Raw genomic sequence first — 55,583 nt, 5'->3', positions numbered from 1 at the left:
CCTGATCCCCGCCGCCGAAGATGACGAACGAGCGGCTGTGCGCCGAGTAGACCCCGGCCTCGAACGGGAAGACCTGGATCGTCACGTGGGGGAGGCGTGCGACCTCGATCAGCCGGCGCAACTGCCGTCGCATGACGGCGGGGCCGCCCACCAGGGTGTGGAGAGCGGCCTCGTGGATGACGGCGCGGTACGACGTGGGTGTGTCGCCGCTCAGGACTTGCTGACGTGCGATCCGGAACTCGGCGTATCGGTCGGTGCGTTGAGGGTCCGCCTCAGTGGTCGTGAGCACCGCGTGCGCGTACTCCCGCGTCTGGAGCATTCCCGGGATGACCAGGGGTTCGTGCGTCCGCAGCGCGGTGGAACCCGATTCGAGTTCGGCCAGATCGCGGGCGGTTGGCCCGATGCAGTCGGCGAACTGGTCCCACCATCCCTTGCCGTTCCCCTGGGCCATCGCCATGAGGCCGTCGAAGTAGGGGCCGGGCGGGCAGTCGTACTCCTGGAGAACCTTGTACAGGCGGTTGCGTGACACGTCGATGCGACCCGCCTCGATGTTGCTGATGCGGGCGCGGTCCGCGTCCAGGAACTGAGCCGCCCGCTCACCGGAGAGCCCCGCCCGCAGGCGCAGCTTGCGCAGTTCGGCGCCGAGCCTGCGCTGCCGCTCACTCGGATTGATCCTGGGTGCCATCCCGACCTCCTGTCGCGCAGTCTGTCGCTCTCAACATCCCCGTGTCACTGGAGAGTTGGCGCGTCACCTACACGAGTGAGGGTATCGGTGAACTGTTGCAGTAAGGGAAAACATTTCCCTATCGTCATGCGCAACCGAACAGCCCCAGGAGGGCCCATGGAGACGGACGATGTCACCCTCACGTTCCCGCCCCACCCCATCTGGGTCCGCACCGCCAGGGACGCCGTCCGCGCCTTCCTCCAGGCGGCTGGTCATCCCGAACTCATCGACACCGCAACCCTGTTGACGTCGGAGGCCGTGACGAACGCCATCAACGCCTGCGCCGCGAAACACTGCACGGCCCCGGTCACCGTCACCGCCGGATGGCGCGGCGCAGGGTGCCTGAGCGTGCTCGTGCGGGACGAGGCCCCCGGCCTCCCGGAGTGCCGCGGCGCGACCCCGTACGGCAACGAGAACGACGCCGAGAACGGCCGCGGCATCCACCTGATCTCGTACGAAGCCCGCGCCTGGGGCGTGTGTACGCACGGCCCGGGTGCGGGCAAGGGGACCTGGTTCGAACTGTCACAGCACCAGCAGTGACTTGCCCACGGCGGTGCGGTCCTCGATGGCCCGGTGAGCGTCGGCCGCGCGCTCCAGCGGGAAGGTCTGCCCGATGAGCGGGCGGACAAGCCCGACCGCCGCGTGCGCCATCATCTGCTCGGCCCAACGCGCTTGATGTGCCGGGAAGTTGAAGAGCTGCTCGATGCCAAGCACCCGTACGTCCCGGTCTGCCGCCCGCGCAGGCTCCACGGAGGTGGCCTCGCCGCTCGCCGCGCCGTGCACCGAGAAGCGGCCGCCGCGCGCCGTCGCCTCGAACGCGGCCCGCCCGATCCGGCCGCCGACACCGTCGAACACCACGTTGGGGCCCGCGCCCCCCGTCACATCGCGGACCCGCTCGGTCCAGTCGGGAAGGGAGTAGTCGACGGCGGCGTCCGCGCCCAACTCCGTTACCACGTCCAGCTTCCGCCCGCTGCCCACCGCGCCCACGACCCGCGCGCCCGCCGCTCGGGCCAGTTGCACCAGCAGGCTGCCCACGCCGCCCGCCGCGGCCTCGACGAGTACCCACTCGCCCGCCTTGACCTCGGCGTTCTCCATCAGGCCCAACGCCGTACTACCGTCGCTGAACAGGGCCGTCGCCTCCGGCAGGCCGAGCCGGTCCGGTACGGGCGTCAGGTCGCCGACCGCGGCCACCGCCTGCTCGGCGAAGCCGCCGGTCTCACCCGTCCCCGCCAGTACGCGGCGGCCCAGCCAGGAAGAATCCGCCCCGGCGCCGGCCTCCTTCACTGTCCCGGCCACCAACTGGCCTGGAATGTAGGGGAGTTGGGGCGGCTCGTGCCACTGGTCGGTACCCCGCCGGATCTGCGTCTCCACGAATGTCATGCCCGCCACGGCGACCTCGACCACGACCTGCCCCGGCCCGGCCGTCGGCTCCGGCGCCTGTCCTGGGACCAGTTCCTCGGGCCCACCGAAACGGGCCACTCTCACCACGCGCATACGACTCGCTCCCCACCCTCGTTCAGACGCGGACATCTGAAACCTAGAAACTCAAGTGCGCTTGAGGTCAACGAGATCCAAGGCGGTTCCTTGAGTTCTGCCTCGACTGAGCGGACATGAAGGAGCCAGGGCGCACCGAAGTCCGTCCTGGCTCCTTCATGCCGTGCGGCACCGCTACGCCGACGCCGCCCGCCACTCCTCCGCGTAATCGTTGAAGATCTCCCGCAGGTGATGCCCGATCTTCAAGTAGTCCAGGTCGTCGAGGTTCGCGAGGGAGACGCGGACCGACCACTCCGGGCCCTCGAAGCCGCCGCCGTTGAGCAGGACGACGCCCGTCTGCTGGGCCAGGCGGAACAGGGGGTCGATGGGCTCGTACGTCTTCTGGAGGTACGCCGCGAACTCCTCGCCGTGTTCCAGCTGCGCCTGCGCCATCAGGTCCAGCTCGATGTAGTAGCCGGCCCGGTGGGCGTCGTCGGAGATCTTCATCTGGGCGCCCTCCAGGAGGAGTTGGAGGCGCTGCTGGACGATGGAGCGGATGCGGTGCTTGTACGCCTGGCCCTCCTCCAGCATGTCGAAGAGCGAGAAGAGGGAGAGCATGACCTGCTGCGGCAGGGACAGGCCCGCGGTGTGGTTGAGGGCCACCTGCCGGGAGTCGGCGACCAGGCGGTCGATGAACTTGATCTTCTCCGGCTCCAGCGTGAGCGTCTCGTAGCGCTTGTTCAGCTTCGCCTTCGCGTCGGCGGGCAGGTTCGCGAGCCGCTCGTCGATCACGTTGTCGTCGTGCAGGCCGATGACGCCGAGCCGCCAGCCCGTGCAGCCGTAGTGCTTCGAGTACGAGTAGACGAGGAGCGTGTTGCGGGGGAGGTCGGCGGCGATCGAGCGGAAGCCCTCCACGAACGTGCCGTACACGTCGTCCGTGACGATGAGGAGGTTCGGGTTCTTCGTCGCGACGATGGACTTGATCTGGTCCGCCACGCGCTGGGAGAGCGCCAGGGACGGCGGGTTGGAGGGGTTGACCAGGCAGACCAGCTTGATCTCCGGGTCCTCCAGCTTGGCGACCTCCTCCTCCGGGTAGCGCCACTCCCGCACGCCCGCCTCGGCGAACATGTTGGCCTCGACGTACGTGACGTCGAACTCGTACGTGTCGAGCTCGGGGATCTCGATGTACGGCGTGAAGACGGGCACCATGAGGGCGATCTTGTCGCCCTTCTTCAGCAGCCCGTTCTTCATGAGGGAGTCGAAGATGTAGCACATGGCGGCCGTGCCGCCCTCGGTCGCGAAGTACGAGAAGTCGCCCGCCGGGGGCTTCTTGTCGAACATCTCGTCCGCGATGTAACCGCGGACGATCTCCTGAACGTGCGTCAGAATGCGGTCGGGGACCGGGTAGTTGTCGCCGATCGAGCTGTCGGTCAGCTCGTGGACGAACGCGTCCTTGTCGAACCCGAAGCGCTGGATGCCGTGCTGGACGCACTGGGCGAGCAGCTCGATGCCGGGCAGGTCGGGGTGGCGGCGCACGAACGCGTCGAAGCGCTCGTACGAGCCCTGCAGCTCGGGCATGCCGCCGAGGTTGTCGCCCGTCCACACCCGGCGCGACTCCTCGAGGGAGAAGTAGCCGAGCGCGTAGAACGCCTCGCGCGGCCCGGTCGCCGTCCAGTTCGGGTTGCCGCGGCCCGCGTTGAGCATCTGGACGCTCGACTTGCCCTTCTGGCCCGGCTGGTCGGCCTGGGCCTGCTTGGCGAGGTCGATGAAGATGTTCTTCAGCTCGAAGGGGGACAACTGCGCGTAGCTCTGGATCTGTTCGCGGGTCAGCGTCGACTTGGGCATGGTCTTTCCTTACGTCCTTGTGGGCCGGGCGGAGTCAGTGGTGGAGCAGGACGATCACGGCGCCCCAGATGGTCAGCAGTACGTTGCTGATCGCGTACGGGATCGTGTAACCGAGCGTCGGGACCTGGGACTTGGACTGCTCGTTGATCGCGCCGATCGCCGCCGTCGTGGTCTGGCCGCCCGCGAGGACGCCCATCAGGATCGGGAAGCGGATCTTCTGGATGTAGTGGCCGACCAGGAATCCGACGAGCAGCGGGATCAGCGTGGCCACCGCGCCGAAGACCAGCAGGCCCCAGCCGGCCGTGGACAGGCCGGAGGTGAAGCTCGGGCCCGCGTTGAGGCCGACGACCGCGACGAACAGGCACAGGCCGAGCGTGTCCATGAACCACTGGGCGCCGGGCGGCACGTTGCCGAACGTCGGGTACTTGCCGCGGATCCAGCCGAAGACCAGGCCCATGATGAGCGCGCCGCCGGAGGTGGACAGCGAGATCGGGACGCCGCCCGCGGTGAGCGCCGGGATGCCGATGCAGCCGCCGAGGAAGATGCCGAGGCCGACCCAGATCATGTCGGTCGCGAACGAGGTGGGGACCGGCTTGCCGATCGCCCTGCCCGCCGGGTCCACCAGCCGCTTCGGCCCGGTCAGGATGAGGGTGTCGCCGCGCTCGATCTGCGTGGACAGGCGGTAGGGGAAGTCGGCGCCCGCACGGTAGATCTTGTCGATGTAGACGCCGACCATGAACGGCTCGCGCCTCAACTCGGCGACGGACTTGCCCAGTTGGGCCTTCTCCGAGGCGACGACGTGCAGCGTCTCGGTCTGGTAGCCGAGCAGTTCGACGTCGTCGGTCTCGGCACCGATGTGCGTACGGGCGTCGTAGTCGACGAGGGAGCCGCGCAGCGCGCTCAGTGCGACGACGTCGCCCTCGCGCAGCACCGTCTGCTGGTCGTGGTCGAGGATCTGCCCGTCGCGGCGCACCCGCGTCAGGTAGATGCGGTGGCCGAGCTGCTGTTGCTGCTGCTCGAAGTCCTCGATGGTGCGGCCGACGATGTCGGGGCGCTGGATGGTGAAGGCACGCAGCACGACTTCGTAGTAGCCCTCGTGGAGGTCCGGGTCGTTCGCCGGCGCGTCCAACTCCTTGGCCAGGGCGGCGGATTCGGCCGCGAGGTCCCGGCGGTACAGCTTCGGCAGGACGTTCGCGAGCAGCATCGCGCACAGGATCGTGCCGAGCGGATAGCAGACCGCGTAGCCGACGGCGACGAGGTTCTCCTCGCTCTTGACCTGTGCGGACGACAGGCCCGGCAGGTTGCCGATGGCGTCCTGTGCGACACCGATCACGGCGGACTGCGTGAGGGCCCCGCCGAGGAGTCCGGCGCTCAGCCCGGGGCCGTAGCCGAGCATGGCGGCGAAGCCCCAGCAGACCAGCAGACCGGTGACACAGACGACGACCGCGTTGATGACCTGCGGCAGGCCGTCCTTCTTCAGGCCGCGGAAGAACTGCGGGCCGACCTTGTAGCCGAGTGCGAACAGGAACATCGTGAAGAACAGGTTCTTCACGGTCCCGTCGATGGTGACCTTGAACTGGGCGCCGAACAGCAGCCCCACCACCAGACAGCCGGTGACGGCGCCGAGGGCGATCGCCTTGTAGCGGAGCTTCCCGGCGAGGAAGCCGAAGGCGACGGTGATGAAGACCAGCAGCTCGGGGTGCGGCTGGAAGATGTTGCGGTTGAGGAAGTCGATCATGACCGGAACACCCCTCAGTTTCCGAGGATGCCGACGAGCAGCGGGCCCGTCAGGGGGAGGAGGAAGTTGGAGAGGGCGTACGTGATCGTGTAGCCGAGCATCGGCACCGACGACTGCGCCACCTGGGTGACGGCGGTGATCGCGGGCGTCGAGCACTGCTGTCCGGCGATGGCGCCGATCAGCAGCGGCGGCTCGATCTTGAGCAGCTTGCGGCCGACGAACAGCGAGAGCGACGCGGGCACGAGCACCATCGCGATCCCGGCGAACGGCAGCAGCGCCCCGTACTGCTTGATCAGCGGCCAGGCCTGCGGCCCCGACACCAGACCCGTACAGGCGATGAAGACCGCGAGGCCCATGTCCTTGATCGTGGAGGCGGCCTGCGGCGGGAACGCGCCGAAGGTCTGCGACCGCGAGCGGAACCAGCCGAAGAGCAGACCGGAGATGAGGCAGCCGCCGCCGGTGCCGAGCGACATCGGGACGTCGCCGAACTTCACCACGACCTGGCCGAGCAGCGAACCGGCCGCGATGCCGAGCCCGAGGTAGATGAAGTCGGTGGCGTCGTTCTTGACGACCGAGCCGATCTTCGCGACCAGCTTGTTCAGGCCGGAGCGGGCGCCGACGAGGGTGAGGACGTCGCCGCGGTGCAGGACCGTGTCGCCGGTGGCGGGCAGGTCGGTGTCGCCGCGGTTGATGTCGGTGACGTAGACGCCGTCCTTGTAGAACTCGGGGTTCGCCTGCTGCAGCTCGTCGATGGTCCTGCCGTCGAGGCCCTTGTCGGTGACCGAGACCTGACGCGAGGCCAGCGGGGAGTCGAGCCCGGGCACGCCCGGCGTCTCGGGGCCGATGAGCCGGCCGGCCTCGATGACGTTCGCCCGGCGGCCGACCAGGAGCACCAGGTCGGAGAGGGTGAGCTCGAGGTCGGGCGTGACGTCCATGACCTTGCTGCCGCGCTTGACGGACTCGACGGTGACCCGCTCGCCCTCGCCGGACTGGAGGTCCCCGACCGTACGGCCGTCAGCGGTGGTCACCAGGTAGGTGCGGCCCACCATGCCGGGCAGCGCCGCCCGCTCGTCGGACTCCAGGCTGCCCTTGCTGCGCGTACGCTCCCACAGCTCGCGGGCCGCGTCGCGGAGGTTGATGCGCAGCAGCATCGGCATGATCTGGCTGCAGTACAGGACGATCGTGATCAGGCCGAAGAGGTAGCAGACCGTGTACGCGGTGGCGACGTTGCCCTGGTACTCGGTGATCTGCGCCTGGGTCAGTCCGGCCAGGTTGCCGATGGACTCGGTGGCCGTACCCACGACCGCCGACTCGGTGGCCGCGCCCGCCAGGATGCCGGAGGCCGTGCCGACGTCCAGGTCGAACGCCTTGGCGATGCCGAGGGCGATGCCGACGACGCAGACCAGTTCGATCCCGCACAGCACGAAGAAGCGCAGGCTCTTCTTGTTGAGGTTGCGGAAGAACTGGGGTCCGGCCATGTAGCCGAGCGCGAAGATGAACAGCGCGAAGAACACCGTCTTCACGTCGCTGGAGACCTGGGCCTTGGTCCAGGCGCCCAGGAGCAGCGAGACGATCAGCGTTCCGCAGATGCCGCCCAGCGTCAGCGGCCCCACGCGCAGCTTCCCGACGAGGTAGCCGAGCGCGAGGCTCACGAACAGGACGAGTTCCGGGTGGTCCTTGAGTACGCCCATGGGGACTCAGGAGCTTCGGAGGTCGATGGTGGCGATATGAGGCATACGCGAAAAATAAGGTCCGGTACGCCACCTCGCCATGCGACGTACCGGACGGGGAACGGGCGGGGAACGGGCGGGAACTGCCGGGAACGGACTGGAGCCGCCGGGTCGCGCCGGGTCGCGCCGGGAACGGCCTACTCGGCGGCGGGCAGCCCCCCGGCCCGGGCGACCTGTGCGTACCAGGCCGCGCTCGACTTCGGGATCCGGGCCTGCGTCGCGTAGTCCACGTACACGGCGCCGAACCGCTTGCCGTATCCGTAGGCCCACTCGAAGTTGTCGAGCAGCGACCACAGGAAGTAGCCGCGGACGTCGGCGCCCTGGCGGATCGCCTCGTGGATCGCGCCGAGGTGGGCGTGCAGGTAGCGGATGCGGTCGGGGTCGTGGACCTGGCCCTGCTCGTCGACGACGTCTTCGTACGCCGCCCCGTTCTCGGTCACGTAAAGCGGAACCCCGGGGGCCTGAGCGGTGTAATCAAGGAGAAGGTCCGTGAGACCGGTCGGATCCACCGGCCAGTTCATCGCGGTGAGTTCACCGGGCGCGTGGTGGAAGACGACGTCGTCGGAGCCCGGCCAGGGGGAGTGGTCACTGGCGCCGTGACCGTCGAGCCTCGGTCCGTCCTGCTCGCCGCGCGGACCGGAGACGACGGCGGGCGTGTAGTAGTTCAGACCGAGGAAGTCGAGGGGGTGGTGAATGGACGCGGTGTCCCCGTCCTGCACGAAGGACCAGTCCGTCACGCGCGCGGTGTCGGCGATCAGGTCCTCCGGGTAGGCGCCCCGCAGGATCGGCCCGGTGAAGACGCGGTTCGCGAGCGCGTCGATCCGCCGCTTGGCGTCCAGGTCGGCCGGAGCGTCGGTGAGGGCCCTCACCACGCTCGGGTTGAGGCTGATGCCGATGCCGGCGCGGGCCGGGAGGATCGAGCGCAGGGCCGAAGTGGCAAGACCGTGCCCGAGGTTGAGATGGTGCGCGGCGCGCAGTGCGGCGGTGGGATCGGTGCGCCCGGGGGCGTGCACCCCGGAGCCGTAGCCCAAGAAGGCGCTGCACCAGGGCTCGTTGAGGGTCACCCAGCTCTCGACGCGGTCGCCGAGCGCCTCGCCGACCAGAGCGGCGTACTCCGCGAACCGGTACGCGGTGTCCCGCTCCGGCCAGCCGCCCGCGCTCTCCAACTCCTGCGGCAGGTCCCAGTGGTACAGGGTCACCATGGGCTTGATCCCGTGCGCGAGCAGCTCGTCGACCAGGCCCCGGTAGAAGTCGAGCCCGCGCTGCACGGCGGGCCCGCGCCCGGTGGGCTGCACACGCGGCCACGCCACGGAGAAGCGGTAGGAGGTCAGACCCAGGTCCGCCATGAGCCGTACGTCGTCGCGCCACCGGTGGTAGTGGTCGACGGCGACGTCCCCGGTGTCGCCGTTCGCCACCTTCCCCGGGGTGTGGCTGAACGTGTCCCAGATCGAGGGGGTCCGCCCGTCCTCCCGCACGGCGCCCTCGATCTGGTACGCGGCGGTGGCCGACCCCCACAGAAATCCTGCGGGAAATCGGGTGAGTTGGGGGGCGGTGGGGGCAGAGGCGGCCGTGGTGCCGGTGTTGTCCGTGGTGGTCATAGGAGCGCTCCCATGGAGGTGTTGGAGGGGGGAGGGTGATTGCCGTGGCGGATGGAGGGGCGTCTCCTCGGGGGAAGCAGCGGCGCGGCCGCGAGCTTCGGGGGCGCGGGGAACTGCGCGCGGCAGGACCACCGGCCCGTGGTCGCCCACGGCGAAGGGGCGATGGGGCGGAGGGGCGATGGGGTGAAGGGGGCGGAAGGGCGGAAGGGGCGGAGGGGCGGAAGGGGCGGAGGGGTGCCTCGAACAGACCGCTCCTCGAACAGACCGCTCCTCGAACAGATCGCGCCTCGGCCGGCCGGGACCTCGGTGTCCCGGCCGGGGTCGGACCCGTCACCCCTTGACGGCGCCCTGCATGATTCCGCCCACGATCTGCTTGCCGAACAGCAGGAACGCGATGAGCAGGGGCAGCGTTCCGAGGAGGGCGCCGGCCATGATGACCGAGTCGTCGGGGATGTAGCCGGTGCCGAGCTGGTTCAGGGCGACCTGCACCGTCGGGTTCTGTCCGTTCAGGGCGATGATCGGCCACAGGAAGTCGTTCCAGGCCATGACGAAGGTGAGCAGCCCGAGCACGGCCATGGCCGGACGTGCGGCCGGGAAGACCACGTGCCACACGACCCGCAGACTGCTCGCGCCGTCCACCCGGGCGGCCTCGATCAGCTCGGTCGGCAGCGCCTGGACGAGGTACTGCCGCATGAAGAACGTGCCGAAGGCGCTGACCAGGGTCGGCAGGATGACGGTCTGCAGGTGGTTGGCCCAGCCCAGGTCGGTCATCCACAAGTACAGCGGGACGACGGCGAGTTGGGGCGGCACCATCATCGTGCCGATGGTCAGCAGGAGGAGCAGCGAGGAGAACTTGAAGCGGAGCTTGGCGAAGGCGAACCCGGCGAGCGTGGAGAACAGGACGGTGCCCACGGTGATGGTGGACGCCACCAGGATCGTGTTGAACATCGCGGTGCCCATGCCCGCCTGGTTCCAGGCGGTCTCCAGGTTCTTGAACAGATTGCCGCCGAACCAGAACGGCGGGGGCGTCTGCGCCAGCCGCGTGTTGGTGCGCGAGGCGGCGATCGTGGTCCACAGCAGCGGGGCGAGCGAGATCAGGGCGAACACGGCGAGCGCGATGTACGTGACGGGCCCGGCGTGCAGCTGCTTGCCCGCGCCCATGATCCGCTTGCGCCGTGGCGCCCGCTCCTGCTCGGCGTCCCCCTTCACCGGCTGAGGGAGTGTCATGTCACTGGTGGTCATTGGGACTTCCTCAGCCGTCGGGTGATCAGCAGATTGATCGCGGCGACCACCAGGAGGATCAGGAACATCGACCAGGCGATCGCGGACGCCTTGCCGAGGTTGCCGATGATCCAGCCCTGGTCGTACATGTACAGGCCGAGCGTCTGGTACTGGTGCTCGGACCCGCCCTTGGTGCCGCTGACACCGCCGAACAGCAGGGGCTCACCGAAGAGTTGGGTCGCGCCGATGGTGGAGACGACCACGGTGAACAGGATGGTCGGGCGCAGCATCGGGATGGTCACGTGCCGGAACTGCTGCCACCGGTTCGCGCCGTCGAGCGCTGCCGACTCGTACAGATCGGCCGGGATGGCCTGCATCGCGGCCAGATAGATCAGCGCGTTGTACCCGGTCCAGCGCCAGATCACGATCGAGGAGACCGCGAACTGTGAACCCCAGTCGGATTCGCGCCAGTTGACCGGGTCGATGCCGACCGCGTCGAGCGCCCAGTTGATCATGCCGGTGTCCGGCGAGAACAGCAGCACGAAGACGAGCGTCGCCGCCGCCACCGAGGTCGCGTACGGGGTGAGCATGACGACGCGCCACACGGTCGAGCCGCGCAGCCGGTAGTTGAGCATGTGCGCGAGCCAGATCGCGGCGACCAGCTGCGGCACCGTCGAGATCACGCCGATGGTGAACGTGTTCTTCAGCGCGTTCCAGAAGAAGTCCGACGCGAAGAGGTTCTTGTAGTTGTCCAGGCCCGCCCAGGTCTGCGTGTCGAGCGAGGACAGCTGCACGTGGTGCAGCGAGTACCAGGCGGTGTAGAGCAGCGGCACCAGCGAGAAGGCGCCGAAGATGATGAAGAAGGGGGCGATGAACGCGTACGGCGACGCCTTCATGTCCCAGCGGTACAGCCGGCTGCGCCAGGAAGTGGTGCTCGCCGGCGTCCCGCGACCCTGAGCGTCCGGGGCCGCGCCCGGCTCTTTCGAGCCGGGCGCGGCGTCGGCGCTCGACGCGGACTGCGCGAGAGCCTGGTCGGGGCTGGTCACTGGCCGAGCACGTCCTTGATCTCCTTGGACGCGGCGTCCCAGCCCTGTGCGGGAGACTTGCCCTTCTGCTCGACCTGGAGGATGCCGACGTCGGTGATCGCGGTGCCGATCGGCTGGTCCTTCACACCGTGCGGCTGCTGCGGGATGGTCTTCGCCGAGTCGGAGAAGATCTGCACCAGCGGGGCGTTCGAGAAGTACGCCAGGGTGTCGGGCTGCGGCTTCAGCGTCGAGTACGCCGACGGCGTGGAGGGCCAGCTGGCCTGCTTGGCGAACACCTTCGCCTGCTGCTCAGGAGCGGTCAGCCACTTCGCCAGGGCGATGGCCTCCTTCTGGTGCTTGCTCGCCGTCGGCACCCCGAGGAACGAGCCGCCCCAGTTGGCCGCGGTCGGAGCGGCCGCCACGTCCCAATTGCCCTTGCCGGCGGCGCCGGACTTCTCCTGGATGTAGCCGATCATCCACGCCGGGCAGGCGATGGTGGCGAAGGTGCCGTTGGCGAAGCCCTGGTCCCACGGCTTGTCGAACTGCTTCAGCTTCGCCGACATGTTGGTGGTCGCCACCTGCATGGCGGCGTCCCAGGAGCGCTTGACGCCGTCGGACTTGTCCCAGACGACGTTGCCGTCCTTGTCGTAGTACTGCTCGCTCTCGCCACCGAGCGCCGCGTTGTAGACCGAAGACGCCGAGTCCACGAACTTGGTGCCGCTGGGCGCCTTCTTCATGTAGTCCTTGCCGACGTCGACGTACTTGCTCCAGCTGCCCTTCCACATCGAGGCGAGCTTGGTGCGGTCGGTCGGCAGACCGGCCTTCTGGAAGAGGTCCTTGCGGTAGCAGATCGCCATCGGGCCGACGTCGGTGCCGAGCCCGATCAGCTTGCCGTCCTTGGTGGTGGCCTGGGCGTTCTTCCAGTCCAGCCACTGCGACTTGTCGACCTCCTTGCCGAGGTCGACGAACTTGTCGGCCTGCGTCTGCACGGCCTCCGTCACATTGCCGATCTCGATGGCCTGGACGTCGTCCGTGCCGGAACCGGCCTGCAGCCGCGTGAGCGTCTTGGGCCAGTAGACGTCGGTGCGTGTGGTGACGTTCTCCTTGACGGTGATGTCCGGGTGCAGCTTCATGTACTCGTCGTAGAGCCCGGCCTGCTTGTAGCCGAAGGTGCCGAAGGTGCCGATGGTCACCGTCGTCTTGCCCTTGCCGCCGGCGCCACCGCTCGATCCGCCGTCGGAGCCACCGCCGTCGCCGTCATCGCTGGCGCATCCGGCGAGCAGCCCTGTGGCCAGGGCGGCGACGACCGCGAAGGTCATTGCTCGTCGGGACGTACGGGCAGTCGTGCGCATTGCGTCCTCCAAGTGCTCAATTGCTCTTACGTGCCGATCCCGGCCAACGGCCAACTGCCTTGCTGGGCCCGTTCGTTCACTGTGCGGCTCGGGCGGGGAACGTGCGGCTTCTGTATACGTCCAGTAGGGTGGGAGCGCTCCCATACGTGATGTGTTGAAGGGTCGTCGCTCGGCCCGGGGGTGTCAAGAGACCCGGCAGCGACAAGTTGGTGCGGTTATCGGGCTGTTAGATTCCGCGTGAGACTTGGGGAGGTAGGAGTCATGGCGGCTCGCGGCACTCACGGCAGGCGTCCCACCCTTGAGGAGGTCGCGGCCCGGGCGGGCGTCGGCCGGGGCACGGTCTCCCGGGTGATCAACGGATCGCCCCGGGTCAGCGACCGCACCCGCGCGGCGGTCGAGGAGGCGGTCGCCGAGCTCGGCTACGTCCCGAACACGGCGGCCCGGGCGCTGGCCGCCAATCGCACGGACTCCATAGCCGTGGTCGTCCCGGAGGCCGAGTCCCGGTTCTTCTCCGAGCCGTACTTCTCCGGCATGGTCGGCGGCGTCGGCCTCGCCCTCGCCGAGTCCAACCTCCAGCTGCTGCTCACCTTCGCCCGCGGCGAGCGCGAGCAGGACCGGCTCGCCGCCTATCTCGCCGCCCACCGCGTCGACGGCGTCCTGCTGGTCTCGGTCCACGCCGACGACCCGCTGGCCGACCGCCTCCTCCAGATGGACATCCCGACCGTGATCAGCGGCCCGCGCTCCGCCGACGAGCCGCTGCCCTCGGTCGACACCGACAACTACGCGGGCGCCCGCTCCGCCGTCGGCCATCTGACCTCCCGCGGCCGCCGCTCCGTCGCGATCATCACGGGCCCGCTGGACGTGTACGGCGCCCAGCGCCGCCTCGCCGGGTACGAGGACCAACTGGGCGCGGACGGAATCTCGTACGACGAGAAGCTGGTGGCGTACGGAGACTTCACGGAGGAGGGCGGCCGCGCCTGCATGACCCAGCTCCTGGAGCGCAGTCCCGGTCTCGACGCGGTCTTCGCCTGCTCCGACCTGATGGCCTCCGGCGCCCGCCAGGTGCTGCGCGAGGCGGGCCGCCGCATCCCGGACGACGTCGCCCTGGTCGGCTTCGACGACTCGGTGATCGCCCGCCACATGGAGCCGGGCCTGACCAGCGTGCGCCAGCCCACCCGCGACATGGGCCGGGCGATGACGGAGCTGCTCCTGGACGAGATCGCCCTCGCGGCCCAGGGCAAGCGCTCCTCGTCCCGGCGGGGCGCGGAGCGGCATCTGGTGCTGCCGACGGAGCTGGTGGTCCGCGCGTCGTCCTGAGTGACGGGTTCAAGTCCCGCGGATACGCCGAAGGCCCCGGTTCTCGCGAACCGGGGCCTTCGATCCTTCAGGGTGAGTGACGGGACTTGAACCCGCGGCCACCTGGACCACAACCAGGTGCTCTACCAACTGAGCTACACCCACCATGTCCGGTCTTTTGTCGTTCTTCCGACCGGCCGAGAAAAAGTGTACAGGGTCCGAAGGGGTGCTCGCGCCCTCCTTTTCCGGGGGCGCCCCGGACCCCGTACACAGGGGCGTACATGGGGTTATTCGGCGGGCTCCGCAGGCAGGACGTGCTTCGCCGCGATCGACTTCGCGGTGTCGGAGTCCGGCCCGGGCTGCGGGACGAAGATCGCCTCGCGGTAGTAGCGCAGCTCGGCGATGGACTCGCGGATGTCCGCGAGCGCCCGGTGGTTGCCGTTCTTCTCCGGACTGTTGAAGTACGCCCTCGGGTACCAGCGCCGCGCCAGTTCCTTGACCGAGGACACATCGACGATCCGGTAGTGGAGGTAGTCCTCCAGCGTCGGCATGTCACGCAGCAGGAAGCCACGGTCGGTACCGACCGAGTTCCCGCACAGCGGGGCCTTGCCCGCGTCCTTGACGTGTTCACGTACGTAGGCCATGACCTGCTCCTCGGCGTCCGCGAGCGTCGTGCCGCCCGCCAGCTCGTCGAGGAGACCCGAGGCGGTGTGCATGTTCCGCACCACCTCGGGCATCTGCTCCAGGGCCTCGTCCGGCGGGCGGATCACGATGTCCACTCCGTCGCCGAGTACGTTCAGCTCCGAGTCGGTGACCAGTGCGGCCACCTCGATGAGCGCGTCGTTCGCCAGCGAGAGTCCGGTCATCTCGCAGTCGATCCACACCATGCGATCGTTCATGCGACCAACCCTACGGGTCGGACCTTCCCGCTGGCAGACGACGGGCGTCAGCTCCTCGATCCGTTGTTACGTGGCCGAGCGCGGCCCGGGCAGGCTCGCCCGGCCCGGCGCGAAGGCGTCGGACGGCGGTTTGCCCGGTTCCGCCTGCATCGAGGCCGCGTGCGCGCCCAGCGCCGTCGCCGCCGCGGTGCGCCGCGACTGGGTGGGGACGGGGCCAGGGCTCGGGGTCTCGGGGCCCTGTACTGGGGCGATCTCCACGGGCTTGTCGGGCTTGCCGCCGCTCCCGTTCGCCCCCGGGCCCTCGCCCGGCTGCGGCCTGCGCGCCCGGTACGCCGCCCGGTACGCGGCCGGGGACGAGCCCAGCTGGCGCCGGAAGTGTCCGCGCAGCGCCACGGGGGAGCGGAACCCGCAGCGCCCGGCCACCTCGTCGACCGAGTAGTCGGAGGTCTCCAGGAGCCGCTGGGCCTGCAGCACCCGTTGCGTGATCAGCCACTGGAGCGGGGCGGACCCCGTCAGTGACCGGAAGCGGCGGTCGAAGGTGCGACGGCTCATATAGGCGCGGGCGGCCAGCGTCTCCACGTCGAACTGCTCGTGGAGGTGCTCCAGGGCCCAGGCGACGACCTCGGCCAGCGGGTCCGCGCCGATCTCCTCGGGTAAAGACCTGTCGAGATAGCGCTCCTGGCCGCCGCTGCGGCGCGGCGGGACCACCAGGCGGCGGGCGAGCGCTCCGGCCGCCTCGTTGCCGTGGTCCGTGCGCACGATGTGCAGACACAGGTCGATACCGGCCGCGGTGCCGGCGCTCGTCAGGACGTCGCCGTCGTCCACGAAGAGCTCGCGCGGGTCCACGTGGACCGACGGATAGCGCTTGGCGAGCGTCGGTGCGTACATCCAGTGCGTGGTGGCGGGGCGGCCGTCGAGCAGCCCTGCCGCGGCGAGCACGAACGCGCCGGTGCACAGACCGACGATGCGCGCGCCCTCCTCATGGGCTCGACGAATGGCGTCGAGCGCCTCCTCCGGTGGCGGTGAGGTGATCGACCGCCAGGCCGGCACGACGACCGTGCCCGCCCGCGAGATCGCCTCGAGCCCGTGCGGCGCGGTGAGTTCGAGTCCCCCTGTGGTCCTCAGGGGCCCTTCTTCACCGGCGCACACGAGCAACCGGTACCGGGGAACTCCCGCGTCCTGACGGTCGATTCCGAACACGGAGAGCGGAATGGAACTTTCGAAGATGGGTCCGCCGCTGAACAGCAGCACGGCGACGATCTCCCGCCGTCGGCGTCCTGACAGCTTGCGAGCCGCCGCCTCCGGCGCAGTGGTGGCGTCGTGGCTCATCCTGCTAAGCCCCCCTCGGTGATCGCGGCTCCCTCAATACTTTGACGGGCTGTTCGCTCCTGCACGTTTCCCCTCGGTCCTGCACGAAGTCCCCCGCCGCCTACTGATCAGACAGTCATGATCGAATCTACTGTGTCCTGTGGTGCCCTCGTGACCAGTTAAGGACGCGGCAGATTGTCGACATGACAACTTGGCGTAAAGCAGTCGATCACGAAGCGTTGCACTCAAGGGCGTTGCTGGGAAGTACGCCTCAACTCAGTGGCCGGTCCCTGTGGGGTGCAGGCGCCTTCAACGGTCCTTCCGGCCCTGGTGGAACGGGGGTTGGGGGCCGCGCGGGGCAAGGAGGGGGCCCCTGGCCGAAGTTGGCTGAAAATGTATGGGGTAGCGCGCGTATTCCGGTCAGTCCACCGGCGCACCACGGCCCGCTCGGTGACCGCCCCTGTGCGCCCCCAGTCCGGTGCGGCCGTGACGGCCACGATGGCTGCAGCACTGTTCAGTGTGCAACCGTGCGGCGCCGCGTTCGGACTGGCGCAGCAGCAGCCGGCACGCCGCGGTCACCGCGGCGAGGCCCAGAGCCGCCCCGGCGGCGCCCGCGGACGAGATGCCGTACCCGACGAGCACGAGCGGCACCAGGACGCAGCTGAACGCCGCCCAGCGGACCACGTCCTCCGCCCCGTCGGCCCCGGGTGGTGGCGCATCGTGGGCGTGAGGGGTCGGGTGGGTGTGCGACTCCGGCGCGCGGGAGGGCCCCGGAATGCTCCGGCGCGCGGTGGATTCCCGGTGTGCTGTGATCGGTCCGGGCACGGATCGCTCCCTGTGTCGTGCGGTTCGGCAGTTCAACGCGCGGCCGTCGCACCGGTCACTTGATCCGTCCCCCGCTGAGCCCACAAGAGTGCGCAAACCGCCTGTACGGGGCAGCAACCATTGCCATACGGGCGCGGCCTCGTGCATGCTCCCCTGAACGCTGCGGAGCGTAGCTACGTACAGGTCCGAGAGCGGGCCGGAGTCTGGGCAGAGGAGGAGTGTCGCCGTACCCTTGGGGGTATGGGGTTGGGAAGGTGATTCCCGGACACAGCTCCGCCGAGTCAGTTGTCGTCCCCTCTATACGAGGCCCACGAGGTACACGCCGAGACACTCATGGCCGGTCACGAGATTCCCGAACCCGCGGACCGCAAGCGGCAGGTCGCCGATCCCCAGGTGACCCCCCAAGCGGCCGAAGAGACACGTCACGCCTGTGACCCCGCGTTCAAGCACGGTGTCGTCGTCGGTTTCGACGGCTCGACGTCGAGCGAGCGGGCCCTTTCCTATGCGATCGGCATGGCGCATCGCTCCGGCTCGGGGCTGATCATCGTGCATGTCGCCAATCGGCTCCCGACGACGGTGTGGGCGGGCTGTGAGCCCCCGGTCTTCGTCGACGTGCCGGACCACCGCACCGAGGTGCTCGGTCTGGAGCTGGCCTGTGCGGACTATCTCTCCGAGGTGCCCTGGATCCTCGTCGAGCGCGGTGGCGACATCTGCCACGAGCTCGAGGAGGTCGGCCGGGAGTACTCCGCCGACGCCATCGTCGTGGGCTCGACGCACGGGCTCGTCGGGCGGATCTTCGGCTCGGTGGCGGGGCGGCTCGCACGGCGGGCGCAGCGGCCCGTCATCGTCATTCCGTAGTCGCCCCCAGTCCTCCCCGTGGCCGTTCCGTAACGGGGACTTGTCCCAGGTGAGACGCGGCTGAGGGTTCTTCAACTTCCCGCGGGGGAAGGGCCGTTGAATTTCGGGGCCGTGGATAAATCTACTCGTGCGTAGAGGTGGTTTGTGCCCTTGTGAAGGGTACATACCGGTCGCTGGACAACAGCACAGCACCCGCACATTGCACGAAGGGAGCCCGCTGTGGACAACGACGTCTCCGCGGGAAGCACGGCATCGACCCCGTCCGTCACGACTCTCGGTCAACTCGCCCTCGGACTCACCCTGTTGGCCTTCGGCCTCGGTCACACCCAGGTGATCGACGGCGTGACAGCGGCCAACGCCGTATCGATCGCGACCTATGTGGGCGGGATCGCCCTCTTCGTCGCCGGTCTGCTCGCGCTGCGTTCGAGCGAGGGCGACGGCCTCACGGGCACGGCGTTCGCCGGGCTCGGCGCCTTCTGGTTCACCTGGGGCGTGTCCTCGGGGGACGCCGTCTCGGCGAACGCGGCGGGTCTGTTCCTGCTCCTGTTCGCCCTGCTCGCACTCAGTCTGACGCTCGGCTCGGCGGGGTCCGGCACGTTCGTGCGGGGCACGTACGGGGCGATGTTCGTCGCGCTCGTGCTGCTCGCGGTCGCCGCGTTCGGTGACACCGACGGCCTTGCCAAGGTGGGTGGCTGGTTCGCCGCGGTGGGCGGAGTCCTCGCCTGGTACGGGGCCACGGCCTCGATGGCGAACCTGCCGACGGCGCTGCCCGGGCGCGCTGCCGGCCGGGGGGTGACGGCCGCCGGCTGACAGCGACATCGGGCCGGGGCAATGGGCGGTCCCGGCCCTGCGGGAACGGGTCCCTCTGTGCGTGGTGGCACACAGAGGGACCCGTTCGTTCGCGCTGACGCCCGGTGTTGCTACGTGTTGCTACTCGACCGTGACGGACTTGGCCAGGTTGCGCGGCTTGTCGATGTCGCGGCCGAGGGCCAATGCCGTGTGGTAGGCGAGGAGTTGGAGCGGGATGCCCATGAGGATCGGGTCGAGCTCGTCCTCGTTCTTCGGGACGACGATCGTGCGGTCGGCCTTCTCCTGCTCCTGGTGGGCGACCGCCAGGATGCGGCCGGAGCGGGCCTTGATCTCCTCCATCGCGGCGCGGTTCTTCTCCAGCAGGTCGTCGTCCGGGACGATCGCGACCGTGGGGAGCGCCGGCTCGATGAGGGCGAGCGGGCCGTGCTTCAGCTCGGAGGCGGGGTAGGCCTCGGCGTGGATGTACGAGACCTCCTTGAGCTTCAGGGACGCCTCGCGGGCCACCGGGTAGCCCCGGACGCGGCCGATGAACATCATCGAGCGGGCGTCCGCGTACTCCTCGGCGATCTTCTTGATCTCCGCCTCCTGGGCGAGGATCTCGGTGATCTGGGCGGGCAGCTTGCGCAGGCCCTCGATGATGCGCTTGCCGTCGGCGACGGACAGGTCGCGGATGCGGCCGAGGTGCAGGGCGAGCAGCGCGAAGGCGACCGTGGTGTTGGTGAAGCACTTCGTGGAGACGACGCAGACCTCCGGGCCCGCGTGGACGTACACGCCCGCGTCGGACTCGCGGGCGATCGCGGAGCCCACCACGTTCACCACGCCGAAGACGCGCGCGCCCTTGCGCTTCAGCTCCTGGACCGCCGCGAGGACGTCGTACGTCTCGCCGGACTGGGAGACCGCGATGTAGAGGGTGTCGGGGTCGACGACCGGGTTGCGGTAGCGGAACTCGGAGGCCGGCTCGGCGTCCGCGGGGATGCGGGCCAGCTCCTCGATCATCTGGGCGCCGATCAGGCCCGCGTGGTACGAGGTGCCGCAGCCGAGGATCTTCACGCGGCGGACCGAACGGGCCTCGCGCGCATCGAGGTTGAGGCCGCCGAGGTGCACCGTGGAGAAGCGGTCGTCGATGCGGCCGCGCAGCACGCGGTCCACGGCGTCGGCCTGCTCGGAGATCTCCTTGTGCATGTACGTGTCGTGGCCGCCCATGTCGTAGGAGGCGGCCTCCCACTCGACCGTGGTGGGGGAGGCGGTGGTGCGGGTGCCTTCCGTGGTGTACGTACGGAAGTCGTCGGCCTTCAGGGTCGCCATCTCGCCGTCGTCGAGCGTGACGATCTGGCGGGTGTGCGAGACGAGCGCGGCGATGTCCGAGGCGACGAACATCTCCTTGTCGCCGATGCCGAGGACGACCGGCGAGCCGTTGCGGGCCACGACGATGCGGTCGGGGAAGTCGGCGTGCAGGACCGCGATGCCGTACGTGCCCTCGATCAGGCGCAGCACGTCGCGGACCTTGTCCTCCAGGTCCGTCTGCTGGGAGCGGGCGATGAGGTGGGTGAGGACCTCGGTGTCCGTCTCGGAGAGGAAGACCACGCCCTCGGCGATCAGCTTGGCGCGCAGCTCGGAGGCGTTGTCGATGATGCCGTTGTGGACGACGGCGACCTTGTTGTCGCCGGACATGTGCGGGTGCGCGTTCTCGTCGGAGGGGGCGCCGTGCGTGGCCCAGCGGGTGTGGGCGATGCCGGTCGTGCCCTTGAAGCGGGCCGGGACCTTGGCCTCCAGGTCGCGGACGCGGCCCTTGGCCTTGACCATCTTCAGGCCCGTGGCCTTCGGGCTGGTGATCACGACGCCCGCGGAGTCGTAGCCGCGGTACTCCAGGCGCTGCAGGCCCTCGAGGAGGAGCGGCGCCACGTCACGCTTGCCGATGTAGCCGACAATTCCGCACATAAGTAAGAAGGGTCCCCTCTGTTCGTCTGTCCGCGACGGCAGTTCTTCTCGGCCGCAGTTCTTTACAGCAGTTCTCGGTGGCGGGCCTCAGCCGTAGACGATGCGGCGCAACTGCCGGAGCGAGAGCTCCGGCGGCGCCACCGCCCGGTACCGCAGGTCCGCCGTGATCTGTTCGAAGATCGCCGCGTTCACCAGGCCCTGGGCCTGGAGCTCGCGGTGACGGCGACGGACGTAGTCCTCCGTCGACTCGTCGAAGTAGGCGAGCACGTCCTGGATCACCCGCAGTGCCTCGCCCCGGTTCAGGGACGTGCTGCGCGTCAGGTGATCGACAAGTTCCTCGTGCACCCGGTCGATCCTGAGGGAGCGCTCGTACTTTCGCAAGAAATCTGCCCGCTTTCGGGCAAGCGGTCGGGGGTGTGGGGTGTTTTCGGGGTTCTTGGCGGAGATGTGGGCAAGGCTTGAAGCGGGCCATGCCGCTTGTTCGGTCCACGTTCACCCGGCGTATCCGGGCGGGATGGGTGCTGCCAGCAACTTTCAGGCCATGGACATTCCACGCATGGGCGTACCCGACGCACTGGCGGACCGGCCGCTCGCCGAGCAGCACGAGTACCTGCGCAACAAGTTCTCCCGCCGCACCATGATCCGCGGCGGCGCCGTCACGATCGGCGCGGTCGCGGGCGGCGTCTTCGTGCCGGGGGCCGCGAGCGCCGCGACCCCGGCCGCCTCCTCCGCCTCTTCCACCTCGTACGCCCCGCAGCACGACCACGTCGACGGCGCGCTCGTCGCGCCCTTCGGCCGGCACCTCTCCTACGGCGCCGACCCGCGCACCGAGATGACCGTCTCCTGGCAGGTGCCGGTCGCCGTGAAGAACCCCTTCATCCGCATCGGGGCGCACGCCGGTGACCTGTCGCGGAAGATACCGGCCGAGGTCAGAGCCCTCTACACCCCGGCGGGCGTCGGTACGAGCGCCGACCACACCCAGTACTACGTGCATGCCGCGCTGACCCACCTCAAGCCCGGCAAGACGTACTTCTACGGGGTCGGCCACGACGGCTTCGACCCGGCGTCGGTGAAGTTCGCGGGCACCGTCGGCACCTTCACCACCGCGCCGTCCCGCGCGGAGCGCTTCACCTTCACCGCCTTCGGCGACCAGGGCGTCAGCTACCACGCGCTCGCCAACGACAGCCTGATCCTCGCCCAGGGCCCGTCCTTCCACCTGCACGCGGGCGACATCGCGTACGCGGACCCGTCCGGCTCGGGCCGGACCACGGACACCTTCGACGCACGCACCTGGGACCAGTTCCTCGCGCAGACCGAGTCCGTCGCCAAGACCGTTCCGTGGATGGTCAGTTACGGCAACCACGACATGGAGGCCTGGTACGCGCCGCACGGCTACGGCAGCCAGGAGGCCCGCTTCGCGCCGCCCACGAACGGCCCCGACCCGAAGAACCTGCCGGGCGTCTACTCCTTCGTCCACGGCAACACCGCGATCATCTCGCTCGACGCCAACGACGTGTCCTGGGAGATCCCGGCCAACCTCGGCCTGTCCGGCGGCACCCAGACCACGTGGTTCGAGGCGCAGCTGAAGAAGTTCCGGGCGCGCGGCTCCGGCGTCGACTTCGTCGTCGTCTTCTTCCACCACTGCGCGTACTGCACCGCCACCTCGCACGCCTCGGAGGGGGGCGTGCGCAAGGAGTGGGTGCCGCTGTTCGACAAGTACACCGTCGACCTCGTCATCAACGGCCACAACCACGTGTACGAGCGCTCCGACGTCCTCAAGGGCGAGAAGGTCACCAAGGAGCTGCCGATCGGCGGCACCGCGTACCCGGAGACGGACGGCGTCGTGTACGTGACGGCGGGCGCCGCGGGCAAGAGCCTGTACGCGTTCCCGGTCGCCGACACCTACGAGGGCAACGAGAAGGACGTGGACCCCTTCGCGTCGTACGTCACCCAGGCCGACGGCAGCAAGAAGGCCGTGACGGTCGACTGGTCCCGGGTGCGGTACACCAACTACTCGTTCCTGCGCGTCGACGTGGAGCCCGCGCCGGTCGGCCGGACCGCGAAGCTGACCGTGCGCGGCATCGCCGAGACGGGCCAGGAGATCGACAGGTTCGTGGTGGCCCGCACGGTTCGCCACTGATGTAGACAGCTGATGTAGACAGCTGATGTGGACGGTGCCGCTGATGCAGAGCTGCCGACGCGGCTCTACATCCGCTTCAGGACCGCCTGCTTCGCCGCGGCGAACTCCTCGTCCGTCAGCACCCCGGCCCGGTGCAGCTCCCCCAACTCCCGCAGGCGGCGCAGCAGTGCGTCGTGATCGTCCTCAGGCGGGGCGGGCGGAGCGGGGGCGGAGGTGGGCTCCGGGGCCGGCCGTGGTGCGAGCTCCTTCGGCGCCGCGGCCGCCGGGTGCGGCAGCCGGGCCTGGACCGCGGCCGCGATCAGCGCCATCAGCGGATCCTTCTTGAAGCCCCACAGCTCGATCGAGTTCGGGTCGTACTTCGGCGGGGCCTTCGTCGGGGACGAGCGGACGGTGAACCGCAGACAGCCGTTCTCCAGGCCCTCGGCCGGCTGCCACTCCACCCCCGCGACATCGCCGAGGGCGAGCAGCCGCGTACCGGCGGAGGCCTTGGCGTCCTCCGTCTTCCAGTTCCACTCGAGCCGTACGTGCTCCCCGTCGAAGCTCGCCGTGCCGTCCCCGGCGGAGACCGACAGCGGCACGGCCGGGCCCGGCAGGATGTACGCGGTGACGGCGGAGGACGGGACCTGTTCCAGCAGGAGTGCGTTGCGGACCTCGTCCACGAAGTACTCCGCCACCCCGTACCGGTCGGATTCCACGCCGAGTTGATACGGGTCCGCGCTCTCCGCCAGCTTGCCGCCGGTGGCCTGGAGCAGCGGGTCCGCGCCGTCGCGCAGCCGCAGCCGAAGACGGCCCGACTTCTTGCCCTGCTCGAACGACACGCCCGCCAGCGCCTCCAGCGGCACGGTGACTTCACCCAGTGTTTTCCGCAGCAGACTCACGGCTTTGTCCCGCCCGGGTACCAGTCGCAGTGTCTCCCCGTCGAACGTCCACGTGCCGTCGCGCTGGATGATTTCCGCCATGGGGCAATTCTGGCATCAGGCCGGGTCCAGGTGGTCTACACCTTGACCCGCACAGAGGAGGGCGGTACGCATGGTGACTGATCGCTTGGCTCGGCCCGCACAACGAACTCCACAACGACCACTGTCGAAACGACCACAGTCGAAGGGACCGTTTGTGACCAAGCACACCAGACCGATGGTTCGTGCCCTGGTGGGCTCGCTGCTCCTCGTCGCCGCGGGATCGGGGGTCTTCGGCGCGTCCGTCTCCGCCGCCGCGACGCCCACGGCCACGCCGCTGGGGCAGATCGTGCCCGCGCCCGCGAAGGCGACGGCCGGCGGATCGGCGTACCAGATCACTGCGAAGACCCGCATCCGCGTGGACGACGACTCACGCGACGCGCGCCGCATCGGCGACTACCTCGCCGGGGTGCTGCGCCCCTCCACCGGCTACAAGCTGCCCGTCACCGACGACCACGCGCGCGACGGCATCCGGCTCGAACTGAGCGGGAAAGACAAGGGACTTGGGGCCGAGGGCTACCGGCTGACCAGTACCGGCCGGTCCGTCACCATCGTCGCCCACGCGCCCGCCGGGCTCTTCCACGGCGTGCAGACGCTGCGCCAGCAGCTGCCCGCGAACGTCGAGAGCAAGAGCAGGCAGAGCGGCCCGTGGTGGGTCGCGGGCGGCACCATCGAGGACACCCCGCGCTACGCGTGGCGCGGTGCGATGCTCGACGTGTCCCGGCACTTCTTCACCGTCGACCAAGTCAAGCGCTACATCGACGAGTTGGCGCTCTACAAGGTCAACAAGCTGCACATGCACCTGAGCGACGACCAGGGCTGGCGCATCGCCATCGACTCCTGGCCGCGCCTCGCGACGTACGGCGGCTCGACCCAGGTCGGCGGCGGCGCCGGCGGCTACTACACCAAGGCCCAGTACAAGGACATCGTCAAGTACGCGGCGTCCCGGTACCTGGAGGTCGTGCCCGAGATCGACATGCCGAGCCACACGAACGCGGCGCTCGCCTCGTACGCCGACCTGAACTGCGACGGCGTCGCCCCGCCCCTCTACACCGGTACGAACGTCGGCTTCAGCTCGCTGTGCGTGAAGAAGGACATCACGTACAAGTTCATCGACGACGTGGTGCGCGAGGTCGCGGCCCTCACGCCCGGCAAGTACCTGCACATCGGCGGTGACGAGGCGCACTCCACCAGCCAGGAGGACTACGTCGCCTTCATGGCGAAGGTGCAGCCGATCGTCGCCAAGTACGGGAAGACCGTGGTGGGTTGGCACCAGCTGACCGGGGCCACGCCCGCCAAGGGCGCCATCGCCCAGTACTGGGGTCTCGACAGCACGCCCGCGGCGGAGAAGGCGCAGGTCGCCGCGGCCGCCAGGAACGGGACCGGGCTCATCCTGTCACCCGCCGACCGTACGTACCTCGACATGAAGTACAACAAGGACACGCCGCTCGGCCTGAACTGGGCCGGGTACGTCGAGGTCCAGCGGTCCTACGACTGGGATCCGGCCAACTACCTCCCGGGCGCGCCGAGTTCGGCGGTCCGCGGGGTCGAGGCGCCGATGTGGTCGGAGACCCTGTCGACGTCGCCGCAGCTCGACTACATGGCGTTCCCGCGGCTGCCCGGGGTCGCCGAGCTCGGCTGGTCGCCTGCGGCCTCGCACGACTGGAACACGTACAAGGTGCGGCTCGCCGCGCAGGCCCCGCGGTGGGACGCGCTCGGGATCGGGTACTACAAGTCGCCGCAAGTACCTTGGCCCAGCGCATAGTTGAATGAATGAAAAGGGCTCGCCCGGGAGGACCGTCTCTCGTGGCGAGCCCTTTTCGGCTAGGCGATCGGGTTCGTCAGTTCCCCGACCAGTTGCAGTGCGCCCGACGGATCGGTCAGGTCCACCATCTGCTCGTTGTTGCGCAGCTGGAGCCGGTTCAGACAGGACAGCGCGAAGCTCGGCGCGAACATGTCGAACCGGTCGAACTTGTCGGCGAGTTGAGGGGCCGACTCCTGGTAGTCGCGCACGCAGTCTGCGACCGCCGCCCAGAACGTGTCCTCGTCCAGGACGCCGTCCTCGACCAGGTTCGCCGCGAGGAAGCGGAAGAAGCAGTCGAAGACGTCCGTGAAGATCGACAGCAGTTTCATGTCGTCGGGGACGTCGGCGCGGATCCGGTCCACCTTCGGCGGCAGCACCGCGTCCGGGTCCATCACCGCGATCTCCTCGGCGATGTCCTTGAAGATCGCCCGCTGCACCGTGCCGCGCTCGTCGAGGACCAGGATGACGTTCTCGCCGTGCGGCATGAACACCAGGTCGTACGCGTAGAAGCTGTGCAGGAGCGGCGTGAGATAGGCGTTCAGGTACGGCTTCAGCCACTCCCGCGGCGTCAGGCCCGAGCGCTCGATCAGCGCGCCCGCGAAGGAGCGTCCCGCGCGGTCGACGTGCAGCAGGGACGCCATCGTCGCCAGGCGCTCGCCCTCGGCCAGCGTCGGCACCGGCGACTCGCGCCACAGCGCCGCCAGCATCTTGCGGTACGGCGAGTAGCGGTCGGTGGCGGCCTCGTACTCCAGGTGGCGGTAGCCGACGGCGGCGCGCTCGCGGATGATCGTGAGCCCGGTGCCCTTCAACACCTCGTCGTTCTCGATGAGCCCGGCCAGCCAGTCGTTGATCGCCGGGGTCGCCTCCATGTACGCCGCCGAAAGGCCGCGCATGAAGCCCATGTTGATGACCGACAGGGCCGTCTTCACGTAATGCTTCGCGGGGGACGTCGAGTTGAAGAACGTACGGATCGACTGCTGTGCCAGGTACTCGTCGTCGCCCTCGCCCAGGCACACCAGGTGGCGCTGGGCGACCTCGGCCGCGAAGGTGACCGAGAGCTTGTTCCACCACTGCCAGGGGTGCACGGGAATGAGGAGGTAGTCCGCCGGGTCCAGGCCCTGCTCGCGCAGGATGCCGTCGAAGCGTGCGAGGGTCGACTCGCCCAACTCGGCGCGCAGCAGCGACTCGTAGTCCAGGCCGACGCCCGCCGTGAACGCGGCCCGCTCGCGCGTCGCCGCCAGCCACACCAGGCGGACCGGGCTCGCGGTCTCGGGCGCGTACGAGAGGTACTCGTGGATGCCGAAGCCGAGCCGGCCGTTGTTCGCGACGAAGCACGGGTGGCCCTCTGTCATGCCCGTCTCGATGTCCTGGAAGCTTCCGGACGCGGCGAGTTCGGCGGCGGTGACGTCCGGCTTCGTCAGTTTGAAGCAGGTGCCGGAGAGCGTGGAGGAGATCTCCTCCAGGTAGACCGGCAGGATCGCGTCGGACAGGCCCAGCGCGTCCTTCGTCTCGATGAAGAACTGCTGGGCGTTCAGGGGGAGTTCGGTGCCGTCGCGGTGGCGGGTGATCGAGTCCGCGTCGACCTGCCAGTGGTCGAGGCGCAGGCGGCGGGCGCTGAACCGGTAGCGGGTCAGACCGTCGTCGCTGCGCACGACGTACCGGCCCTCGCCGAAGGCCTCCGGGGTGAGCAGCCGCTCGTGGCTGAACTCGGCGAGCGCCTTGCGGACGAGCAGGCGGTTGGCCTCGGCCCAGCGCTCGGGGGTGAGGTGGGAGACGGTGTCGGCGAGGGTCACACCAGGCTCCTTCCGGTCGCGGCGTGGAACTGCTCGCGGGTGCAGAAGCTCAGCAGCGCCCGCTTCTCGGGCTTGTCGATCTCGCGGTCGGGCACGAATCCGACGGCCGCGTTCAGCGCGTGAACCGCCGTGTTCCGCACGTCGGGTTCGACGACGACGCGCCGCACCGCCGGGTCGGCGAAGAGGTGCTCCATCACCGCGGTGATCACGGCGCGGGTGAAGCCGTGCTCGGGGGTGTCGGTGGGCGCGACGAGGAAGTGCATGCCGACGTCGCCGGGCTCGGGCTCGTACAGGCCGACGAGTTCGACGTGCGCCGGGTGGTAGCGCTCCATCAGGAAGACGGGCTCGCCGTCGCGCTCACCGATGTACGCGTCGTGGTGCTCGGCCGCGGCGATCGCCATGTACTCCCGCTCCACGTCGGGGAGTTGGGCATCTCCCATCAGCCAGAAGGCGGCCTTGGGGTGGGTGACCCAGCCGTGGACGAGCTCGGCGTCCTTCAGTGGGTCGAGGGTGCGTATGTGGAAGGTGGTGCGGGCGCTCATACGGCGAACTCCTGGAACGCGATGGTCTTCTCGACGGGGTAGTACTCGGTGCCGAGCAGCTCGCCGATGATGTAGCTGTTGCGGTAGGCGCCCATGCCCAGGTCCGGGCTGGTGATCGAGTGGGTGTGCACGCCCGCGTTCTGCAGGAAGACGCCCCGCCCGGTCGTGTCGACCGAGTAGTTGCGGGCGACGTCGAAGCGGCCGCGGCCGTCGAGCCGGATGCGGTCCTTGACGGGCTCCAGGAAGGCGGGCGTCGCGTATTTGTAGCCCGTGGCCAGGATCAGGCCCTCGGTCCGGATCTCGTACGCCTTGTCCTGCTCCTCCTGGTGGAGGCCGATGGTGTACGTGCCGTCGTCGTAACTGGCCGTGCGCAGCGCCGAGTTGGTGAGCAGCCGGGTGGGGACCGGGCCGTCCAGGCCCTTCTGGTAGAGCAGGTCGAAGATCGCGTCGATCAGCTCGCCGTCGATCCCCTTGAACAGGCCCTTCTGCTTCTCCTCCAGGGAGTAGCGGGTGGCCTCGGGCAGCGCGTGGAAGTAGTCGATGTAGTCCGGGGACGTCATCTCGAGGGTCAGCTTGGTGTATTCGAGGGGGAAGAACCGGGGGGACCTGGTCACCCAGTTGAGCCGGTACCCGTGGACGTCGATCTCGCTGAGCAGGTCGTAGTAGATCTCGGCGGCGGACTGGCCGCTGCCGACCAGCGTGATCGACTCCTTCTTCTGCAGCTCCTGCTTGTGCTGCACGTAGCGGGAGTTGTGGATCGCGTCGCCGCCCAGGCCCTGGACCGCCTCGGGGATGTGCGGCGGGGTGCCGGTGCCGAGGACGAGGTGGCGGGCCCGGTACGTCTCGCCGTTCTCGGTGGTGACGACGTACAGCTCGGCGGCGTCGTCGTACCGCACCTCGGTGACCGTCGTGTTGAAGCGGATCGAGGAGAGTTTCGCGGCGGCCCAGCGGCAGTAGTCGTTGTACTCGACGCGCAGCGGATAGAAGTTCTCGCGGATGTAGAACGCGTACAACCGCCCCGATTCCTTCAGGTAGTTGAGGAAGGAGTAGGGGGAGGTGGGGTCGGCGAGGGTGACGAGGTCGGACATGAACGGGGTCTGGAGGTGAGCGCCCTCCAGGAACATCCCGGAGTGCCATTCGAAGTCGGGCTTCGACTCCAGGAAGACGCCGTTCAGTTCGGCTATCGGTTCGGTGAGGCAGGCGAGACCGAGGTTGAAGGGGCCGAGCCCGATACCGATGAAATCAACTGGCGCGGTCAAGGATGTCTCCCAGGTACTGCTCGGCGTGGCCGGCGATGAGGTCGAGGACGGCCGAGATGTCGGCGAGGGTCGTCTCGGGGTTGAGCAGGGTGAACTTCAGGTACTGGCGGTCGCCCACCTTGGTGCCCGCGACGACGGCGTCGCCGGAGGCGAACAGGGCCTTGCGGGCGTACAGGTTGGCGCGGTCGATGTCGGCCGGGTCGGTGACGCCGGCCGGGAGGTAGCGGTAGACGAGCGTGGACAGGCTCGGCTCCACGACGACGTCGAAGCGCGGGTCGGCGGCGAGCAACTGCCAGGCGGAGTGCGCCAGTTCGCAGACCTCGTCGAAGAGGCCCCCGATGCCGTCGGCGCCCATCACGCGCAGCGTCATCCACAGCTTCAGCGCGTCGAAGCGGCGCGTGGTCTGCAGGGACTTGTCGACCTGGTTGGGGATGCGCTCGGCGACGGTGCGGCGCGGGTTGAGGTACTCCGCGTGGTAGGTGGCGTGCCCGAGGGTGGCGCCGTCGCGGACCAGTACGGCGCTCGAACTCACCGGCTGGAAGAAGGACTTGTGGTAGTCGACCGTGACGGAGTCGGCGCGCTCGATGCCGTCGATCCGGTTCCGGTTCTTCGGCGAGACGAGCAGCCCGCAGCCGTAGGCCGCGTCGACGTGCATCCAGGTGCCGTACTGCGCGCACAGCTCGGCGATCTCCGGCAGCGGGTCGATGGACCCGAAGTCCGTGGTGCCCGCGGTGGCGACGACGGCCATGGGGACGAGGCCGTCCTGGCGGCAGCGCTCCAACTCGGCGGCGAGGGCGAGCGTCTGCATGCGCTTGTCCTTGTCGACCGGGATCGAGACGACCGCCTGCGCGTCGAGGCCCAGCAGCGTCGCGGACTTCTTGACGCTGAAGTGGCTGACCTCGGACGCGAAGATCCGCAGCCTGGCCAGGGAGTCGGTCTTGGCCTCCTGCCGGGCGAGCAGCAGCGCCTGGAGGTTGGACTGGGAGCCGCCGGAGGTGAACACCCCGTCGGCCGCGGGTCCGAGGCCGATGCGCCCTGCCGTCCAGTCGATCAGTTTGCGTTCGATGAGGGTGCCGCCCGCGGACTGGTCCCAGGTGTCGAGCGAGGAGTTGACCGCGGACAGGACCGCCTCGCCGAGCACGGCGGGGATGACGACCGGGCAGTTGAGGTGGGCGAGGTAGCGCGGGTGGTGGAAGTAGACGGCGTCGCGGAGGTACACGTCCTCGAGCTCGTCGAGGACCGCGATGGTGTCGTGGAGCGGCTGGTCCAGGTCGACAGCGTCGATGGTCGGGGAGAGGGCGTCGGGGGTGACGCCGGTGAACGGCCGTGCGGTGGTGGCGAGTTTGGCCGCCACCCGCTCGATTCCCTCGGTCACGGAACTGCGGTAGAGCTCCGCGGTCGTGTCATTGAGCAGGTGCGAGCGCATGAACGGTTCCTCCGGGTGGGGCAGGAAAAAGGGCGAGGTCGCGAACTCGGTACTTAGGTTAGCCTAACCTAAGTTGAGCTCGCGACCCCGCCCTGCTTCTGTGACCGGAAGTGACCGGATCAGCCCGAAGTGGCTGGATTGGCGTTATGCGTCGGCGGGTTGCTCCCGCAGCGCGTCCTCGCTCAGGCCGCGCTTCCAGTAGCCGACGAACGTCACCGCGCGCTTGTCGTAGCCGCGTTCGCGCACGAGGTGGCGGCGCAGCTCCTTCATCGTCCCGGACTCGCCCGCGAGCCACGCGTACGGCTGCACGGCGTCCGGGAGTTGGGCGGCGCGGACGGAATCGAGGGCGGACGGCGCGTCCTCGTCGCGGACCAGCCAGGTGACCGTGACATCGGCCTCGGTGACGACGGGCTGGATGTCCGCGCGGTGCGGGACCTCCAACCACACATGTGCGGACGCCGACTTGGGCAGCCACGCGAGGACGCCGAGGGCGGCGGGCAGGGCCGTCTCGTCGCCCCACATGAGGATGTGGTCGAAGTCCTGCGGAGGCTGACAGCGCACCGCCGTGTTGTCGGCGGCCGCGGGGCCGAGCACGACGACCTTGTCACCGGCGCGCGCCGCCTGGGCCCAGCGGCAGGCGGGCCCGGCCGCGGCTGTGTTCTCGGCGTCGTCGTTGTGCAGGACGAAGTCGATGTCGACCTCCTCGATGCCCTGCTCGGCGTCGCGGCGCTGCCCGCTGAGCGTGTACGAGCGCATCACCGCACGCTCGTCGTCCGGGATCGCCCGGTACGCCGCGTGCCAGGCGCGGCCGTCGTCGCCCGGCACGGGGGCCGGCAGGACGGGGGCGTCCTGGCCGGGGTGCGGCAGGAAGAGGGACAGGGACTGGTCCCGGCCGCCGCCGTGGAAGTCGGCGAGCGTGGGGCCGGTGAAGGTGACCCGGAGCAGCGACGGGCCGAGCCGCCGCGTGCGGACCACTTGCAGATCGAAGAAGTCGAACATCCTGTAAGGGGTGGCAGCGGTGGCTTCGGCCGTCGCGGTCATGGGGTTACGACACCTTCTTCGCGGTCTCGATCGCCTTGGCGAGGTTCTCCAGCAGCGGGGCGCACTTGTCGTAGGACAGGATCGGCTCGGGGGAGCGGGGGATGACCTGGCCGGCCTTGACGGCGGGCAGCTTCTTCCAGGTCGGCTTGTCGATGTCGGCCGGCTGGAGGGCCTGGGCGCGGTCGTCCATCATGATGATGTCGGCCTTGTACTTGTCGACGTTCTCCCAGCTCAGGTTCTCGAACCAGCCGCCGGACGCCTTCAGTGCGGACGCCGGGGGCTCGATGAAGTTCACGCCCAGCGCCTTGAAGTACTCCAGGTCGATGGAGAGGTTCGAGCCGGAGACGTAGAAGATGTCGGCGCTCGCGGAACCGGCGAGGACCTTGATCTCCGGGCGGGCCTTCGCGGCCTTGCGCAGGCGGGCGGCGGCGTCCTCGAAACGCTTCTTCGCCGCGACGACCTCGGCGGCCTTCAGGTCGGCGCCGAGCGACTCGGCCAGCGCGTACATCCGCTCGAGCGGCTGGGTCAACTGGCGGTCGAAGACGGAGATCCCGACGCTCGGCGCGAGCTTGGCGATCTTGTCCTTGGACTCCTCCGGCACGTACCAGAGGGTGCCCGCGTCGTCGAACATCGTGGTGATCAGCACGTCGGGGGCCAGGCCCGCGTACTTCTCGATGTTGAACGTGCCCCACTCGTTGCCGATCACCGTCAGCTTGCTGACGTCCATGTCGCCGGCCTGGACGTCCGCCTTGCCGCCCTTGGTCGTGGTCGGGCCGAAGACGCCCTTGACCTGGATGCCGTAGTCGAAGAGCGCGGCGCCGACGCCGGTGAAGGCGACGATGTTCGCCGGGATCTTGTCCAGCTTCACGGTCGTGCCGCGGTCGTCCTTGAAGGACCAGGGGCCGGACTTCTTCGCGGACGTCGTCGAGTCCGAGCCGCTGTCTTTGGAGCCGTCGTCGTTGCCGCAGGCGGCGAGTGCGACGCCGAGGCCGAGGGCGCCGCCTGCGGCGAGGATGCCGCGGCGGGTGGGGCTGGACAGTCGGGCGTTGGGCATGACGAGCTGCTTTCGGACGTGCCAGGCGCATGCGGCGGCTGGACCGGGGACTCGAAACTGAGGGTAGGTTAACCTAAGTTCCCGAGCTGTCCAGGGGGCGCCCCTGCCCCTCACGTCAGGACGTTTGCCCCCGCAGGTCCTGCAGGGCGGCGACGACCTTCGAGCGGACGCTGCCGGTGTGCGTACCCGCCCCGGCGCGCAGGCAGGCCTCCAATTCCTCGGCCCGCATGGCGACATGTCCGAACCGGGCCGAGAACCCGACCAGGCCGGACGGCGTCCCCGCGTGCGCGGCGGGCACCTCCACCGCCACCTTCACCTCGCAGCCCGCGCCGTCGGCATGGGCCGCGAGGACCTCCTTCGCGTCACCGACGACCGGCGCCAGCGCCTCGCCCAGCGGGCCCCGCGGCAGCGGGATCGACCGCCGGGCGACCTCGACGCCGCTGCCGCGCAGGCTGGTCAGGGTCACGGCCAGGCTCCTCGCGCTGTAGACGCGGTGATGGTGCAGCACGTATATGGCGGTCAGTGCCGCCTGTACGGCGGCGGCGACCGGACCGTCCGCCGCTGCCGCCGTTGTCGCTGTCGTCGTCGACGGCACGTTCCAGGAGTGCGAGGTGTCGCGGAGCCTGCGCGGGGCCACCCCGGACATCAGGTTCTCGATCCCCTCGAGCCCGCTGTCGCCCAGGTGCCAGCAGCCGCCGGGGCCGATGGAGAGGAGCTGCCCCTCTTCGCCGACGGCGAGCACGGAGTCGTTCTCCGTGACACCGACCGGGAACAGGGCGGTACGGAGCTCGGCGGACAGGCGGTCGAGCCGGACGAGCCGGAACCTGGCCCGCTCCGGGTCGAGGGAGAACCCCTGGGCCGCCACGTCCCGGCCCGGTGCGGTCGGCTGGTGCTCGAGGCCGTGGAACGCGCGCAGGAAGGACCGTGCGGCGGGAAGGACCGGCAGGGCGGTCCCGTAGCCCTCGGCCGCCGCGGCGAGGCGCAGCGCCGCACGCATACCGTCCTGCTCGACGTCCCGGTCCTGGCTCCAGCCGATCCGCTCCGCGATCCTTCCGGCCTTTTCGGATATTCCGGCCTGCGGCTGTGTCATTCGGCGACCGATTCGATACCGAGCCGATCCATCAGGGCGGCGCACGCGCGGCAGGGTTCCGCGGGCCGGCCGTGCTCGGGATCCCCGGCCGGGCGGATCTTCCGCGACACGAGGGCGGCCCCCGCGAAATGTGCCGCCGCCTCGTCGAGCGTCGTCGGCCCGCCGTCCTGGCGCTCCTGGTCCAGGCCCCACAACTGGTCGGAGATCAACGCCGACTCCGCGCAGTACCCCATGAACGGCTCCCGCTGCGCCGCAGGCAGTTCCTTGAGGAATGCGGCGACCGCCGGATGCAGATCGGGATCCGTGTCCGGGTCGAGGTCGGTCTGGCTGAAGATCTTCCCGCTCACCAACAACGACGCGGCGGTCATCGGAATGTGCTCAGGCATAGTAGCTCCACGCGTTTTCGAGCGGCTGGCCATGCGAATACTTCATCAATGCCGAGTACTTGTCGTCACCGAGGTAGTACTCGCCGCTCCAGTGCAGGTAGAAGAACCGTCCTGCCTCGTCCATGAGAACCGTACCGCCGTCGTACGTGTCGAATGCGACGGGGAACACCTTCTTTCCCAGGCCGTCGGCGAGTTCCTGGACGTCTTCCGCCGCGCCCTCATACGCGAGGGCCGGGACGAATTCCAACAGGTCCTTGGGAGAGGTGTTCCGGGTCAGCACGACACCGATGTGTTCGCGCAGGAATGCGAGAGCGGGCTCGATGACCTCGATATGCCCACCGTCGACACGGAATTCCTCCTGAGCGCGGGCCACCTCGGTGGCGGCGAGATCGTCACAGCGGCGCCCTGGATGCCATCCGCCGGTCGACAGCCAGGCATCCACCTCGGCGGGCGAATTCAGTACAGGCACGGGTCTTTTCCTCTTCGGGTCAGACGGCGGTGACGCCGACGATCGGGAGCATGCGTTCGCAGGACGGGCAGGGCGGTTTGTAGTCTCCATGACTCAGCGAGTCGGGGCCCGGTCTCATGTTGCCGATCTGCCGGGTGTGCACCTGCGCCCCGTCCATCACTCTGCGGATGTCCTCGGCGCTCCTGATGTCCACACCGTCCCGCTCCGCTATGCCGTGCAGCCGGTCGGAGATCAGCGCCACTTCGGCGCACTTTCCGTGACCCACGCCCGTGAATCCGCCGTCGCCCTCGATGTCACGCCTCACGTCGTCCAGGACCGACTGCAGGGCGGGATGCACGTCCAACTGCTGCTGAGGGTCCGGATACTGCGGATTCGGTTTCAGCTGCGACACGCTGGAGTGTCCCGTCAGCTCCCCTTCGTGCAACAAGGCCCCTGAACACCCTTGCTTGATCCTGCCCTTGCCCAGGACGGGTTGGCCATCGGGCCCGTTGGAAGCCTTCTGGGCCTCGTCCGCCAGGTTCTTCGCCTCGTCGATCAGCGCCTGGCGCTGGGCCTGGGGATCGAGGTGATCCACATGCATCGCGTCGCGCCGGTAGTGACGCATCCGGCCCGCGCTCCTGCCGTGCCAGCCGGGCTGCGGGTTCATCGGCCGCGGGCCGTTTCCGCCCCCGCCCCCGCCGCCTCCGCCACCGCCTCCGGTCCCGCCGCCTCCGCCGCCCGCCTTGCCGGACGCGTCGACCTTCCGTACGTCGATGCCGCCGGCCTGCTTGCCGATCTTGTGGTCGGTCTTCTTCTGGTGGTGGGAGGCGGCCTTCACCCGCTGCGGGATCTCGTCGCTGACGTGCTTGGCCGTGCGGGTGACCGACTTGGTGGCGGCGTCCAGCGCCTTCTCCAGGGCGTGGTCGAAGGTCTTGGTGAAGCCGTCCCGGCCCTTCGTCCGGCCGAACGCGCCCTTCGCCTTGCCCAGGTGGACATGGGCCTTGCTGCCGAGGTCCACCCCGTGCAGGGAGACCTTCCCGGCGCCGTCCTCGAACTCGATGTGGTCGATGTGGGTCCGCTTGCCCGCACCCGCACCGGCGACAGCGGTCCCGCCGCCCGCGGAAGCGAGATTCATGCCGTCCGAGCCGTGGCCCCCGCCGTCGGGGTTGAACGCGCCCTCGGCCAGATCGAGCACCGCGTCGGCGGCGAGCTTCTCCAGCTTCGCGGTGACCGGCTCCGCCAGCTTGGCGGCGATCTCCGAGACGATCTCCTCGATCGCCTCCTTCACCAGACGCTTCACGATCTGCCGCATCAGGACGATCTCGCCCGCGGCAGCGGCGGCCGACAGGCCCAACGTGACGCCGGACGCGGCGAGTTCGGCGACGATCGTCCCGGCGAGCACCCCGAGCTCGACCGTCGCCTTCGTCTTCATCGCGATGATGATCTCGGCGATCCGGTCGCAGACGAACGCGAACGTCCGCGCCACGTCCGGGATCTTCTCCAGGTGACTGGTCCGCACGTACGACCAGTGCTTCTCCATGGAGTCGACCGCCCAGCCCTCGGACGAACTGAGGATCCGGGTGATCGCCTTGTGCGCGTCACCCCCGTGGCCCTCGAACTTCTCCGCGAACTCGCGCAGAGAGTCGGCCATCTCCGTGTAGTCGTCCTCGTCCACGTTCGGCCAGTCGACCCCCGCGAGGTCGAGTGCCCGGTCGACGATGTCAGGCAGCACGATGCCCATGTCGCGTGATCCCCCGTGATGTTCAGCGCTCCTGCAAGTAACAACAAGGAACAGCTAAACACCTCGTACACCCGTTCCCCCAACAGGTGCAGGGGTCTCAGTGCGAACTTGGGACGACACCGTGACGACCCGGGCTAGGACGTGAGCCCCAACTCCCTGGCGATCAGCATCCGCTGGACCTCGCTCGTGCCCTCGCCGATCTCCAGGATCTTCGAGTCCCGCCACATCCGGGCCACCGGGTACTCGTTCATGAAGCCATAACCCCCGTGGATCTGCGTCGCCTCGCGCGCGTTGTCCACCGCGATCGTCGACGAGTAGAGCTTCGCCAGCGCCGCCTCCTTCTTGAACGGCTCACCGGAGACCAGCCGCGACGCCGCGTCCCGCCACGCGAGCCGCGCGGTGTGCGCCTTCATCTCCATGTCGGCGATCTTGAACTGGATCGCCTGGTACCCGCCGATGCTGCGCCCGAACGCGTGCCGCTCCTTGGCGTACTTCACCGACTCGTCCACGCAGCCCTGCGCGAGCCCGGTGGCGAGCGCCGAGATCGCGACGCGCCCCTCGTCGAGGATCCGCAGGAACTGGGCGAAGCCGCGGCCCTGTTCGCCCAGCAGGTTCGCGCCCGGGACGCGTACGTCGGAGAAGTGCAGCTCACGGGTGTCCGACGCGTTCCACCCCACCTTCGAGTACGGGGCCGCGACCGTGAAGCCGGGGGTCCCGGACGGCACGATGATCGAGGAGATCAGCGGCTTGCCCTCGGCGGTGCGGCCCGTCACGGCCGTGACCGTGACCAGGCCCGTGATGTCCGTACCGGAGTTCGTGATGAAGCACTTGGTGCCGTTGATGATCCAGTCGCCGGTGGCCTCGTCGCGCACGGCCGTCGTGCGCGTGCCGCCCGCGTCCGAACCCGCCTCCGGCTCCGTCAGACCGAACGCGCCCAGCATCTCCCCGGCGCACAGCCGCGGCAGCCACTCCCGCTTCTGCTCCTCGGTGCCGAACAGGTGGAGCGGCATCGCGCCGAGCGAGACACCCGCCTCCAGGGTGATCGCGACCGACGAGTCGACCCGGGCGAGCTCCTCCAGGGCGATGCCGAGCGCCAGGTAGTCACCGCCCATGCCGCCGTACTCCTCGGGGAACGGCAGCCCGAACAGGCCCATGCGGCCCATCTCGCGCACGATCTCGTACGGGAACTCGTGCCGCTCGTAGAAGTCGCCGATCTTCGGGGCCACGACGTCGTGGGCGAACTCCTCGACGGTGCGCCGCAGTTCCTCGTGCTCGGGGGAGAGGTGGTGATCCATGACTGCCTCACTGCTCCTGGTCTTCGGCCTGAGGTGTCAGGGCGCGAACGGTGCGGGACGGGCTGGGTCGGCCCAGGCGCTCGGCCATCCACCTGCTGGTGTCGGTGAGAAGGCCGAGGTCGACCCCGGTCTCGATGCCGAGTCCTTCGAGCATCCAGACGAGGTCCTCGGTGGCGAGATTGCCGGTGGCGCTCTTCGCGAACGGGCAGCCGCCGAGGCCTCCGGCGGACGCGTCGACGGTGGTGACGCCGTGCTGCAGCGCCGCCAGGGTGTTGGCGAGCGCCTGGCCGTACGTGTCGTGGAAGTGGACGCCGATGGTGTTCGTCGCGACGCCCTCCTCGTTCAACTCCGCGAGCAGCGCCTGTACGTGTCCCGGGGTGGCGACCCCGATCGTGTCGCCGAGGCTCAGCTCGTCGCAGCCCATGTCCATGAGGGACTTGGCGACCGAGACGACCTGGTGGACGGGGACCGCGCCCTCCCAGGGGTCGCCGAAGCACATGGAGAGATAGCCGCGGACGTGCGCCCCGGCGTCCTTGGCCCGGGCCACCACCGGCTCGAAGACCGCGAGCGACTCGGCGACCGTCCTGTTGAGGTTGGCCTTCGCGAAGGACTCGGTGACGCTGGCGAACACGGCGACCCGGCGCGCACCGAGGGCGAGGGCCCGGTCCAGACCCCGGTCGTTCGGTACGAGGACCGGGAGGTGGACGCCGTCGATGTCCTGGAGCAGGGGGAACAGGGCTTCCGCGTCCGCCAGTTGGGGCACCCACTTGGGGTGCACGAAGCTCGTCGCTTCTACCGTGGTCAGGCCTGCGGCGGCCAGGCGGTGGATGAACTCGGCCTTGGTCTCTGTGGGGACCGTGGTCTTCTCGTTCTGCAGGCCGTCCCGGGCGCCCACCTCGTGAATGCGGATCCTGGGCGGGAGGCCTTGGGCGGGGACGACCATGGGGAGTGTCATCGTGCGGCCTCCGTGGGGTTTCCCTCGCCGTGGGCGGTTCGGTTGTCCTCGGTCCGGTCCGCCGTCGTGGCGATGACCACCAGGACCTGGTCCATCGCCACCGTCGTGCCCGGTGTCACGTCCAGCTCCGTCACCACCCCCGCGTGCGGGGCCGCGATCACGTGTTCCATCTTCATCGCCTCGACCACCAACAGGCTCTGGCCCGCGGTCACTTCCTCGCCGACGGCCACCTTCACCACCGTGACCGTCCCCGGCATCGGAGCGGTGAGCGAACCCGCGCCGCCGGAGCCGCCGCCCGTCAGGCTCGCGGCCACCGGGTCGTGGTCCTGTACGTGCCAGGCGTCGCCGTCGATGCCGAGCCAGTCGCCGGCGACCGCGGTGAGCCGGGCCGGGGGCGTCGCCGTGCCGTCCACCAGGACCTCGGCGCCGCGCACCCGCACCTCGACCGGGTCGTGCCCGGAGACCCGCACGTGGTGCACCGTCCAGGCCGGTTCGCCGCCGAGCCGCCAGCCGTCGGGCCGGTCGAACGGGTCCGTCCAGCCCTGGGCCGCGGGCGGTGCGAGGCGCTCCTGGCGCAGGGCGCCCGCCGCCGCGTACACCCCGGCGGGGACGTCGCCGCCGACCAGGGACCCGGCCTCGCGCTCCACGAGCCCGGTGTCCAACTCGCCTGCCACGACGGCCGGATGGGCCAGCAGGCGGCGCAGGAACCCGGCGTTCGTCGGCACGCCCAGCGTCACCGTCCGGGCGAGCGCGGCCCGGAGGCGGCGCAGCGCCGTGTCCCGGTCGGGGCCGTACGCGATGACCTTCGCCAGCATCGGGTCGTACAGGGAGGAGACCTCCGTGCCTTCGGTGAGGCCGGAGTCGGTGCGCACGCCGTCGCCCTCGGGCTCGCTCAGCGCGAGGATCGTGCCGCCGGAGGGCAGGAAGCCGCGGGACGGGTCCTCGGCGCACAGCCGGGCCTCCACCGCGTGCCCCGTGAGCGTGATGTCGCCCTGCCCGAACGGGAGGTGCTCGCCCGCCGCGACCCGGATCTGCCACTCCACCAGGTCGAGGCCCGTGATGAGCTCGGTCACCGGGTGCTCGACCTGGAGGCGGGTGTTCATCTCCATGAAGTAGTACGCGGAGGGGTCGGTGCCCGGCACGATGAACTCCACCGTGCCCGCGCCCCGGTAGCCGCAACTGCGTGCCGCCTCCACGGCCGCCGCGCCCATCGCCGCGCGCGTGGCCTCGTCGAGGAGCACGCTGGGCGCCTCTTCGATGATCTTCTGGTGGCGGCGCTGGAGCGAGCACTCGCGCTCGCCCAGGTGCACCACGTTGCCGTGCGCGTCGGCCATGACCTGGATCTCGATGTGCCGGGGCCGGTCGATCCACCGCTCCACGAGGAGCGTGTCGTCGCCGAAGGAGGCGCGGGCCTCGCGCCGTGCGGCGGCGATCTCCTCCTCCAGGGCGGTCAGGTCCTGCACCAGGCGCATGCCCTTGCCGCCGCCGCCCGCCGAGGGCTTGAGCAGGACGGGGGCGCCCAACTCGCGTGCGGCCTCGGCCAGTTCGGGGTCGCGGCCGCCGGGTACCACCGGCACCCCGGCCGCCTTCACCGTCTCCTTGGCGCGGATCTTGTCGCCCATCAGCGCGATCGCGTCGGCCGACGGGCCGATGAAGACCAGGCCCGCGTCCTCGCAGGCCCGCGCGAAGCCCGCGTTCTCCGCGAGGAATCCGTAGCCCGGGTGCACCGCCTGTGCGCCGGTCGCGGCCGCCGCCTCCAGGAGGCGCTCCACCGACAGATAGCTCTCGGCGGCCGGGGCGGGGCCGATCCGCACCGCCTCGTCGGCCTCGCGCACATGCCGGGCGTCCGCGTCGGCGTCGCTGTACACGGCGACCGAACGGATGCCGAGCGCGCGCAGCGTACGGATGACGCGGACGGCGATCTCGCCGCGGTTGGCCACAAGTACCGTCTCGAACATGCTCATCGTGCGGGTCCCTCCCCTCACATCCGGAAGACGCCGAACCCGCCGGACTTCTCCGGCAGTGGCGCGTTGGCACAGGCGGTCAGGGCCAGGCCGATGACCTGGCGGGTCTCCATCGGGTCGATCACGCCGTCGTCCCAGAGCCGGGCCGTCGCGTAGTAGGCGTTGCCCTGGGTCTCGTACTGGGAACGGATCGGCGCCTTGAAGGACTCCTCGTCCTCGGCGGCCCAGTCCTCGCCCCGCGCCTCCAACTGGTCGCGCTTGACGGTCGCGAGCACGGACGCGGCCTGTTCGCCGCCCATCACGGAGATCTTGGCGCCGGGCCACATCCACAGGAAGCGGGGGCTGTAGGCCCGGCCGCACATCGAGTAGTTGCCCGCGCCGTACGAGCCGCCGATGACGACGGTCAGCTTCGGTACGCGCGTGCAGGCCACGGCCGTCACCATCTTGGCGCCGTGCTTGGCGATGCCGCCCGCCTCGTAGTCCCGCCCGACCATGAAGCCCGAGATGTTCTGCAGGAACAGCAGCGGGATGCCGCGCTGGTCGCACAGCTCGATGAAGTGGGCGCCCTTCTGGGCGGATTCGGAGAACAGGATCCCGTTGTTCGCGACGATGCCGACCGGGTGGCCGTGGATGCGGGCGAAGCCGGTGACGAGGGTCTGGCCGAACTCGGCCTTGAACTCGGCGAATTGGGAGCCGTCCACGACCCGGGAGATCACTTCGCGGACGTCGTACGGGGTCCGCGAGTCGACCGGCACCGCCCCGTACAGGCCCGCCGGGTCGACCTTCGGCTCCAGGGCCGCCCGCACCGACCACGGCAGCGGGCCGCGCTCCGGCAGCGTGGAGACGATGGTGCGCACGATGCGCAGCGCGTGCGCGTCGTCCTCCGCCAGGTGGTCCGTGACGCCGGAGACGCGGGAGTGGACCTCGCCGCCGCCCAGCTCCTCGGCCGTCACCACCTCACCGGTGGCCGCCTTCACCAGCGGCGGGCCGCCCAGGAAGATCGTGCCCTGGCCGCGGACGATCACCGCCTCGTCGCTCATCGCCGGGACGTACGCCCCGCCCGCCGTGCACGAGCCGAGGACCGCCGCGATCTGCGGGATGCCCGCGCCTGACATCCGCGCCTGGTTGTAGAAGATCCGCCCGAAGTGCTCGCGGTCCGGGAACACCTCGTCCTGCATCGGCAGGAAGGCGCCGCCCGAGTCCACCAAGTAGACGCAAGGGAGGCGGTGCTCGAGCGCCACCTCCTGTGCGCGCAGGTGCTTCTTCACCGTCATCGGGTAGTACGTGCCGCCCTTGACCGTGGCGTCATTGGCGACGATCACGCACTCGCGGCCGCTCACCCGCCCGATCCCGGCGATCACTCCGGCGGCCGGCGCCTGCCCGTCGTACATCCCGTCCGCCGCGAGCGGTGCCAGCTCCAGGAACGGGGAGCCCGGGTCGAGCAGCGCGTCCACCCGCTCGCGCGGCAGCAGCTTGCCGCGGGCGGTGTGCCGCGCCCGCGCCTTCTCGCCGCCGCCGAGGCGGGCCGCGGCGAGCTTGGCCCGCAGCTCCTCGCCGAGTGCGCGGTGCGCCGCCTCGTTGGCCCGCCAGGCCTCCGACGCGGGGTCTGCCGCGCTCGTCAGCTCCGGTGCGTCCTGCATCCTGCGGTCCCCTCAGCAAGTTAATGAGCGTTAACCTGTTTCCTTCAGGTTAACGGTCGCTAACCTCCCTGTCTAGAATTGCTTCCATGGCCACAAGAACCGACGCCCCCACCCGTCGCGAGCAGATCCTCAGGGAGGCCGCTCGACTCTTCGCCGAGCGCGGGTTCCACGGGGTGGGGGTCGACGAGATAGGGGCCGCGGTCGGCATCAGCGGCCCCGGTCTGTACCGGCACTTCGCGGGCAAGGACGCCATGCTCGCCGAGCTGCTCGTCGGGATCAGCGGACAGCTGCTGACCGGCGGCAAGCGGCGGGTCGCCGAGGCGGAGCACGGGCCCGGGGCGCTGCTCGACTCGCTCATCGAGGGTCACATCGACTTCGCGCTCGACGACCGCGACCTGATCACGCTGCACGACCGCGAGCTGGACCGGCTGCGCGAGAGCGACCGCAAGCTGGTGCGCCAGTTGCAGCGTCAGTACGTCGAGCTGTGGGTGGAGTCCGTACGGAAGGTCTATCCGGAGCTCGCCGAGCCGCACGCGCGCGTGGCCGTGCACGCGGTCTTCGGGCTGCTGAACTCGACGCCGCACCTGAGCCGCCCGGGTTCCCTGCCGGGGCGGGCCGCCACCGCCGGGATGCTGCACAAGCTGGCGCGCGGGGCGTTCGCGGCGGCCGCAGAGTGATGTGTATCTCTGGACGCTCCGGTGACTGGCCGGTAACGTTCATCTGAGCAAGCGCTTAGTCGTCGTAGAGGCCGTAGAGGGAGAGTTTTCCGTGCGCCGTACCGTTTTTGATGAGGACCACGAGGCGTTCCGGGAGACCCTGCGCGCCTTCATCGAGGCCGAGGTCGTCCCCCACTACGACGAGTGGTTCCAGGAGGGCATCGTGCCCCGCGAGCTCTACGCCAAGATGGCGGAGCTCGGCCTCTTCGGGATCAACGTGCCGGAGGAGTTCGACGGCGCCGGCCTGGACACCCACAAGTTCGAGGCCATCCAGTACGAGGAGACCGCGCGCGCGGGCGTCTCCTTCGGCGGCTCGGGCGTGCACGTCCTGCTCGCGCTCCCGTACATCAAGATGCTCGCCACCGACGAGCAGAAGAAGCGCTACCTGCCGAAGTTCGTCGCCGGCGAGGAGATGTGGGCGCTGGCGATGACCGAGCCGGGCACCGGCTCCGACGTCGCGGGCATGAAGACCACCGCCAAGCTCTCCGAGGACGGCACGCACTACGTCCTCAACGGCGCCAAGACCTTCATCACGGGCGGCGTCCACGCCGACCGCGTCATCGTCTGCGCCCGTACGTCGGCCCCGTCCGCCGAGGACCGCCGCTTCGGCATCTCGCTGTTCGCCGTCGACACCAAGTCCGAGGGCTACTCCATCGGCCGCAAGCTCGACAAGCTCGGCCTGCGCACCTCCGACACCGCCGAGCTGGCGTTCGTCGACGTGAAGGTGCCCGCCGAGGACCTGCTCGGCGAGGAGAACAAGGGCTTCCACTACCTCGGCGTCAACCTGGCCTCCGAGCGCTGGGGCATCGCCTACGGCGCGTACGCGCAGGCCAAGGCCGCCGTGCAGTTCGCCAAGGCGTACGTCCAGGAGCGCACCGTCTTCGGCAAGCCGGTCGCGTCCTTCCAGAACACCAAGTTCGAGCTGGCCGCCTGCCAGGCCGAGGTGGACGCCGCCGAGGCCGTCGCCGACCGCGCCCTCGAGGCCCTCGACGCCGGTGAGCTGACCGCCGCCGAGGCCGCGTCCGCGAAGCTGTTCTGCACCGAGGTCGCGCACCGCGTCATCGACCGCTGCCTCCAGCTGCACGGCGGCTACGGGTTCATGAACGAGTACCCGATCGCCCGCCTGTACGCGGACAACCGCGTCAACCGCATCTACGGCGGCACCAGCGAGGTCATGAAGATGATCATCGCGAAGAACATGGGGCTCTAACACCCCCTATGAGCGAGGCACTTGAGGGCCTGCTCGATCTGCTCGACCTCGAGCAGATCGAGCAGGACTATTTCCGGGGCCGGTCCAAGTCGGCGATCGTCCCCCGCGTGTTCGGCGGCCAGGTCGCGGCCCAGGCGCTCGTCGCCGCGGGCCGCACCGTGCCCGAGGACCGGCTCGCGCACTCCCTGCACGCGTACTTCCTGCGCGCCGGGGACCCCGGCGCGCCGATCGTCTACACGGTCGACCGCATCAGGGACGGCCGGTCCTTCACCACCCGGCGGGTGGTCGCCGTCCAGCACGGGCAGCCGATCTTCCACCTCTCCGCGTCCTTCCAGACGTACGAGGAGGGGCTCGAGCACCAGGCGGACATGCCGCCCGCGCCCGACCCGGAGACCCTGCCCACCGCGGCCGAGATGCTGCCCAGGCACCTGCCCGCCGACGTGGCCGCCCGCCTGGTCAAGTCCCGCGGCGCCGTCGACCTGCGGTACGCGCAGACGCCGCCCTGGGGCAGTGTCGGTACCCCGCGCGAGCCGCGCTCGCAGGTCTGGTTCCGCACGAACGGGAAGCTCGACGGTGCTATCGACGAACCGCTGCTCCACGTCTGCCTCGCCACCTACGTCTCCGACATGACGCTGCTCGACTCCGTCCTGCTCGCGCACGGCCGGGGCGGCTGGGCCGTCGGTGACGTCGTGGGCGCCTCGCTCGACCACGCCATGTGGTTCCACCGGCCGTTCCGCGCCGACGAATGGCTGCTGTACGACCAGGAGTCGCCGTCCGCGTCCGGCGGGCGCGGGCTCGGACAGGCCCGCATCTACACCCAGGACGGGCGGCTCGCGATCACCGTCATCCAAGAAGGCGTCGTTCGCGTTCCGCGCTGATCGGACATACCGTCCCGTACATGGATGCACGGGCCGACGGTGTGGACGACGCAGTGGACGCAGAGGGCGAAGAGGCGGGCGGGGAGAGCCTCTTCACGGTGATCGTCGCGGCCGCGGCGAACCTCGGGATCGCGCTCGCGAAAGCGGTCGCCGGAGTCATCAGCGGCTCCAGCGCGATGCTCTCCGAGGCGGCGCACTCCTTCGCCGACACCGTCACCGAACTGCTGCTGCTCACCGCCCTCAAGCGCAGCGAGAAGCCCGCCGACGAGGAGCACCCCCTCGGCCACGGGGGCGAGCGGTACGTGTGGGCAATGCTCGCCGCCGTCGCCACGTTCGTCGGCGGCGCCGTCTTCTCCCTGTACGACGGGATCCACACGCTGGTGGCCGGGGAGGAGCTCGGCAACCCCCTGGTCTCGTACATCGTCCTCGGCATCGCCTTCGTACTCGAAGGGTTCTCGCTGCGCACCGCGGTGAAGCAGGCGCGGGGCGAGGCCGCCCGGTACCGCGCGCCCTTCGGTACGTACCTCAAGCACACGCCCGACACCGCCGTGAAGGCCGTCGTCCTGGAGGACAGCGCCGCGCTCGTCGGCCTGCTGCTCGCCGCGGGCGGGCTGCTCGGCGGGCAGCTCACCGGGTCCGGCGTCTGGGACGGGATCGCCTCGCTGTGCATCGGCGTGCTGCTGCTGTGGGTGGCGTGGGTGCTCGGCAGGGCCAACGCGGAGCTGCTCGTGGGGCGCCCGCTGCCCAAGCGGATGCGGGACGAGATCCGGGCGCTGCTCGTCGAGGGCGAGCACGTCGAGGCGGTCCTCGAGCTGACGACGCTGGTGCAGGGGCCCCGGGAGGCGCTCGTCGCGGCCAAGGTGGACTTCCGCGACGCGTCCACCGCCGCGCAGATCGAGTGGGCCTGCGAGGACGCGGCGCGGCGGCTGCGGGAGCGGTTCCCCGCGGTGCGGCGGGTGTACCTGGACCCGACGCCCGGGTTCGCCCAGCGGCGCTCCGAGGGGCTCAACCCCTGGTGAGGCAACGGGGCCGGGGCTAGAGCAGCCCGGCCGCGTCCAGCAGGTACGCCGTCATCGGGTCGTAGTGCCGCGGGCTCGTCACGTGGTCGTCCAGGGGGATCGTGACCTGCATCGTGCCCTCGGCCTCGGCGAGGAACAGCGCCGGGTCGTTGCAGTCCGCGTAGCCGACGGAGTCCAGTCCGCGCTGTGCCGCGCAGCCCGCCCAGCCGTGGTCGGCGACGACCAGGTCGGGCAGCGGGCGTCCCTCGTGCTCCAGGCCGTCCAGGATCCGGGTCATCGGGTCGGGGGAGTGCGTGTGCCACAGGGACGCGCCGCGCTCCAGCATCGCCACGTCCGCGAACTGGAAGACCATGCCCTCCTCGGTGGCCAGGCCCTCGGGGACCACCATGATCTCGCAGCCCGCGGCACGCAGCGCCGCCGCCGTCGCGCGGTGCACGTCCAGGAGGCCGCCGGGGTGACCGGTCGCGAACAGGACGGTCTGCCGGTCCTCGGCAGCCTTGCGCAGCCGGGCCGCCGTCCGCTCCAGGGCGTCGACGGTCAGCTCCGGGTCGATGGTGTCCTGCCCGTACCGGTGCTCGGGGTCGTCGACCACGCCGCAGCGCTCGGCCATCACCGCGAGCACGTCCTGCTCGTCGCTCCAGCGGTCGCCGAGTTCAAGGCCCAGCCAGTAGTGCCGGTCGCCGTTCGCGAGCTTGCGGTAGTGCGCGAGGTTGTTCTCGCGGGGGGTGGCCACATCGCCCGCGATGCGGGTGCGGACGAGGTGCTCGATCAGGGCGGCACGGGTCGGAGTATCGCTGGGAATCCCGGGTATCGGCATGGGTCCATTGTGACCGCCGTCGCTGAGCGGCGTTGATCGATTCCGGGGAGTGGGACCGAGGACACGCTGCGCCGGGCCGCCGACCGCCGATATTTCGGTGCCTGCCGAACGGTCCGCTCCGTACGCTGCTCGCATGACCTCTCGCGCACCGCACCCGTCCCCCGGGCCGCTCACCATCGCCGCCGTGTGTTTCACCGTGCTCGCCTGGGCGTCCGCCTTCGTGGCCATTCGCAGCGCGGGCGAGGCCTACTCGCCGGGCGCGCTCGCACTGGGGCGGCTGCTCGCGGCCTCCGTGGTGCTGGTCGTGCTGGTGCTGATACGCAGGGAGGGGCTGCCGCCGCGCGGGGCGTGGCGGGGGATCGTCGTGTCGGGGCTCGTGTGGTTCGCGGGGTACATGGTCGCGTTGAACTGGGGCGAGCGGCTCGTGGACGCGGGTACCGCGGCGCTGCTGGTGAACGTGGGGCCGATCCTGATGGCGCTGCTCGCGGCCCGGCTGCTCGGTGAGGGGCTGCCGCCCAGGCTGCTCGCGGGCATGGCCGTGTCGTTCTCGGGCGCGGTCGTGGTCGGGCTCTCGATGTCCACCGGGTCGTCCGCCGGGTCGGACTCCGGGTCGTCCGCCGGCGGGAGTTCGGCGTCCCTGCTCGGCGGCGTGGTGCTGTGCCTGGTCGCCGCCGTGGCGTACGCGATCGGTGTCGTCGCCCAGAAGCCCGCCCTGTCGTACGGCTCCCCGCTCCAGGTCACCGCGTTCAGCTGCCTGATCGGGACGGTGGCGTGCCTGCCGTTCTCGGGGCAGCTGGTGTCGGAGGTGTCCCGGGCCCCGGCCTCCGCGACGCTCAACATGCTCTACCTCGGCGTCGTGCCGACCGCCCTCGCCTTCACCACCTGGACGTACGCCCTGGCCCGCACGCCCGCCGGGAAGATGGGCGCGACGACGTACGCCGTGCCTGCCATCGTCGTCCTGCTGAGCTGGCTGTTCCTGGACGAGGTGCCCGGCTGGCTGACCCTGCTCGGCGGTGTCCTGTGCCTGGCGGGCGTGGCCGTGTCGCGGTCCCGGGCGCGGTCTGCCGCTCGTACGGAAACCGTCGTCGTCACGGAGGAGACGCAGGAGACGCAGGAGACGGAGGAGGGTGAGCCGGAGGCCACCACCACGAACGCCTAGGCGCGCCGCGCCGACCTGCGGGCCCGTACCGCCAGCCACAGGTCGAAGCGGGCGTCCCCGTCGTCGAGGCGGCGGCCCGTGAGCTGGGCGATCTTGTCCAGGCGGTTGCGGACGGTGTGCCGGTGCAGGCCCAGGCGGCGGGCCGTCTCCTCCCAGGAGCTGCCCGTGTCCAGCCAGGTCGCGAGGGTCAGGGTCAGCGCGCCGCCGGGGTCCGCGGCGTCGAGCGGGCCCAGCAGCGCGTCCGCGTAGCCGGTGAGCGTCGCGCGGTCGCCGAGGTCCAGGAGCAGTGCCCCGGCGCGGTCGCTCGGCGCACGGACCGGCCGGCCCGCGGTGCGGCTGAGCTCCAGCAGGCCCCCGGCCTCCCTGAGCGAGGTGCGGGCCGCGCCCGGCGGCACGGCCGAGCCGATGCCCGCGGGGCAGTCCGGCGCGAAGTGCGCGAGGACCGCGTCGAGGCCGAGGCCCTCGCCGACGACGGCCTCGACGAGCGGGCCCCGGGTGCGGGTGAGCCCGCCCGGCACGGCGAGCGCGAGGTCCGCGGCGATCTCCCGGGCGGCGTCGTCGGACGGCGCGGCCACGGCCACGCCCCGCACCGCGTCCGCGGCGAGGCCCGCCCCCGACAGCACGTCGGCGGCCTGTTCGGCGGTGGTCGCGGCGTCGAGGAGGCGGCCCAACAGGCCTGCCCTGCGCCGCCGTTCGGGCTCGTCCGCGAGGTGGCGCCGCTCCAGCTCCAGGGAGAGCAGGGAGACGAGGCCGGAGATGAGCAGGCGGGCGTCGGGCCCCGGATCGCCGGCCAGGACCAGCATGCCGCGCAGCCTGCGGGCGCCGAGCGGCTGCACCTCGAGGCCCGGCGCGACCGCGCTGGAGCGCAGGCCGCCGACCGCGACCCGGCGGATCAGCTCCGCGCTCTCCTCGCCGCCGACCGCCGCCGGGTCTCCGGCGATGACGCGGCCGAGGGGGTCGGTGACCTGGGCGTGGATGCCGGTGGCCGACGTCCACGCGTCCAGGGTCGGGGTCAGCCCCTGCCCGCTCGCGGCGGCCGCGGTGAGCCGCCGCTGCGTCTCGAAGGCGCTCTCCACCGCCGCCCGCTGCTCGGCGGCCTGCGCGGCGAACACGGCCTTGGTCACGGCGATGAACGGCACCTCCTCGCCGACCGTGAGCAGCGGCAGACCCGCCTCGCGCGCGGCCGTCACCAGCGGCTCGGGCGCCTCCTGGTACGGCAGGTCGGGCCCGAGGCCGAGCGCCAGCGCGTGCGCGCCGCCCGCCGTCACGTCGTCCACGTAACGGCGACAGGCCGCCACGTCCATCGGCAGCAGCAGCCCGATCGTCATCAGGAGCTCGCCGCCCTGGAGCCACGAGCCGGGGCGCACCAGCTCGGAGGCGTGCGCGGCGAGCACCGGGCGGTCGAGGTGCTCGGGGCACGCGGCGACGGACAGATGCAGTTCGGGCCGGTCGACCAGGTCGGATATGAGCAGCGCCATGCGTCCAGTGTCGCCGACGACGGATGTACGGGATGTCCATGCCCGGCGTCATGATTCGCCTTGAGGGAGATCGAAGCGCCCGCTCACCCGCGGTTAGGTTCCAGCTGCCGCGGTTCCGCAGTCCCGTGGCCCGTACGTGATGAGGGAAGGAGCCGCCATGAGCGCTCCCACAGCCGACGAGACAGCGGCGGCGACGCAGGCACCGCAGGGGCGGGGCCTGATCGAGGTCCGGTCCATCGACTACGTGCCGGTGCGCGAGCGCCACGGCAAGGTCTGGCACCAGGGTCCGTTCTGGTTCACCGGCAACTTCGTGCTCACCACGATGGTCACCGGCTTCATCGGCCCCTCCCTCGGCCTGAGCCTCGGCCGGTCGGTCGCGGCGGTCGCGCTCGGCGCCTGCTTCGGCACCTTCTTCATGGCGTTCCACGCCAACCAGGGCCCGCGCATGGGCCTGCCGCAGATGATCCAGTCGCGCGCCCAGTTCGGGATCCGCGGCGCCGTCGTCCCGTTCGCGGCGGTCGTCTTCGTCTACATCGGCTTCAACGTCTTCAATGTCGTCCTCGCCGCGCAGGGCCTGACCACCGTGCTGCCCGGCGGGGCCCGCGCCTGGTACGCGATCCTCATCGCCGTCGCGGTCGTCCTCGCCGTCGTCGGACACGACCTGCTGCACCTGGTCCAGCGCTGGCTGACGTACGTCCTCATCGTCGTGTTCGGCGTGATCACGGTCGGCGCGCTCGTGCAGCTCCACCCGCACCACGTCTCCGCGTCGTCGGGCGGCCACTCCTGGACGTCGTTCCTGATCGTCTTCTGCGGCGCCGCCGGCTACCAGATCTCCTACGCCGTCTACGTCTCCGACTACTCGCGCTACCTGCCGCGCGACGTGTCCGCCCGCAAGGTCATCTGGTGGACGTACGCCGGTGCCGCGCTCTCCGCGGTCTGGCTGATGTCGCTCGGCGCGCTGCTCGCCTCGTCCGTCAAGGCGCCCGACGCGATCAACAGCCTGCGCCAGGTCGGCAACGACATCATCCCCGGCTTCGGCACCTTCGCCGTCGTCGTCTCCGCCCTCGCGCTCATCACGATCATGGCCGTGAACGCGTACGGCGCGATGCTCACGACGACGAGCGCCGTGGACGCCTTCCGTCCCGTGCGCCCCACCGTCCGCTCGCGCATCACCGGCATCGTCGTCATCGAGCTGGCCGTCCTGGTCGTGGCGCTGCTGCTGCCCGAGGACTACCTCGGCTCGTTCAACGACTTCGTCCTGCTGATGCTGTACTTCCTGATCCCGTGGACCGCGGTGAACCTGGTCGACTTCTACGCGGTGCGCCGCGGACACTACGCCATCACCGCGATCTTCGACCCGAAGGGCATCTACGGCCGCTGGTCCTGGCAGGGCCTGACCGCGTACGTCGTCGGGTTCGCGGCGATGGTGCCGTTCTTCACGACGTCCTTCTACACCGGGCCGCTGGCCGAGGCGCTCGGCGGGTTCGACCTCTCGTTCGTGGTCGGCCTCCTTGTCGGAGGCATCCTGTACTACGTCCTGACGCGCGGGCTCGACCTCGATGCCGAGCGCGCCGCGGTCGAGGCCAGCGAGGCCGAACTGGAAGGTCAAGAAGGACAAGAAGGACAAGAAGGAGGAGCAGCGTGACGACGATCGTGGCGTGTGCCCAGCTCGCCCTCGGCGTGGGCGACGTGGCCGAGAACCTGGCCGCCGCCGAGCAGGCAATCGAGGCCGCGGCCGACGCCGGAGCGCGCGTGGTCGTGCTGCCCGAGCTCGCCAACAGCGGGTACGTCTTCGCCGACACGGCCGAGGCCCGCGCCCTCGCCGAGCCCGTCGACGGGCCGACCGTCACCGCCTGGTCCGCGGCCGCCCGGCGGCACGGCGTGACGCTGGTGGCGGGCCTCGCCGAGCTGGATTCCCGGTCGCGGGTGCGGAACTCGGCCGTGCTCATCGACCCGTCCGGCACCGTCCGCGCCGTCTACCGCAAGGCCCACCTCTTCGGCACCGAGAAGGACTTCTTCGTGCCCGGCGACGAGGCCCCGCCCGTCGTCGACGTCGAGGGCGTCGGCCGGATCGGCGTCATGGTCTGCTACGACGTCGAGTTCCCCGAGTGGGTACGGCAGGTCGCCCTCGCCGGGGCCGAGCTGCTGTGCGCGCCCGTCAACTGGCCGCTGTTCCCGCGCCCCGAGGGCGAGCGACCCGGCGAGGTCGTCCGCGTCCAGGCCGACGCCGCCGTGAACCGGATGTACGTCGCCGCCTGCGACCGCGCGGGCGAGGAGCGCGGCGTCTCCTGGACCGGCGGCTCCGTGATCGTCGACCCGGACGGCTTCCCGCTCGCCGGACGCACCCCGACCGACGGCCCGGCCCTGCTGCTCGCCCCCTGCGACCTCGAGCGGGCCCGCGACAAGCGGCTCGGCGACCACAACGACGTGTTCGGGGACCGGCGCCCCGAGCTCTACTGAGCCTTCAACTCCCTGAGCCTTCAACTCCCTTTATCAGTAAGCAAGTTCACGTGAAAGGCACGCCATGACCAGCGAGCACCCCACGCCCCGCGGCCCGATCGACTCGTCCCGGATCCCGCGCTACGCGGGCCCCGCGACGTTCGCGCGGCTGCCGCGCCTGGACGAGGTCGGTACCGCCGACGTGGCCGTGGTGGGCGTGCCGTTCGACACCGGCGTCTCCTACCGGCCCGGCGCCCGCTTCGGCGGCAACGCCATCCGCGAGGCCTCCCGCCTGCTGCGCCCCTACAACCCGGCGCAGGACGCGTCCCCCTTCGCGCTCGCGCAGGTCGCCGACGCCGGGGACATCGCGGCGAACCCGTTCAACATCAACGAGGCCGTCGAGACCATCGAGGCCGCCGCCGACGACCTGCTCGGCACGGGCGCCCGCATGATGACGCTGGGCGGCGACCACACCATCGCCCTGCCGCTGCTCCGCTCCGTCGCCAAGAAGCACGGCCCGGTCGCCCTGCTCCACTTCGACGCGCACCTGGACACCTGGGACACGTACTTCGGCGCCGAGTACACGCACGGCACCCCGTTCCGCCGGGCCGTCGAGGAGGGCATCCTCGACACCTCCGCCCTCTCCCACGTCGGCACCCGCGGGCCCCTCTACGGCAAGCAGGACCTCACCGACGACGAGAAGATGGGCTTCGGCATCGTCACCTCCGCGGACATCTACCGCCGCGGCGCCGACGAGGTCGCCGACCAGCTGCGCCAGCGCATCGGCGACCGCCCGCTGTACATCTCCATCGACATCGACTGCCTCGACCCGGCCCACGCCCCCGGCACGGGCACGCCGGAGGCCGGCGGCATGACGTCCCGCGAGCTTCTTGAGATCCTGCGGGGGCTGGCCTCCTGCAACCTGGTCTCGGCCGACGTGGTCGAGGTGGCCCCCGCGTACGACCACGCGGAGATCACCGCCGTCGCCGCCTCGCACACCGCGTACGAGCTGACGACGATCATGTCGCGACAGATCGCGGAGGCCCGCACCACGGCCTGACCCCGTATCGCAGGAGCGCTGAATCCGATGACCCACGACCACGACCTCGTCCTGCGGCCCACGCCGCGCCAGATCGAGGCCGCCCTCAATCCTCCCGCGGGGCGGACCGGCGGCGATCTGGTCATCGAGGCGCTCGCGGGTCTCGGCGCGTCCACCGTCTTCGGCCTGCCGGGACAGCACGCCCTCGGCCTCTTCGACGCGCTGCGCCGCAGCGACCTGCTGCGGTACGTCGGTCTGCGCACGGAGCAGAACGCCGGGTTCGCCGCCGACGCGTACGGCCGGGTGACCGGTGAGGTCGCCCCGCTGTTCGTGTCGACGGGGCCCGGCGCGCTGCTCACGCTGCCCGCGCTCCAGGAGGCGGCGGCCGCGTCGGCGCCGGTCCTGGTCGTGGCCAGTCAGGTGCCGGTGGCCGGGCTCGGCGGTGGCCGCCACGGCTATCTGCACGAACTCCCGGACCAGCAGGCCGCGTTCAGGGACGTCGTCAAGTCCGTCCACCCGGTCCGCACCCAGTCGCAGATCCCGTCGGCGATCGCGGCGGCCTGGGAGTCGGCGCTGAGCGTGCCGCACGGCCCGGTGTACGTGGAGATCCCGCAGGACGTGCTGCTCGCCCCGGCGCGGCTGCCCGTCCTCTCGGCGGCGGACGCGATCCCGCACGAACTGCCGCCGCTGCCCGAACTGACCGCGGTGGCCGCCGACTTGCTGGCCCGCGCCGAGCGGCCGGTGATCGTCGCGGGCGGCGGCGTGGTCCGCGCGGACGCCGCCGGCAAGCTGCGCGCGCTGGCCGAGCGGCTGACCGCCCCCGTCGTGTGCACGTACGGCGGCAAGGGCGCCTTCCCCTGGGAGCACCCGCTGTCGCTGCAGTCCTGGCTGGAGGACCGGCACACCACCGCGTTCCTGGAGGACGCGGACGTGCTCCTGGTCGTCGGCTCCGGGCTCGGCGAGCTGTCCTCGAACTACCACAGCTTCGCGCCGCGCGGGCAGATCATCCAAGTCGAGGCCGACGCGGGCAAGTTGGAGTCCAACCACCCGGCCCTCGGCATCCACGCGGACGCCCGCCTCGCGCTCCAGGCGCTCCTGGAGACGGTCGAGGAGCGTGCCGACGACAAGGCCGCGGCCCGCGTCGCCGAGCTGCTCGCCGCCGTGCGCGCCCGCATCGACGGCCAGGAACTCGCCCTGGAACAACAGGTGTTGGCCGATGTGCGCGCCGCACTGCCGCCCCGGGCGCCGTCCTTCTGGGACATGACGATCCTGGCGTACTGGGCCTGGGCGGCGTGGCCGGGCCCGATGCACTCGGCGCAGGGCGCGGGCGGCCTCGGCTACGGCTTCCCGGCCGCGCTCGGCGCCGCGGCCGCCGACCCCACCACGCCCGTCCTCGCGGTCTCCGGCGACGGCGGCGCCCTGTACTCGATCGCCGAACTGGCCACGGCGAAGCAGGAGTTGCTGAACGTGACCTGGCTGATCGTCGACGACGGCGGCTACGGCATCCTGCGCGCGTACATGACCGACGCGTACGGAGAGACGGCGGGCACCGAACTGACCCGGCCGGACTTCGTCGCCCTGGCCGAGTCGTTCGGGGTGCCCGCGGTGCGTACGTCGCCGGAGGCGCTGCGCGCGGACCTGGCGGCGGCGCTCGCCGCACCCGGGCCGAGCGTGGTCGTGCTCCCGGCCCGGCTGCGGATGTTCGCGCCGACGCATCTGTGAGGCAGGGCTACCAGATCGCCTCGACCCACTCCGGGTGGTCGATGAACGGGTTGCGGTTGTGCTGGTAGGTGTCGTAGATGACCTGGTTGCGCTTCTCCTCGAAGGCGCTCGGCGGGTCCTCGTCGCTCCACTGCTTGAGCACGGAGAGCTTGCCCATGTAGGGGTTGCTGCCGTTGTTCACCGACTCGTTGGGCTCCAGGTCGGCGAAGCCGTCGCCGCCCTCGTAGCGCACCGCCATGTAGAGGATCATGCGCGCCACGTCGCCCTTGTCGGCGTCGCGCGGCTCGAAGGAGTCGGAGTCGGTGAGGCTGCCGCCGCCGCCCGTGACGGTGCTGCCGCCGTTGTCGAAGTCCTTGTTGCCGCGGATGCTGTTGATGGTGACGTCCGCGGGCCGCAGGTGGTGCAGGTCCGTGCCGGGGCCCGTCACCTCGCCGAAGTCGCCGTGGGACTTGGCCCAGGTGTGCTCGCGGTTCCAGTCGCCCACGTCACCGCCGTTGAGGGACTTGGCCCGCGAGACGCCGCTGTACAGCAGGATCACGTTGCTGCTGTTGTTCGGGTCCTGGTCGGTGGCCTTCAGGGCGTCCCAGACCGCGGAGTACGAGATCTTCGTCTGGCTGCTGATGATCGTGTGCAGCGAGGACTTGAGGGCGGTGCCGGTCTTGCCGATCGCGTTCTTGTAGTACGTCGAGTCGTACGCGGTGGTCGTCGCGGAGGCGGGGCCCGCGGTGGTCAGGGGGAGGGCGACGGCGGCCATCAGTGTGGCCGCCGCGAGGGCGGCGGTGCGTATGTGGGTTCCGGGCATGAGGGGTGTCCGTCCGTTCTACGCGGGTTGACTGGGATGCAACCCGCGTAGAGTGACATGGACACGTAGTCTTTGGGTGAACGTTCCGGGTCGATCGTGTGACACAAAAGAGCCCCTGACAGTGCGTCAA

At 70.2% G+C, this 55,583-nt stretch carries 47 protein-coding genes and 1 tRNA gene (1 of these 48 cut by a window edge); 15 read left to right on the top strand and 33 right to left on the bottom strand.

From position 1 onward, the window contains the following. Positions 1–685, bottom strand: partial view of a helix-turn-helix transcriptional regulator gene (locus ACIBUY_RS10450; RefSeq protein WP_365563735.1) — the 5' portion only. 197 nt of this gene lie to the left of the window's left edge; only the first 685 of its 882 coding nucleotides appear in the window; the start codon lies at positions 683–685; the stop codon falls past the left edge of the window. A gap of 156 nt (positions 686–841) precedes the next feature. Between ACIBUY_RS10450 and ACIBUY_RS10445 the strand changes: the two genes are divergently transcribed. Next, the gene (locus tag ACIBUY_RS10445) at positions 842–1,264 is read left to right on the top strand and encodes an ATP-binding protein (protein ID WP_399152354.1); all 423 of its coding nucleotides are present in this window, start codon (positions 842–844) and stop codon (positions 1,262–1,264) included. Here the strand turns inward: ACIBUY_RS10445 and ACIBUY_RS10440 are convergent. The 8 genes from ACIBUY_RS10440 to ACIBUY_RS10405 all read right to left on the bottom strand — a co-directional run bounded on the left by ACIBUY_RS10440 (position 1,247) and on the right by ACIBUY_RS10405 (position 12,706). Further along, complete coding sequence (locus ACIBUY_RS10440) at positions 1,247–2,218, bottom strand: zinc-binding dehydrogenase (RefSeq protein WP_399152353.1); 972 nt, start codon at positions 2,216–2,218, stop codon at positions 1,247–1,249. The two genes, ACIBUY_RS10445 and ACIBUY_RS10440, sit on opposite strands and share 18 nt — an antisense overlap. Before the next feature lie 174 nt (positions 2,219–2,392). Next, positions 2,393–4,042 carry a bifunctional aspartate transaminase/aspartate 4-decarboxylase gene (locus ACIBUY_RS10435; RefSeq protein ID WP_365563742.1) on the bottom strand — a complete coding sequence of 550 codons (1,650 nt, stop codon included), beginning with the start codon at positions 4,040–4,042 and terminating at the stop codon, positions 2,393–2,395. Positions 4,043–4,076: 34 nt separating this feature from the next. Then, positions 4,077–5,780: an aspartate-alanine antiporter gene (gene aspT / locus ACIBUY_RS10430; protein WP_365563745.1), complete on the bottom strand. Its 1,704-nt coding sequence runs from the start codon at positions 5,778–5,780 to the stop codon at positions 4,077–4,079. Between the two features lie 14 nt (positions 5,781–5,794). Then, a complete protein-coding gene (gene aspT / locus ACIBUY_RS10425; protein ID WP_399152352.1) occupies positions 5,795–7,471 on the bottom strand; it encodes an aspartate-alanine antiporter in 1,677 nt (558 codons plus the stop codon). A 176-nt stretch (positions 7,472–7,647) separates the two neighbouring features. Continuing rightward, on the bottom strand, positions 7,648–9,108 hold the full coding sequence (locus ACIBUY_RS10420; RefSeq protein ID WP_399152351.1) for a GH1 family beta-glucosidase: 1,461 nt from the start codon (positions 9,106–9,108) through the stop codon (positions 7,648–7,650). Between the two features lie 330 nt (positions 9,109–9,438). Further along, complete coding sequence (locus ACIBUY_RS10415) at positions 9,439–10,350, bottom strand: carbohydrate ABC transporter permease (RefSeq protein WP_365563753.1); 912 nt, start codon at positions 10,348–10,350, stop codon at positions 9,439–9,441. Further along, on the bottom strand, positions 10,347–11,375 hold the full coding sequence (locus ACIBUY_RS10410; protein ID WP_365563756.1) for a sugar ABC transporter permease: 1,029 nt from the start codon (positions 11,373–11,375) through the stop codon (positions 10,347–10,349). The genes ACIBUY_RS10415 and ACIBUY_RS10410 overlap by 4 nt, the downstream gene beginning before the upstream one ends. After that, entirely contained in the window at positions 11,372–12,706 is a 1,335-nt protein-coding gene (locus tag ACIBUY_RS10405) for an ABC transporter substrate-binding protein (protein ID WP_365563759.1), read from the bottom strand. Before ACIBUY_RS10405 ends, ACIBUY_RS10410 begins: the two co-directional genes overlap by 4 nt. A 261-nt stretch (positions 12,707–12,967) precedes the next feature. Here ACIBUY_RS10405 and ACIBUY_RS10400 point away from each other — a divergent pair, with 261 nt between their 5' ends. Next, positions 12,968–14,023, top strand: a complete 1,056-nt coding sequence (locus ACIBUY_RS10400) for a LacI family DNA-binding transcriptional regulator (RefSeq protein ID WP_365563762.1) — start codon at positions 12,968–12,970, stop codon at positions 14,021–14,023. Between the two features lie 71 nt (positions 14,024–14,094). On the opposite strand, the gene ACIBUY_RS10395 is transcribed toward ACIBUY_RS10400, so the two are convergent. The 4 genes from ACIBUY_RS10395 to ACIBUY_RS10380 form a co-directional block, all read right to left on the bottom strand. Then, positions 14,095–14,167 (bottom strand) — tRNA-His (locus ACIBUY_RS10395). 122 nt (positions 14,168–14,289) lie between these two features. After that, the gene (orn, locus tag ACIBUY_RS10390) at positions 14,290–14,901 is read right to left on the bottom strand and encodes an oligoribonuclease (RefSeq protein ID WP_365563765.1); all 612 of its coding nucleotides are present in this window, start codon (positions 14,899–14,901) and stop codon (positions 14,290–14,292) included. A 66-nt stretch (positions 14,902–14,967) separates the two neighbouring features. Continuing rightward, complete coding sequence (locus ACIBUY_RS10385; protein WP_365563768.1) at positions 14,968–16,230, bottom strand: helix-turn-helix domain-containing protein; 1,263 nt, start codon at positions 16,228–16,230, stop codon at positions 14,968–14,970. 399 nt (positions 16,231–16,629) lie between these two features. Continuing rightward, positions 16,630–17,034 (bottom strand): hypothetical protein, encoded by a 405-nt coding sequence (locus ACIBUY_RS10380; protein WP_365563771.1) that lies wholly within the window; start codon positions 17,032–17,034, stop codon positions 16,630–16,632. 333 nt (positions 17,035–17,367) lie between these two features. Here ACIBUY_RS10380 and ACIBUY_RS10375 point away from each other — a divergent pair, with 333 nt between their 5' ends. Next, positions 17,368–17,892, top strand: coding sequence for a universal stress protein (locus ACIBUY_RS10375; protein ID WP_365563773.1), 525 nt, complete (start codon positions 17,368–17,370; stop codon positions 17,890–17,892). A 219-nt stretch (positions 17,893–18,111) separates the two neighbouring features. Then, complete coding sequence (locus tag ACIBUY_RS10370) at positions 18,112–18,702, top strand: GPR1/FUN34/YaaH family transporter (protein ID WP_365563776.1); 591 nt, start codon at positions 18,112–18,114, stop codon at positions 18,700–18,702. A gap of 120 nt (positions 18,703–18,822) precedes the next feature. Here the strand turns inward: ACIBUY_RS10370 and glmS are convergent, their stop codons facing one another. Then, complete coding sequence (glmS, locus tag ACIBUY_RS10365; protein WP_365563779.1) at positions 18,823–20,640, bottom strand: glutamine--fructose-6-phosphate transaminase (isomerizing); 1,818 nt, start codon at positions 20,638–20,640, stop codon at positions 18,823–18,825. An 87-nt stretch (positions 20,641–20,727) separates the two neighbouring features. Beyond that, a complete protein-coding gene (locus ACIBUY_RS10360; RefSeq protein WP_365563782.1) occupies positions 20,728–20,985 on the bottom strand; it encodes a hypothetical protein in 258 nt (85 codons plus the stop codon). 211 nt (positions 20,986–21,196) lie between these two features. Here ACIBUY_RS10360 and ACIBUY_RS10355 point away from each other — a divergent pair, with 211 nt between their 5' ends. Then, entirely contained in the window at positions 21,197–22,780 is a 1,584-nt protein-coding gene (locus tag ACIBUY_RS10355; RefSeq protein WP_365563785.1) for a metallophosphoesterase family protein, read from the top strand. Positions 22,781–22,845: 65 nt separating this feature from the next. Here the strand turns inward: ACIBUY_RS10355 and ACIBUY_RS10350 are convergent, their stop codons facing one another. Next, entirely contained in the window at positions 22,846–23,739 is an 894-nt protein-coding gene (locus ACIBUY_RS10350; protein WP_399152350.1) for a DUF4429 domain-containing protein, read from the bottom strand. 175 nt (positions 23,740–23,914) lie between these two features. On the opposite strand from ACIBUY_RS10350, the gene ACIBUY_RS10345 reads away from it, so the two are divergent. Continuing rightward, positions 23,915–25,501, top strand: coding sequence for a beta-N-acetylhexosaminidase (locus ACIBUY_RS10345; protein ID WP_399152349.1), 1,587 nt, complete (start codon positions 23,915–23,917; stop codon positions 25,499–25,501). Positions 25,502–25,560: 59 nt separating this feature from the next. Here ACIBUY_RS10345 and ACIBUY_RS10340 read toward each other — a convergent pair whose 3' ends face one another. The 14 genes from ACIBUY_RS10340 to ACIBUY_RS10275 form a co-directional block, all read right to left on the bottom strand. Beyond that, positions 25,561–27,333 carry an IucA/IucC family protein gene (locus ACIBUY_RS10340; RefSeq protein WP_399152348.1) on the bottom strand — a complete coding sequence of 591 codons (1,773 nt, stop codon included), beginning with the start codon at positions 27,331–27,333 and terminating at the stop codon, positions 25,561–25,563. After that, the gene (locus ACIBUY_RS10335) at positions 27,330–27,875 is read right to left on the bottom strand and encodes a GNAT family N-acetyltransferase (protein ID WP_399152347.1); all 546 of its coding nucleotides are present in this window, start codon (positions 27,873–27,875) and stop codon (positions 27,330–27,332) included. The genes ACIBUY_RS10340 and ACIBUY_RS10335 overlap by 4 nt, the downstream gene beginning before the upstream one ends. Continuing rightward, entirely contained in the window at positions 27,872–29,134 is a 1,263-nt protein-coding gene (locus ACIBUY_RS10330; protein WP_399152346.1) for a lysine N(6)-hydroxylase/L-ornithine N(5)-oxygenase family protein, read from the bottom strand. Before ACIBUY_RS10330 ends, ACIBUY_RS10335 begins: the two co-directional genes overlap by 4 nt. Then, positions 29,118–30,560, bottom strand: a complete 1,443-nt coding sequence (gene desA, locus ACIBUY_RS10325; protein ID WP_399152345.1) for a lysine decarboxylase DesA — start codon at positions 30,558–30,560, stop codon at positions 29,118–29,120. Before desA ends, ACIBUY_RS10330 begins: the two co-directional genes overlap by 17 nt. A gap of 144 nt (positions 30,561–30,704) precedes the next feature. Beyond that, the gene (locus ACIBUY_RS10320) at positions 30,705–31,601 is read right to left on the bottom strand and encodes a siderophore-interacting protein (RefSeq protein WP_399152344.1); all 897 of its coding nucleotides are present in this window, start codon (positions 31,599–31,601) and stop codon (positions 30,705–30,707) included. Positions 31,602–31,605: 4 nt separating this feature from the next. After that, on the bottom strand, positions 31,606–32,655 hold the full coding sequence (locus ACIBUY_RS10315; RefSeq protein WP_399152343.1) for an ABC transporter substrate-binding protein: 1,050 nt from the start codon (positions 32,653–32,655) through the stop codon (positions 31,606–31,608). Positions 32,656–32,770: 115 nt separating this feature from the next. Continuing rightward, positions 32,771–33,745 carry an SUKH-3 domain-containing protein gene (locus tag ACIBUY_RS10310; protein ID WP_399152342.1) on the bottom strand — a complete coding sequence of 325 codons (975 nt, stop codon included), beginning with the start codon at positions 33,743–33,745 and terminating at the stop codon, positions 32,771–32,773. Next, entirely contained in the window at positions 33,742–34,131 is a 390-nt protein-coding gene (locus ACIBUY_RS10305) for a YwqJ-related putative deaminase (RefSeq protein ID WP_365563809.1), read from the bottom strand. The genes ACIBUY_RS10310 and ACIBUY_RS10305 overlap by 4 nt, the downstream gene beginning before the upstream one ends. Then, on the bottom strand, positions 34,124–34,600 hold the full coding sequence (locus ACIBUY_RS10300; protein WP_365563810.1) for an SUKH-3 domain-containing protein: 477 nt from the start codon (positions 34,598–34,600) through the stop codon (positions 34,124–34,126). The genes ACIBUY_RS10305 and ACIBUY_RS10300 overlap by 8 nt, the downstream gene beginning before the upstream one ends. Positions 34,601–34,619: 19 nt before the next feature. Beyond that, positions 34,620–36,320, bottom strand: coding sequence for a YwqJ-related putative deaminase (locus ACIBUY_RS10295; RefSeq protein ID WP_365563813.1), 1,701 nt, complete (start codon positions 36,318–36,320; stop codon positions 34,620–34,622). A 134-nt stretch (positions 36,321–36,454) separates the two neighbouring features. Beyond that, positions 36,455–37,615, bottom strand: coding sequence for an acyl-CoA dehydrogenase family protein (locus ACIBUY_RS10290; protein ID WP_399152341.1), 1,161 nt, complete (start codon positions 37,613–37,615; stop codon positions 36,455–36,457). Between the two features lie 7 nt (positions 37,616–37,622). Then, the gene (locus ACIBUY_RS10285; RefSeq protein WP_399152340.1) at positions 37,623–38,570 is read right to left on the bottom strand and encodes a hydroxymethylglutaryl-CoA lyase; all 948 of its coding nucleotides are present in this window, start codon (positions 38,568–38,570) and stop codon (positions 37,623–37,625) included. Further along, positions 38,567–40,528, bottom strand: a complete 1,962-nt coding sequence (locus tag ACIBUY_RS10280; RefSeq protein ID WP_365564011.1) for a biotin carboxylase N-terminal domain-containing protein — start codon at positions 40,526–40,528, stop codon at positions 38,567–38,569. The genes ACIBUY_RS10285 and ACIBUY_RS10280 overlap by 4 nt, the downstream gene beginning before the upstream one ends. Before the next feature lie 23 nt (positions 40,529–40,551). After that, on the bottom strand, positions 40,552–42,174 hold the full coding sequence (locus tag ACIBUY_RS10275; protein WP_399152339.1) for a carboxyl transferase domain-containing protein: 1,623 nt from the start codon (positions 42,172–42,174) through the stop codon (positions 40,552–40,554). 86 nt (positions 42,175–42,260) lie between these two features. Between ACIBUY_RS10275 and ACIBUY_RS10270 the strand changes: the two genes are divergently transcribed. The 4 genes from ACIBUY_RS10270 to ACIBUY_RS10255 all read left to right on the top strand — a co-directional run bounded on the left by ACIBUY_RS10270 (position 42,261) and on the right by ACIBUY_RS10255 (position 45,997). Further along, complete coding sequence (locus ACIBUY_RS10270) at positions 42,261–42,851, top strand: TetR/AcrR family transcriptional regulator (RefSeq protein ID WP_365563825.1); 591 nt, start codon at positions 42,261–42,263, stop codon at positions 42,849–42,851. Between the two features lie 91 nt (positions 42,852–42,942). Beyond that, positions 42,943–44,100: an acyl-CoA dehydrogenase family protein gene (locus tag ACIBUY_RS10265; RefSeq protein ID WP_365563828.1), complete on the top strand. Its 1,158-nt coding sequence runs from the start codon at positions 42,943–42,945 to the stop codon at positions 44,098–44,100. Positions 44,101–44,108: 8 nt separating this feature from the next. Then, positions 44,109–44,978 (top strand): acyl-CoA thioesterase II, encoded by an 870-nt coding sequence (locus ACIBUY_RS10260; RefSeq protein WP_365563830.1) that lies wholly within the window; start codon positions 44,109–44,111, stop codon positions 44,976–44,978. A 20-nt stretch (positions 44,979–44,998) separates the two neighbouring features. Then, complete coding sequence (locus ACIBUY_RS10255) at positions 44,999–45,997, top strand: cation diffusion facilitator family transporter (RefSeq protein WP_365563833.1); 999 nt, start codon at positions 44,999–45,001, stop codon at positions 45,995–45,997. Between the two features lie 16 nt (positions 45,998–46,013). Here ACIBUY_RS10255 and ACIBUY_RS10250 read toward each other — a convergent pair whose 3' ends face one another. Next, positions 46,014–46,814 carry a phosphatase gene (locus ACIBUY_RS10250; RefSeq protein ID WP_399152338.1) on the bottom strand — a complete coding sequence of 267 codons (801 nt, stop codon included), beginning with the start codon at positions 46,812–46,814 and terminating at the stop codon, positions 46,014–46,016. Between the two features lie 133 nt (positions 46,815–46,947). On the opposite strand from ACIBUY_RS10250, the gene ACIBUY_RS10245 reads away from it, so the two are divergent. Further along, complete coding sequence (locus tag ACIBUY_RS10245; RefSeq protein WP_399152337.1) at positions 46,948–47,973, top strand: DMT family transporter; 1,026 nt, start codon at positions 46,948–46,950, stop codon at positions 47,971–47,973. Here the strand turns inward: ACIBUY_RS10245 and ACIBUY_RS10240 are convergent. Further along, complete coding sequence (locus ACIBUY_RS10240; RefSeq protein ID WP_365563839.1) at positions 47,970–49,451, bottom strand: PucR family transcriptional regulator; 1,482 nt, start codon at positions 49,449–49,451, stop codon at positions 47,970–47,972. The genes ACIBUY_RS10245 and ACIBUY_RS10240 overlap by 4 nt on opposite strands. Before the next feature lie 157 nt (positions 49,452–49,608). On the opposite strand from ACIBUY_RS10240, the gene ACIBUY_RS10235 reads away from it, so the two are divergent. The 4 genes from ACIBUY_RS10235 to ACIBUY_RS10220 all read left to right on the top strand — a co-directional run bounded on the left by ACIBUY_RS10235 (position 49,609) and on the right by ACIBUY_RS10220 (position 54,651). After that, entirely contained in the window at positions 49,609–51,096 is a 1,488-nt protein-coding gene (locus tag ACIBUY_RS10235; RefSeq protein ID WP_399152336.1) for a purine-cytosine permease family protein, read from the top strand. Then, positions 51,093–51,911 carry a nitrilase-related carbon-nitrogen hydrolase gene (locus ACIBUY_RS10230; RefSeq protein ID WP_399152335.1) on the top strand — a complete coding sequence of 273 codons (819 nt, stop codon included), beginning with the start codon at positions 51,093–51,095 and terminating at the stop codon, positions 51,909–51,911. Before ACIBUY_RS10235 ends, ACIBUY_RS10230 begins: the two co-directional genes overlap by 4 nt. A gap of 64 nt (positions 51,912–51,975) precedes the next feature. Further along, positions 51,976–52,950: an agmatinase gene (gene speB, locus ACIBUY_RS10225; RefSeq protein ID WP_365563846.1), complete on the top strand. Its 975-nt coding sequence runs from the start codon at positions 51,976–51,978 to the stop codon at positions 52,948–52,950. A gap of 27 nt (positions 52,951–52,977) precedes the next feature. Continuing rightward, positions 52,978–54,651, top strand: a complete 1,674-nt coding sequence (locus tag ACIBUY_RS10220; RefSeq protein ID WP_399152334.1) for a thiamine pyrophosphate-binding protein — start codon at positions 52,978–52,980, stop codon at positions 54,649–54,651. Positions 54,652–54,658: 7 nt separating this feature from the next. On the opposite strand, the gene ACIBUY_RS10215 is transcribed toward ACIBUY_RS10220, so the two are convergent. Beyond that, positions 54,659–55,405, bottom strand: a complete 747-nt coding sequence (locus ACIBUY_RS10215) for an endonuclease I family protein (RefSeq protein ID WP_399152526.1) — start codon at positions 55,403–55,405, stop codon at positions 54,659–54,661. Between the last annotated feature and the right edge of the window lie 178 nt (positions 55,406–55,583).

Origin of the sequence: Streptomyces sp. NPDC050085, assembly GCF_044460595.1 — a bacterium.
Lineage (GTDB): Bacteria > Actinomycetota > Actinomycetes > Streptomycetales > Streptomycetaceae > Streptomyces.
Note: the sequence above shows the minus strand (reverse complement) of the source record. Positions and strands in the feature narration are given on the sequence as shown.

What these genes read in the sequence shown, in the direction of transcription:
- ACIBUY_RS10445 (WP_399152354.1), top strand. Translation starts at nt 842, where the DNA reads ATGGAGACGGACGATGTCACCCTCACGTTCCCGCCCCACCCCATCTGG.
- ACIBUY_RS10440 (WP_399152353.1), bottom strand. Translation starts at nt 2,218, where the DNA reads ATGCGCGTGGTGAGAGTGGCCCGTTTCGGTGGGCCCGAGGAACTGGTC.
- ACIBUY_RS10435 (WP_365563742.1), bottom strand. Translation starts at nt 4,042, where the DNA reads ATGCCCAAGTCGACGCTGACCCGCGAACAGATCCAGAGCTACGCGCAG.
- aspT (WP_365563745.1), bottom strand. Translation starts at nt 5,780, where the DNA reads ATGATCGACTTCCTCAACCGCAACATCTTCCAGCCGCACCCCGAGCTG.
- aspT (WP_399152352.1), bottom strand. Translation starts at nt 7,471, where the DNA reads ATGGGCGTACTCAAGGACCACCCGGAACTCGTCCTGTTCGTGAGCCTC.
- ACIBUY_RS10420 (WP_399152351.1), bottom strand. Translation starts at nt 9,108, where the DNA reads ATGACCACCACGGACAACACCGGCACCACGGCCGCCTCTGCCCCCACC.
- ACIBUY_RS10415 (WP_365563753.1), bottom strand. Translation starts at nt 10,350, where the DNA reads ATGACCACCAGTGACATGACACTCCCTCAGCCGGTGAAGGGGGACGCC.
- ACIBUY_RS10405 (WP_365563759.1), bottom strand. Translation starts at nt 12,706, where the DNA reads ATGCGCACGACTGCCCGTACGTCCCGACGAGCAATGACCTTCGCGGTC.
- ACIBUY_RS10400 (WP_365563762.1), top strand. Translation starts at nt 12,968, where the DNA reads ATGGCGGCTCGCGGCACTCACGGCAGGCGTCCCACCCTTGAGGAGGTC.
- orn (WP_365563765.1), bottom strand. Translation starts at nt 14,901, where the DNA reads ATGAACGATCGCATGGTGTGGATCGACTGCGAGATGACCGGACTCTCG.
- ACIBUY_RS10385 (WP_365563768.1), bottom strand. Translation starts at nt 16,230, where the DNA reads ATGAGCCACGACGCCACCACTGCGCCGGAGGCGGCGGCTCGCAAGCTG.
- ACIBUY_RS10375 (WP_365563773.1), top strand. Translation starts at nt 17,368, where the DNA reads ATGGCCGGTCACGAGATTCCCGAACCCGCGGACCGCAAGCGGCAGGTC.
- glmS (WP_365563779.1), bottom strand. Translation starts at nt 20,640, where the DNA reads ATGTGCGGAATTGTCGGCTACATCGGCAAGCGTGACGTGGCGCCGCTC.
- ACIBUY_RS10355 (WP_365563785.1), top strand. Translation starts at nt 21,197, where the DNA reads ATGGGCGTACCCGACGCACTGGCGGACCGGCCGCTCGCCGAGCAGCAC.
- ACIBUY_RS10350 (WP_399152350.1), bottom strand. Translation starts at nt 23,739, where the DNA reads ATGGCGGAAATCATCCAGCGCGACGGCACGTGGACGTTCGACGGGGAG.
- ACIBUY_RS10345 (WP_399152349.1), top strand. Translation starts at nt 23,915, where the DNA reads ATGGTTCGTGCCCTGGTGGGCTCGCTGCTCCTCGTCGCCGCGGGATCG.
- ACIBUY_RS10335 (WP_399152347.1), bottom strand. Translation starts at nt 27,875, where the DNA reads ATGAGCGCCCGCACCACCTTCCACATACGCACCCTCGACCCACTGAAG.
- desA (WP_399152345.1), bottom strand. Translation starts at nt 30,560, where the DNA reads ATGCGCTCGCACCTGCTCAATGACACGACCGCGGAGCTCTACCGCAGT.
- ACIBUY_RS10320 (WP_399152344.1), bottom strand. Translation starts at nt 31,601, where the DNA reads ATGACCGCGACGGCCGAAGCCACCGCTGCCACCCCTTACAGGATGTTC.
- ACIBUY_RS10315 (WP_399152343.1), bottom strand. Translation starts at nt 32,655, where the DNA reads ATGCCCAACGCCCGACTGTCCAGCCCCACCCGCCGCGGCATCCTCGCC.
- ACIBUY_RS10310 (WP_399152342.1), bottom strand. Translation starts at nt 33,745, where the DNA reads ATGACACAGCCGCAGGCCGGAATATCCGAAAAGGCCGGAAGGATCGCG.
- ACIBUY_RS10305 (WP_365563809.1), bottom strand. Translation starts at nt 34,131, where the DNA reads ATGCCTGAGCACATTCCGATGACCGCCGCGTCGTTGTTGGTGAGCGGG.
- ACIBUY_RS10295 (WP_365563813.1), bottom strand. Translation starts at nt 36,320, where the DNA reads ATGGGCATCGTGCTGCCTGACATCGTCGACCGGGCACTCGACCTCGCG.
- ACIBUY_RS10290 (WP_399152341.1), bottom strand. Translation starts at nt 37,615, where the DNA reads ATGGATCACCACCTCTCCCCCGAGCACGAGGAACTGCGGCGCACCGTC.
- ACIBUY_RS10285 (WP_399152340.1), bottom strand. Translation starts at nt 38,570, where the DNA reads ATGACACTCCCCATGGTCGTCCCCGCCCAAGGCCTCCCGCCCAGGATC.
- ACIBUY_RS10280 (WP_365564011.1), bottom strand. Translation starts at nt 40,528, where the DNA reads ATGTTCGAGACGGTACTTGTGGCCAACCGCGGCGAGATCGCCGTCCGC.
- ACIBUY_RS10275 (WP_399152339.1), bottom strand. Translation starts at nt 42,174, where the DNA reads ATGCAGGACGCACCGGAGCTGACGAGCGCGGCAGACCCCGCGTCGGAG.
- ACIBUY_RS10270 (WP_365563825.1), top strand. Translation starts at nt 42,261, where the DNA reads ATGGCCACAAGAACCGACGCCCCCACCCGTCGCGAGCAGATCCTCAGG.
- ACIBUY_RS10260 (WP_365563830.1), top strand. Translation starts at nt 44,109, where the DNA reads ATGAGCGAGGCACTTGAGGGCCTGCTCGATCTGCTCGACCTCGAGCAG.
- ACIBUY_RS10255 (WP_365563833.1), top strand. Translation starts at nt 44,999, where the DNA reads ATGGATGCACGGGCCGACGGTGTGGACGACGCAGTGGACGCAGAGGGC.
- ACIBUY_RS10250 (WP_399152338.1), bottom strand. Translation starts at nt 46,814, where the DNA reads ATGCCGATACCCGGGATTCCCAGCGATACTCCGACCCGTGCCGCCCTG.
- ACIBUY_RS10245 (WP_399152337.1), top strand. Translation starts at nt 46,948, where the DNA reads ATGACCTCTCGCGCACCGCACCCGTCCCCCGGGCCGCTCACCATCGCC.
- ACIBUY_RS10240 (WP_365563839.1), bottom strand. Translation starts at nt 49,451, where the DNA reads ATGGCGCTGCTCATATCCGACCTGGTCGACCGGCCCGAACTGCATCTG.
- ACIBUY_RS10235 (WP_399152336.1), top strand. Translation starts at nt 49,609, where the DNA reads ATGAGCGCTCCCACAGCCGACGAGACAGCGGCGGCGACGCAGGCACCG.
- speB (WP_365563846.1), top strand. Translation starts at nt 51,976, where the DNA reads ATGACCAGCGAGCACCCCACGCCCCGCGGCCCGATCGACTCGTCCCGG.
- ACIBUY_RS10220 (WP_399152334.1), top strand. Translation starts at nt 52,978, where the DNA reads ATGACCCACGACCACGACCTCGTCCTGCGGCCCACGCCGCGCCAGATC.
- ACIBUY_RS10215 (WP_399152526.1), bottom strand. Translation starts at nt 55,405, where the DNA reads ATGGCCGCCGTCGCCCTCCCCCTGACCACCGCGGGCCCCGCCTCCGCG.